This is a genomic window from Methylobacterium sp. Leaf361, assembly GCF_001424445.1.
Classification (GTDB): domain Bacteria; phylum Pseudomonadota; class Alphaproteobacteria; order Rhizobiales; family Beijerinckiaceae; genus Methylobacterium.
Genome location: NZ_LMPY01000045.1, coordinates 444,190 through 501,860, shown reverse-complemented (window position 1 = coordinate 501,860; position 57,671 = coordinate 444,190). Strand labels below are relative to the sequence as shown.

At 70.0% G+C, this 57,671-nt stretch carries 45 protein-coding genes, 3 tRNA genes and 2 pseudogenes (1 of these 50 running past the window's edge); 32 read left to right on the top strand and 18 right to left on the bottom strand.

Annotation, left to right across the window (positions count from 1 at the left end; genetic code table 11):
- From ASG32_RS26080 to ASG32_RS26075, 3 genes and pseudogenes are all read right to left on the bottom strand, one after another.
- A protein-coding gene (locus ASG32_RS26080) for an HD domain-containing protein (protein WP_056532107.1) crosses the window boundary here: on the bottom strand, positions 1–77 show its beginning. 784 nt of this gene lie to the left of the window's left edge; the window shows 77 of its 861 coding nt (coding positions 1–77); its start codon is at positions 75–77; its stop codon lies beyond the left edge, outside the window.
- Between the two features lie 283 nt (positions 78–360).
- Positions 361–522, bottom strand: a pseudogene (locus ASG32_RS33515) (IS256 family transposase); the annotation flags it as partial.
- A gap of 36 nt (positions 523–558) precedes the next feature.
- Positions 559–1,724 (bottom strand): IS3 family transposase gene (locus tag ASG32_RS26075; RefSeq protein WP_107351997.1). Its coding sequence is split into 2 segments (ribosomal slippage): positions 559–1,460 and positions 1,460–1,724, totalling 1,167 coding nucleotides; the frame shifts between segments, so codons are not numbered across the junction.
- Here ASG32_RS26075 and ASG32_RS35380 point away from each other — a divergent pair.
- From ASG32_RS35380 to ASG32_RS26055, 4 genes are all read left to right on the top strand, one after another.
- Positions 1,705–2,166, top strand: a complete 462-nt coding sequence (locus tag ASG32_RS35380; protein WP_244492197.1) for a hypothetical protein — start codon at positions 1,705–1,707, stop codon at positions 2,164–2,166. The two genes, ASG32_RS26075 and ASG32_RS35380, sit on opposite strands and share 20 nt — an antisense overlap.
- Positions 2,153–2,599, top strand: coding sequence for a hypothetical protein (locus ASG32_RS26065; protein ID WP_244492195.1), 447 nt, complete (start codon positions 2,153–2,155; stop codon positions 2,597–2,599). Before ASG32_RS35380 ends, ASG32_RS26065 begins: the two co-directional genes overlap by 14 nt.
- Before the next feature lie 75 nt (positions 2,600–2,674).
- Complete coding sequence (locus ASG32_RS26060; RefSeq protein ID WP_056532029.1) at positions 2,675–3,829, top strand: IS110 family transposase; 1,155 nt, start codon at positions 2,675–2,677, stop codon at positions 3,827–3,829.
- Between the two features lie 643 nt (positions 3,830–4,472).
- On the top strand, positions 4,473–4,883 hold the full coding sequence (locus ASG32_RS26055) for a hypothetical protein (RefSeq protein WP_056532027.1): 411 nt from the start codon (positions 4,473–4,475) through the stop codon (positions 4,881–4,883).
- A gap of 153 nt (positions 4,884–5,036) precedes the next feature.
- On the opposite strand, the gene ASG32_RS26050 is transcribed toward ASG32_RS26055, so the two are convergent.
- The 3 genes from ASG32_RS26050 to ASG32_RS26035 all read right to left on the bottom strand — a co-directional run bounded on the left by ASG32_RS26050 (position 5,037) and on the right by ASG32_RS26035 (position 8,614).
- Entirely contained in the window at positions 5,037–5,855 is an 819-nt protein-coding gene (locus ASG32_RS26050; protein WP_056532025.1) for a DUF4344 domain-containing metallopeptidase, read from the bottom strand.
- 143 nt (positions 5,856–5,998) lie between these two features.
- The gene (locus ASG32_RS26045; RefSeq protein ID WP_056532023.1) at positions 5,999–6,517 is read right to left on the bottom strand and encodes a Spy/CpxP family protein refolding chaperone; all 519 of its coding nucleotides are present in this window, start codon (positions 6,515–6,517) and stop codon (positions 5,999–6,001) included.
- 1,350 nt (positions 6,518–7,867) lie between these two features.
- Positions 7,868–8,614: a pirin family protein gene (locus ASG32_RS26035; protein WP_056532019.1), complete on the bottom strand. Its 747-nt coding sequence runs from the start codon at positions 8,612–8,614 to the stop codon at positions 7,868–7,870.
- A gap of 109 nt (positions 8,615–8,723) precedes the next feature.
- Here ASG32_RS26035 and ASG32_RS26030 point away from each other — a divergent pair, with 109 nt between their 5' ends.
- The 7 genes and pseudogenes from ASG32_RS26030 to ASG32_RS26000 all read left to right on the top strand — a co-directional run bounded on the left by ASG32_RS26030 (position 8,724) and on the right by ASG32_RS26000 (position 15,229).
- Entirely contained in the window at positions 8,724–9,590 is an 867-nt protein-coding gene (locus tag ASG32_RS26030) for a LysR family transcriptional regulator (RefSeq protein WP_056532017.1), read from the top strand.
- Between the two features lie 174 nt (positions 9,591–9,764).
- Positions 9,765–10,388, top strand: a complete 624-nt coding sequence (locus tag ASG32_RS26025) for an isochorismatase family protein (protein WP_056532015.1) — start codon at positions 9,765–9,767, stop codon at positions 10,386–10,388.
- 180 nt (positions 10,389–10,568) lie between these two features.
- Positions 10,569–11,186: a glutathione S-transferase gene (locus ASG32_RS26020; RefSeq protein ID WP_056532013.1), complete on the top strand. Its 618-nt coding sequence runs from the start codon at positions 10,569–10,571 to the stop codon at positions 11,184–11,186.
- Positions 11,187–11,244: 58 nt separating this feature from the next.
- Positions 11,245–13,308, top strand: coding sequence for a pyridoxamine 5'-phosphate oxidase family protein (locus ASG32_RS26015; RefSeq protein ID WP_056532010.1), 2,064 nt, complete (start codon positions 11,245–11,247; stop codon positions 13,306–13,308).
- Between the two features lie 90 nt (positions 13,309–13,398).
- On the top strand, positions 13,399–13,863 hold the full coding sequence (locus tag ASG32_RS26010) for a DUF1348 family protein (RefSeq protein ID WP_056532008.1): 465 nt from the start codon (positions 13,399–13,401) through the stop codon (positions 13,861–13,863).
- Between the two features lie 29 nt (positions 13,864–13,892).
- The gene (locus ASG32_RS26005; RefSeq protein ID WP_056532007.1) at positions 13,893–14,222 is read left to right on the top strand and encodes a hypothetical protein; all 330 of its coding nucleotides are present in this window, start codon (positions 13,893–13,895) and stop codon (positions 14,220–14,222) included.
- 117 nt (positions 14,223–14,339) lie between these two features.
- Positions 14,340–15,229, top strand: a pseudogene (locus ASG32_RS26000) (LysR family transcriptional regulator).
- A gap of 41 nt (positions 15,230–15,270) precedes the next feature.
- On the opposite strand, the gene ASG32_RS25995 reads toward ASG32_RS26000, so the two are convergent.
- On the bottom strand, positions 15,271–16,104 hold the full coding sequence (locus ASG32_RS25995; RefSeq protein ID WP_056532105.1) for an oxidoreductase: 834 nt from the start codon (positions 16,102–16,104) through the stop codon (positions 15,271–15,273).
- Positions 16,105–16,299: 195 nt separating this feature from the next.
- Between ASG32_RS25995 and tehA the strand changes: the two genes are divergently transcribed.
- Complete coding sequence (tehA, locus tag ASG32_RS25990) at positions 16,300–17,328, top strand: dicarboxylate transporter/tellurite-resistance protein TehA (protein WP_082558050.1); 1,029 nt, start codon at positions 16,300–16,302, stop codon at positions 17,326–17,328.
- A gap of 692 nt (positions 17,329–18,020) precedes the next feature.
- On the top strand, positions 18,021–21,806 hold the full coding sequence (locus ASG32_RS25985) for an SIR2 family protein (protein WP_056532005.1): 3,786 nt from the start codon (positions 18,021–18,023) through the stop codon (positions 21,804–21,806).
- Positions 21,807–22,212: 406 nt separating this feature from the next.
- On the opposite strand, the gene ASG32_RS25980 is transcribed toward ASG32_RS25985, so the two are convergent.
- The 3 genes from ASG32_RS25980 to aroA all read right to left on the bottom strand — a co-directional run bounded on the left by ASG32_RS25980 (position 22,213) and on the right by aroA (position 24,374).
- Positions 22,213–22,288 (bottom strand) — tRNA-Lys (locus tag ASG32_RS25980).
- A gap of 92 nt (positions 22,289–22,380) precedes the next feature.
- Positions 22,381–23,019, bottom strand: coding sequence for a (d)CMP kinase (cmk, locus tag ASG32_RS25975; RefSeq protein ID WP_056532101.1), 639 nt, complete (start codon positions 23,017–23,019; stop codon positions 22,381–22,383).
- A gap of 5 nt (positions 23,020–23,024) precedes the next feature.
- A complete protein-coding gene (aroA, locus tag ASG32_RS25970) occupies positions 23,025–24,374 on the bottom strand; it encodes a 3-phosphoshikimate 1-carboxyvinyltransferase (protein WP_056532002.1) in 1,350 nt (449 codons plus the stop codon).
- Positions 24,375–24,641: 267 nt separating this feature from the next.
- Here aroA and ASG32_RS25965 point away from each other — a divergent pair, with 267 nt between their 5' ends.
- From ASG32_RS25965 to ASG32_RS25955, 3 genes are all read left to right on the top strand, one after another.
- Positions 24,642–25,028, top strand: a complete 387-nt coding sequence (locus ASG32_RS25965) for a TIGR02300 family protein (RefSeq protein ID WP_026604880.1) — start codon at positions 24,642–24,644, stop codon at positions 25,026–25,028.
- Positions 25,029–25,181: 153 nt separating this feature from the next.
- Positions 25,182–25,257 (top strand) — tRNA-Ala (locus tag ASG32_RS25960).
- Between the two features lie 55 nt (positions 25,258–25,312).
- Positions 25,313–25,388, top strand: a tRNA-Ala gene (locus tag ASG32_RS25955).
- A 236-nt stretch (positions 25,389–25,624) separates the two neighbouring features.
- Here the strand turns inward: ASG32_RS25955 and ASG32_RS25950 are convergent.
- Positions 25,625–26,113, bottom strand: a complete 489-nt coding sequence (locus tag ASG32_RS25950) for an Lrp/AsnC family transcriptional regulator (RefSeq protein WP_056532000.1) — start codon at positions 26,111–26,113, stop codon at positions 25,625–25,627.
- Between the two features lie 180 nt (positions 26,114–26,293).
- Here ASG32_RS25950 and mdeB point away from each other — a divergent pair, with 180 nt between their 5' ends.
- From mdeB to ASG32_RS25920, 6 genes are all read left to right on the top strand, one after another.
- On the top strand, positions 26,294–28,969 hold the full coding sequence (mdeB, locus tag ASG32_RS25945; protein WP_056532099.1) for an alpha-ketoglutarate dehydrogenase: 2,676 nt from the start codon (positions 26,294–26,296) through the stop codon (positions 28,967–28,969).
- Between the two features lie 74 nt (positions 28,970–29,043).
- Positions 29,044–30,420 (top strand): 2-oxo acid dehydrogenase subunit E2, encoded by a 1,377-nt coding sequence (locus ASG32_RS25940; protein ID WP_056531998.1) that lies wholly within the window; start codon positions 29,044–29,046, stop codon positions 30,418–30,420.
- Positions 30,421–30,431: 11 nt separating this feature from the next.
- On the top strand, positions 30,432–32,162 hold the full coding sequence (gene lpdA, locus ASG32_RS25935; RefSeq protein ID WP_056532097.1) for a dihydrolipoyl dehydrogenase: 1,731 nt from the start codon (positions 30,432–30,434) through the stop codon (positions 32,160–32,162).
- 319 nt (positions 32,163–32,481) lie between these two features.
- Positions 32,482–33,090, top strand: coding sequence for a hypothetical protein (locus tag ASG32_RS25930; protein ID WP_056531996.1), 609 nt, complete (start codon positions 32,482–32,484; stop codon positions 33,088–33,090).
- A gap of 34 nt (positions 33,091–33,124) precedes the next feature.
- A complete protein-coding gene (locus ASG32_RS25925; protein ID WP_056531994.1) occupies positions 33,125–33,535 on the top strand; it encodes a DUF2147 domain-containing protein in 411 nt (136 codons plus the stop codon).
- A 104-nt stretch (positions 33,536–33,639) separates the two neighbouring features.
- Entirely contained in the window at positions 33,640–33,909 is a 270-nt protein-coding gene (locus ASG32_RS25920) for a hypothetical protein (protein WP_012322495.1), read from the top strand.
- Positions 33,910–34,079: 170 nt separating this feature from the next.
- Here the strand turns inward: ASG32_RS25920 and alaS are convergent, their stop codons facing one another.
- The gene (alaS, locus tag ASG32_RS25915) at positions 34,080–36,758 is read right to left on the bottom strand and encodes an alanine--tRNA ligase (RefSeq protein ID WP_056531992.1); all 2,679 of its coding nucleotides are present in this window, start codon (positions 36,756–36,758) and stop codon (positions 34,080–34,082) included.
- A 229-nt stretch (positions 36,759–36,987) separates the two neighbouring features.
- Here alaS and ASG32_RS25910 point away from each other — a divergent pair, with 229 nt between their 5' ends.
- The 5 genes from ASG32_RS25910 (at position 36,988) to ASG32_RS25890 (ending at position 41,562) form a co-directional block, all read left to right on the top strand.
- Positions 36,988–38,154: a transglycosylase SLT domain-containing protein gene (locus ASG32_RS25910; protein WP_056531990.1), complete on the top strand. Its 1,167-nt coding sequence runs from the start codon at positions 36,988–36,990 to the stop codon at positions 38,152–38,154.
- A gap of 120 nt (positions 38,155–38,274) precedes the next feature.
- Complete coding sequence (locus ASG32_RS25905; protein WP_082558049.1) at positions 38,275–38,871, top strand: NepR family anti-sigma factor; 597 nt, start codon at positions 38,275–38,277, stop codon at positions 38,869–38,871.
- Between the two features lie 72 nt (positions 38,872–38,943).
- Positions 38,944–39,873, top strand: coding sequence for a transglutaminase family protein (locus tag ASG32_RS25900; RefSeq protein ID WP_042672246.1), 930 nt, complete (start codon positions 38,944–38,946; stop codon positions 39,871–39,873).
- 75 nt (positions 39,874–39,948) lie between these two features.
- Positions 39,949–40,767 carry a transglutaminase family protein gene (locus ASG32_RS25895; RefSeq protein WP_042672245.1) on the top strand — a complete coding sequence of 273 codons (819 nt, stop codon included), beginning with the start codon at positions 39,949–39,951 and terminating at the stop codon, positions 40,765–40,767.
- A gap of 147 nt (positions 40,768–40,914) precedes the next feature.
- Positions 40,915–41,562 carry a L,D-transpeptidase gene (locus ASG32_RS25890; RefSeq protein WP_020092879.1) on the top strand — a complete coding sequence of 216 codons (648 nt, stop codon included), beginning with the start codon at positions 40,915–40,917 and terminating at the stop codon, positions 41,560–41,562.
- Between the two features lie 113 nt (positions 41,563–41,675).
- Here ASG32_RS25890 and ASG32_RS25885 read toward each other — a convergent pair whose 3' ends face one another.
- Together ASG32_RS25885 and ASG32_RS25880 are read right to left on the bottom strand one after the other, a co-directional pair.
- The gene (locus tag ASG32_RS25885; protein ID WP_056531988.1) at positions 41,676–42,011 is read right to left on the bottom strand and encodes a hypothetical protein; all 336 of its coding nucleotides are present in this window, start codon (positions 42,009–42,011) and stop codon (positions 41,676–41,678) included.
- A gap of 129 nt (positions 42,012–42,140) precedes the next feature.
- A complete protein-coding gene (locus tag ASG32_RS25880) occupies positions 42,141–42,629 on the bottom strand; it encodes a phasin (protein ID WP_012322487.1) in 489 nt (162 codons plus the stop codon).
- A 259-nt stretch (positions 42,630–42,888) separates the two neighbouring features.
- Here ASG32_RS25880 and ASG32_RS25875 point away from each other — a divergent pair, with 259 nt between their 5' ends.
- The 5 genes from ASG32_RS25875 to ASG32_RS25855 all read left to right on the top strand — a co-directional run bounded on the left by ASG32_RS25875 (position 42,889) and on the right by ASG32_RS25855 (position 51,811).
- Positions 42,889–45,483, top strand: a complete 2,595-nt coding sequence (locus ASG32_RS25875) for a PAS domain-containing protein (RefSeq protein ID WP_244492193.1) — start codon at positions 42,889–42,891, stop codon at positions 45,481–45,483.
- A 266-nt stretch (positions 45,484–45,749) separates the two neighbouring features.
- Complete coding sequence (acs, locus tag ASG32_RS25870; protein WP_056531983.1) at positions 45,750–47,696, top strand: acetate--CoA ligase; 1,947 nt, start codon at positions 45,750–45,752, stop codon at positions 47,694–47,696.
- 135 nt (positions 47,697–47,831) lie between these two features.
- Complete coding sequence (locus ASG32_RS25865) at positions 47,832–48,203, top strand: DUF485 domain-containing protein (protein ID WP_082558048.1); 372 nt, start codon at positions 47,832–47,834, stop codon at positions 48,201–48,203.
- Positions 48,200–49,882 (top strand): cation acetate symporter, encoded by a 1,683-nt coding sequence (locus ASG32_RS25860; RefSeq protein WP_056531981.1) that lies wholly within the window; start codon positions 48,200–48,202, stop codon positions 49,880–49,882. The genes ASG32_RS25865 and ASG32_RS25860 overlap by 4 nt, the downstream gene beginning before the upstream one ends.
- Before the next feature lie 294 nt (positions 49,883–50,176).
- Positions 50,177–51,811, top strand: a complete 1,635-nt coding sequence (locus ASG32_RS25855; RefSeq protein ID WP_020092885.1) for an MFS transporter — start codon at positions 50,177–50,179, stop codon at positions 51,809–51,811.
- A 600-nt stretch (positions 51,812–52,411) separates the two neighbouring features.
- On the opposite strand, the gene ASG32_RS25850 is transcribed toward ASG32_RS25855, so the two are convergent.
- The 4 genes from ASG32_RS25850 to ASG32_RS25835 form a co-directional block, all read right to left on the bottom strand.
- A complete protein-coding gene (locus ASG32_RS25850; protein ID WP_244492192.1) occupies positions 52,412–52,666 on the bottom strand; it encodes a hypothetical protein in 255 nt (84 codons plus the stop codon).
- A 382-nt stretch (positions 52,667–53,048) separates the two neighbouring features.
- Complete coding sequence (gene purH / locus ASG32_RS25845; protein ID WP_056531978.1) at positions 53,049–54,647, bottom strand: bifunctional phosphoribosylaminoimidazolecarboxamide formyltransferase/IMP cyclohydrolase; 1,599 nt, start codon at positions 54,645–54,647, stop codon at positions 53,049–53,051.
- 84 nt (positions 54,648–54,731) lie between these two features.
- The gene (locus tag ASG32_RS25840; RefSeq protein WP_056531976.1) at positions 54,732–56,480 is read right to left on the bottom strand and encodes a heparinase II/III family protein; all 1,749 of its coding nucleotides are present in this window, start codon (positions 56,478–56,480) and stop codon (positions 54,732–54,734) included.
- Between the two features lie 173 nt (positions 56,481–56,653).
- Positions 56,654–57,592: a zinc ABC transporter substrate-binding protein gene (locus tag ASG32_RS25835; RefSeq protein ID WP_056531974.1), complete on the bottom strand. Its 939-nt coding sequence runs from the start codon at positions 57,590–57,592 to the stop codon at positions 56,654–56,656.
- Positions 57,593–57,671: the final 79 nt, after the last annotated feature.

Here is a 57,671-nt window from a genome sequence, read left to right as displayed (position 1 = left end):
GCGCCGAACGTGCTCTGGAGCTCCCCGGCGAGATGGTCGCCGAGTGCCCGTGAGGCGAGCTGAGCGGTCGTGATCATGCCCGGCACTCCCATCGACTAATCTTGCAGTTTCTGCATCCGTAGGTTGATCGTACGAGACGCGGCTGTCGGCCGGTCTCAGGTGCCTTTTGTCTGATGCACCAAGTCGCGCTTGCTCCCATCTGCGTTCGGTGAGCGGTGAAGTTTTGCAGCGGCACTTCCGGCATCCTGTTGTGCGCCAGAACCGCTCTGCCGACCACGGGTTTTTCGGGCGGGAGGTGCGTTTGCTTGCAGGCCTGACCGGGACTGTCAGGAATTCCGTGTGCGGGCGGCGGATTGAACATCAGGCCGCCATGGCCCGGGTGAAGCGCTCGCCGAAGATGACGGCGAACTGCGCCTTGGCCATGACCCACTCGCGCGGGCCCATCTTCCACGCCTTCTCGGAGCGGTTCAAGACTAGGTAGAGCAGCTTCAGCGCGGCCTCGTCGGTCGGGAAGTGCCCGCGGGTGATCGGCCCCCACGAGGTGGTCCAAGGTCAAAGTTAGTGCAGGGTTGGTCGCTGGACCACAGCGAGCTTGGCTGGTGCAGCCGGCCTAGCGGCTATAGCTGGCACGAACGCCTCTGGCGCTGGCGGCCGATAGCCCAATGCGCCATGCGGTCGAACCGTATTGTAGTGCCGTCGCCAGCCCTCGATCATGATCTGCGCCTCCTTGAGCGTGTAGAAAATCTCGCCATTCAGAAGTTCATTGCGTATCTGTGCATTGAAGCTCTCGACATACCCGTTCTCCCACGGTGAGCCGGGGGTAATGTAGGCGGTCTTTGCGCCCACCGAAGTGACCCAGGACTGCACCGACTTGGCGATGAACTCCGGGCCGTTGTCTGAACGAATGTGAGCCGGCACGCCGCGCAGGATGAATAGGTCGGACAGAACATTGATCACGTCGGCCGCCTTGAGCTTGCGATCCACCCGGATGGCCAGGCACTCGCGGCTGAATTCGTCGAGGACGTTGAGCATCCGGAACTTGCGCCCGTCATGGGTGCGCGCCTCGACGAAGTCGTAGGACCAGACGTGATTGCGGTGCTCGGGTCGCAGCCGGATGCAGGAGCCATCCCCATCCCACAGACGGCTCTTCTTCGGCTGGCGGGCCGGCACCTTCAGCCCCTCCTGCCGCCAGAGGCGCTCGACCCGCTTGTCGTTGACCCACCAGCCAGCCGCCCGCAGCAGGGCAGCGACCTTCCGGTAGCCGTAGCGCCCGTAGGTGCGGGCAAGTTCGATCAACTCGGCCACGAGCGCGGCCTCGTCATCTCTGCCCCGCGGCAGCTTGCGCTGTGTCGAGCGATGCTGGCCGAGCGCACGACACGCGCGGCGCTCGGAGACCTTCAGCACGGTCCGAACATGCTCGATACAGGTGCGTCGGCGCGCGGGGCTGGTCAGTTTCCCCGGGCGGCCTCCTGCAGGATCAGCTTGTCGAGCGTAAGATCCGCGATCGCCTTCCGGAGCCGCTGGTTCTCGGTCTCCAGATCCTTCATCCGCCGGACCTGATCGGTCTTCAGGCCGCCGTACTCCCGCCGCCAGCGGTAGTACGTCACCTCGCTCACGCCGATCGCGCGGATCGCCTCCGCCACGCTCTGGCCTTGGCCGACCAGCACGTCCGCCTGCCGCAACTTCGCGACGATCTCCTCAGGCTTGGGTCGCTTCCTCGACATCGATCCGTCCTCCAGGCTCGAAAGCCATACCAAAGGGCGGACCACTCTCGCGGGGGTGGATCACCGGCCTGACCGTTCCACTGATCGCCGCCGCCGTGTTCACGCTCCCCCCTGCCGCAACTTCGCGACGATCTCCTCAGGCTTGGGTCGCTTCCTCGACATCGATCCGTCCTCCAGGCTCGAAAGCCATACCAAAGGGCGGACCACTCTCGCGGGGGTGGATCACCGGCCGCCCGGCACAATCGGGCGCCCACGCACCAAAGGCGCACGCCTGCCTACACTCGCCGCGAGCCTCGTGGCCAAGGACACGCGCTGGCATGCGGTCGTGGTGTCGGGCTGGTACGGGTCAGCCCAGCGCGCCATCGAGGTCGCCTCCGGCACCGCGGTGTGGCGGCACGGCGGGATGCCGGTCGTGCCAATCCGCTCTCGTGCTCGTGCGTGATCCCGCCCAACGCTTCGAGGCCCAAGCCCTGCTCTGCACCGACCTCGCCTGCGACCCAACCCAGATCGTGTCGTGGTTCGTCCGCCGTTGGAGCGTCGAGGTCACCTTCCAGGAAGTGCGCGCCCATCTCGGCGTCGAGACGCAGCGGCAGTGGTCCGACACGGCGATTGCCCGCACCACGCCCTGCCTGCTCGCCCTGTTCTCGATTGTCACGCTGCTGGCTGCGCAGCTCCCGGCCCGCCAACGGCAACGGATCGCGGCCGCCGCGTGGTACCCCAAACCGCGCCCGACCTTTGCCGATGCTCTGGCCGCCGTGCGCTATGCGATCTGGCGCGAGCGGACTTTGGCAACATCACCGCGCCGATGCGCCCGAACAAAACCCCGCTTCCGTTTGCCAGCGCCCTGGGCCTATGCCCTCTGCCACGCCGCATGAATTGCCAAAGATACCATGCAGGGAGTTGGAGATTGGATCACTCTCCAGTTCTCTGACCTTGGACCGGAGTTGGCCATGCTTGATCGTGAACAGATCCAGACAAACCTGCCTGAGGTTGCTGTGTTCGTCACGCTGGAACTCAGCAAGTCGGCATGGCTCCTGGCCGCCCAGGCCGTCCCGAGCGGGAAGACCTCCGCACACCGGGTGAGCGGCGGCGACGTGGAGGGCCTGCTCGCCTTGCTGCGCCGCCTGCAGGCTCGCGAGCAGCGCAGCTCCGGCCGAGAGGTCGCGATCATCCTTGGCTACGAGGCCGGGTACGACGGTTTCTGGCTGCAGCGCCGCCTCGCGGCCGAGGCGATTGCCTGCTTCGTCATGGATCCCGGCAGCCTCCAGGTCGACCGCCGCGCGCGACGGGCCAAGACCGACCGGCTCGACGCGGCCATGCTGCTCCGGGCTCTGATGGCGTGGTGCCGCGGCGATCACGCCGCCTGCCGCATGGTGCAGGTGCCCTCGGTCGAGCGCGAGGATGCGCGGCGCACTCATCGCGAGCGCCAGCGCCTGATCGCGGAGCGGGTGCAGCACGTCAACCGGATCAAGGGCCTGCTCGCCACCCAGGGCGTCTACACGTTCCAGCCGCTGCGACGCGACCGTTGGGAGCGGTTGAAGGAGGTGCGCACCGGCGACGGGCGCGACCTGCCTCAGCGCCTGCGCGGCGAGATCGAGCGCGAGTTCCGGCGGCTGGAACTCGTGCTCGAACAGGTCGCGGCCGCCGAGGCCGAGCGCGATGCCGCCGTGGCGGATCCGGCCGTCACGGACGCCGATGCCGAGAAGGTGGCGCGTCTGGCCCGGCTCGGTGGCATCGGCACCGAGCTGGCCACGGTGCTGGTGCGCGAGGCGCTGTATCGGCCCTTCGCCAACCGCAAGCAGGTGGCCGCCTATGCCGGTCTCACGCCGAGCCCGTACGCCAGCGGCGACCGGCAGCGCGACCAGGGCATCTCCAAGGCTGGGAACCCACTCCTGCGGAAGTCGATGGTCGAACTGGCGTGGCTGTGGCTGCGCTATCAGCCGGGCAGCGGGCTCGCCCGCTGGTTCGTCGAGCGGGTCGGCACCGGACGCGGTCGCATCCGCAAGATCACCGCGGTGGCGCTGGCGCGCAAACTGCTGGTCGCCCTGTGGCGCTATCTCGCCACCGGTCTGGTTCCGGAGGGCGCGCGCCTGAAGGCGGCCTGAGGATCAAGGTTCGTCCGCCGGGCCGGTCCACGGCACGTCGGACGAGTGGGGGCAGGCGTGTGACCGGAGCTCGACGGGGTTTGCTGCCGTCGCCAAAGATGGGTCCCGCCGCCTTCAGCCGGTTCGCCTCGCATGAGGCATCTTGGTCAGGAACGTTCTGTTCCGCCGGATACGAGTGGATCCGCGAGCCCGGCGCTCGCACGACATCCCGGCTCCCCCGCCCGTCCGAAACGTCGATCACCGACCCCCTTGCGGAAACGCCTCATACGAGTCGAGCTCAGGCTGCAGAGGGAGCGACGCTCCAGCTCTGCCATCGCCGCCATGTTCGACACGTCCTCGCGTGTAATTGGGAAAGCGGTCGTCCGCAGGGTCACGAGCGCGACTGCCACGAGAACATCCGTCAATCGTTCAGCGCGACGCCCTTGGGCCTGGATGAGCGACTGAGCAACTAATCCCGTTCGTCTGCCTTCATGAAATGCCTCATTCTGGCCTCTACTCGGCTCATCGGATCAAGCGAGGCGCCTGGCGCGACGCTACGGTTGTCCGGACAAAGGGCCGGCCCTGAGCCGACCCCGGGTCCGCCCCGATCACGCGGATTGGGCGCGGACTGCCTTCAGCACGTCCCGAGCAAGGAGACAGCCCCATGAACAAGATCCTTATCGCGGCAACGGGCATCGGCGCCCTGATCCTGACCAGCGTCACGGCGGACGCGCGCGGATTTCGCGGCGGGGGCGGCGGCTTCCGGGGCGGGGGCGGATTCCATGGAGCCGGGATGCGGGGCGGCGGCTTCCGAGGGGGCGGGTTCCACGGAGGGCGCGTGGCGGGCGGCTATCGCGGCGGATATGGAGGCTACCGGGGCGGCGTGGCGGGCTATCGTGGCGGGTATGGCCGCTACGGCTACAGAGGTGGGTATGGGCGCTATGGCTACCGCGGTTATGGCCTCGCGGCGGCCGGTGTCGGCGCTGCCGCCTATGGCGCGCACCGCTACTACGGCGGCGGGTGTGGCGCCTACAGCTACTACGACGCGAATCACGGCGGCTGCGTGCCCTACTGAGCGGTCGCGCCAGCGTCCTACGGGTTTGGCCACCCTGGCGTGACCCGGTGCAGCCTGTGTCCCCGGCGTCCTCAACCAACCGGCCAACCGAGACGCCGGGCCGTGGCCAGAAGCGGTGCCGGAGGAAGTCTGGCCTGGGCTGCGCGTCCGCGCTCAGTAGATCCAGCGAAACCCCCGCCGTATCCGTTCGCGCCCCATCTGGCCACCCCGGAGATGATTGCGAAACAGCCTGTCCATGGCATGCACCGCCAGGCCGTACTCACCCCTGCAGTTCTCTGCCCGCTCCTTAGGCAGGTCGCCGCGCTCGACCAGGTAGCCGAAGGCGCGCCGGTCCGAGCCGTATGCGAGGCAGAGCAGGTTGTATAGGCGCTGGTAAAACAGCCCGTGATCATCGGCGTAGGTGGCTTTCTCCTGCTTGTCCTCCGCGCCGTAGCTCGTGAACAGGATGGAGCTGCCCGCGATGATCTGCCGGGCCTGGGCCGGCTTCAGGCGGAGCAGGACGAGCGCGGCGAACTGGTCGGCGGCGTCCTCCTCGCGGCCGAGCACAGGTACGTCCAGCAGGTCGAACAGGGCATGCCCGGTCTCGTGCAGGAAGACCTGCGCGACTGGGCCGGAAACGGCATCGTGAAGCGACAGGCCGCCGAGGGACGGGGCCCTGCGCGCCCGATCGCGCACATCCTGGATGTATTCGTAGCAGACCGTGACCGAGCGGGTCTTGGGCTCGTACCAGGCGTTGCTCTCGCCGTCGCACTCGGACAGGCGCAAGGTCATGGCCCGCGGCAGCCGGACCATACCGACGATCTCGCGCAAGCCCTCAAGGACGCGGCGTGCGCGCATTTCCCGGTATATCTCCTGTGCCTGCGCGGTCTTCGGAACCTGGTAGACGGTCCGGATCGGGCTGCCCGTATCGGCCCGGGAGGCGCTGATCATCAGGGTGAAGGCTAACCCGGCGAGGGCAAGCGGCCGTGGCATCGTCCCGCCTCCAGGGCTTCGGGGCGTCGGGGCGTCGGCAACATCGGACAGCGCGGACAGCCCTGGCGGGACCCGCGCCCCTGCTCTCGGTCACCGTCTACGTCGCCTCACCCGCCCTGGAGGCGGGTGAGGCGAATCCTCACTCAGCCCTCGTCGTCGTCGTCATCGTCCATGAGCTCCTTGCGGCGATTCTCTGCGGCGTCCCGCAATCCCCCGATGACCCGGGTGACGACCACGCGCATCCGGCTCTTCTGATCTGGAGAGAGGGTCTGGTAGAGCGGCTGCCAGGCATCCGCGAGCTTCTTGAGCCCGTTGGCGCGCTCGTCCATGATCTCGGCCCGCTCGCGCATAAGCCGGAGCGGGTCGGGGTCGGCGCGCTGGGCAGCGGCCCGTCCCTGCAGGTTGGACAGCCGGGTGTAGCGCGCATCGGCGCGCGTGCGGATGGCCTCCTCGATGGCCGGCCAGTACTTCTGCTGGTCGGGCGTGAGCTGGAGGGCGGCCTTCACCACCCCGATCCGGGCATCGGTCAGGGCCTTGAAGTCCGTCTGGGTCAGCTTTCCAGTCTCACCGAGCGCGCCGGTACGGGACACGTCCTCCGCCAAGGCCAACGGGCCTCCGGCGAGCACGAAGACGGCAGCCATGGGAATCAAGCGCTTCTGCATATCGGCCTCCTATCCGGGTAGAGCGTCCGGGCGACAGCCCGGGCCGTGGTGTCCGTCGTCGGTCTGTTCTGAGGAGACGGAGCGGATGTCAGTACGCGTGACGCCGGCTGACGCGCCGGGCCGTCCTGCGAGCCGACCGGTGTGCCATCCCGACCGCCGTCACGGTCTTGATGACCAAGCGATCGGACACCGCGGTCGCCTGGACCGCGGGTCGGAGATAGCTCAAGGGGGCGGCCCGAGCGGCGCCCAGCGGGACCAAAGTCAACGCGGCGAGGACGAAGAGTCCGGACACATGACGGCACAGCATGGGCATCTCCCTCGGTTCAGCCCCGTACCGCCCCCGGTGCGCCTCGGTCGTGATCGGACTCTGGCGAGTCATGGCGCGGGAGAGGCGAGATTATCCGTCCGCGGCACAAGGTCTGCCGCGTCGCGGGCGTGACGAGAGCAAAGCTTCATCTGGCCCGGGACCGCAGCCGTTCTGGAGGTAGATCACTGTTCCGGACGGCCTGCTTGATCAACAGGGTCTTTACTACGGGAATTTGCGGCTGCGGGCGTGAGCCTCGGACGCGTCGCAAACTCGGAGCCGAGACACAGAAAGACCGCTGCCGCCGCGCTTTCTTTTTTGGTTCGACGGGGGTCCGAAGCAGTTGACGAGCAGCTGGTTGTGCTCACCGGCCGTCGGGGCGCGCGAGAACCCTACCAGCGTGCAGAGCCGTTGCCATCGCCGCGGCACTCAACCTCTACCGACTCGCCGTGCGGTTCGCCGAACGCCCAGTTGGCACGACGCGCACCTCACGCTCTGCCGCTCTCGCTGCATGACTGCGATTTCGCTAACAGTGTTCCGCCCGTTATGCGAATGGCTCCGGATCGAAGCGGTCGCATGAATGCCAGCACGGGAGGAGCGTCCGACGGTCCCGGAATGACCGGGAAGGGCGCGAAACCCACGGTCCGGTTCTGCGTGCGACGGCATTCCGATCTGACGTAGTCTGGCCGAAAGCAGCTTGTCCGCTTCGAAGCTTGGGAAGTCGGAGAACGGACGTTCGGCGCGGCTCAGTTGGGGGCAACCTGATGACCCCTTGCAGACCTTCAAGCCTGCGAGCCCAGAACTCCGCTTGGTAGGAAGAAGCGGACCTATGAGCGGCGGCCACGACATCAGCAGCTACGGGCACATTAGCGACCGACGGGTAGCAGGCATGTCAGTGCGGTTCACTACGTGGTGGAAGGCTATGGGTCCGGCTCTCGACAGGCACCGGCCTCGCAACCGACCTCCACCGTTGCACCTTCCGCTGCGCGCCCCGGTCGAGTTCGATGATTCCATCGAGGGACACGACCGGCGCGCGGAACGCGCGATTAATCAGCGAGTACGTTCCCGCTGAACATGCCACCGCGGAAGACCGGTGCGCCCTGATCGGTCACGAAGAGGACGAGGTCGGCGTCGGAGCCGGCCAGCACCCTCCCGCCGTCCCCCTTGAGGTACGCCGTGTCACCCGCCCGCAGCGTCAAGCCGCCGACCTCGACGTCGCCGCCGAAGACGTGGAGCAGGCGAACCGCATCGGGCGCCGGAAGCGGCGGCAGGGACAACGCTGCCCCGGCCGCAACATGCGCGTCGGAGACCCATGCCTGGGCTCGGACCTCCAGCGGCGCGCCCTCGGGCCCCGCGATGAGGCGCCACTTGCTGTGGCTCAACACCTCCCCGAAGTCGTGGAACTGGACCTTGGGTCCGAGGTCGGCCGCCCGCGGCCGCAGGAAGATCTGCAGTGCCTCGACTGGGCCGTGGTCCAGCATGCGCTCCTCGTGCTGGAAGGTGTGGCCGGCGTTCATCATCATCAGGCGCGTCGTCGTGATCTCCTCCGCGTTTCCGACCGTGTCCCGGTGGAGCATCCGTCCGGCCCGGACGTAGGTCAGGATTTCGTCGTCGCGGTGCGGGTGCATCCCAATGACGTGCCCGGGCACCACGGTGGCGCGGTCGATCCGGCCGATGGCGCCCAGGCCGCTATCTCCGCCGCTGAGGCTCAGCCCGGGACGGATGATCTCGACGGCGAAGCCGCGGGTTGGGTCACCCATGCGGTCGCCGCGTCTGAGCTTGGTCACGTCCATGGTCGTTGTCCTTTCTTAGTGGGCATCTCCGCCATGGAACGTAGCGTCGTCGTACCAGGGACGGTATCGTCCGATCCTGGCAAGCTCCGTCCCGGGAAGCGGAACACGCATGGACGTCGACGACCTGAGGACCTTCGTGGAGGTCGCCGACGCGGGAGGGGTCTCGGCCGCCTCCCGCCGCCTCAACATGGCGAAGTCCATCGTCAGCCGGCGGCTACTGCGGCTGGAGGCCGAGATCGGCACCCAGCTCCTCGCCCGCACCACCCGCGGCGCGGCCCTGACCGAGGCGGGCACGACGTTCCGTGAGCACGCCGCGCGGATTTGCGCCGAAGTGGACGCGGCCCTGGAGGCGGTCTCGGTCGGCGGCGCGCTCCGCGGCCTCCTGCGGGTCGCCGTGCCCTCCACGTTCGGCCCGACGCACTTCGCGCCGGCCATCGCCGAACTCACTCGCCGCCATCCCCAACTGCAGATCAACTGCCGCTACAGCGACCGCTACGTCGACCTCGTTACGGAGGGCTTCGACTGCGGCATCCGGGTCGGCTACCTTGCGGATTCGAACCTCGTCGCACGCCGCATCGGGTCCTTCTCAGTTCGTCTGTTCGCAAGCCCCGACTACGTCGCCGCGCACGGCGCGCCCGAGACGCCGGATGATGTGCCCGGACACCCGGCCGTGATGATCGGCACGGAGACCTGGACGTTCAGCGCCGGTGGCAAGTCGTTCCCGGTCCGCCCGACGGGCCGCTTCCGCGCCGACAGTGCGGTGGCCATCGCGGAGGCGACAGCCGCGGGCGCGGGCCTCACCGCGCTGCCCGACGTCATCGCGGAGCCCTACGTGGCAGCCGGCTCTCTGGTGCCGGTCATGCCGGGATACGCCCTACCCTCCATCGGCATGTTCGTCGTGCGCCCGCCCGGGCAGCACCCATCGCGCAAGGTACAGGCCTTGACGGACGTGCTGATGGAGCGCCTCGGCCGGTAAGCCGCTTCGCCGTGGCCATATGATCCCGCCCAAGGACGTAGTCGCCATCACCGCGTCCCGCATTCAGGAACGCAGAGTGCCTGGAAAGACGGCTAGTGGCACCGGACGTGGGACGGCATCTTCGGGGTGTCAGGCGGTTCCGGAGCGAGGCCGCCCCACCCGAAGGAGAACGTCATGTCCTACGATAGATTGACTGCCGAGAACGCCGCCGTGCTGTTTGTCGACCATCAGACCGGGCTCGCCAACGGCGTGCAGACCCAGTCGCCCGCGGATTTCCAGAACAACGTGAAGGCGCTCGTGACCATCGCGCAGGTCTACGATCTGCCGGCCGTGATCACGACTAGCGCCTCGGACGGCCCGAACGGCCCGGTCATGCCGGTGGTGGCGCAGGGCCTGCCGAACGCCGCCATCGTGCATCGGCCGGGCGAGATCAACGCCTTCGACAACGCCGACTTCGCGGCTGCCGTGAAGGCGACCGGCCGCAAGAAGCTCCTGATCGCCGGAATCTCGACGGACGTGTGCGTCGCCTTCGCGGCCCTGTCGGCGAAGGACGCGGGATACGACGTCTACGCGGTCGTCGACGCCTCCGGCACCTGGAGCAAGCTCGTCGAGGACGCGGCTATCACCCGGATGGTCCAGGCCGGCATCGTGCCGATCAACTGGGTCGCCGTCGGTGCGGAACTCCTCGCCCACTGGCAGTCCTCCACGGGCGAGGCGCATGCGAGGCTGATGGGCGACCACCTGCCCTTTGCCGGCAACAACTACGCCGGCTTCCTGGCCGCGAAGGGGCAGGCGTAACCGCTTGAAAGGGGGCCGGACACCGACTGCACGGTGACGACCGGCTCCCCTCGCGTTTGATTGTTCCGCTTGCGACAACAATGAACTGCCAAGGGCGAGCATTCTCGCCGTGCTTCCACCAGGGCACCTTGTCCTTGTGGTTCGGGGCTTCGCCCGGTCCAGAATTAAGGGAACACGTTCATGAAGCTCTACCACCACCCTCTCTCGGGCCACGCGCACCGGGCTCGCCTGTTCCTCTCGCTACTCGGCGTGGCCCACGAGGCGGTCGAGGTGGACCTGAAGGCGGCCGCGCACAAGCGTCCCGAGTTCCTCGCTCTCAACCCGTTCGGGCAGGTGCCGGTCCTCGACGATGACGGGACGGTCATCTCGGACTCGAACGCCATCCTCGTGTATGTAGCCCGGAAGCTCGGGCGCACGGACTGGCTGCCGGCGGACGCCGAAGGCGAGGCCGCCGTGCAGCGTTGGCTGTCGGTCGCGGCCGGCGAGCTTGCCTACGGCCCGGCGGCCGCGCGCCTCGTCACCGTGTTCGGCGCGAAGTTCAACCCAGAGGAGGTGATCGGCCGGGCGCACACGCTGCTCGGACGCCTGGAGGCGCATCTCGACGGTCGCGACTGGCTGGTCGGCGAGCGCCCCACCATCGCGGACGTGGCGCTCTACAGCTACCTGGCGCGTGCGCCGGAGGGCAACGTCGACCTCTCCGGCTACGCCAAGGTCAACGCGTACCTACGCCGGATCGAGGCCCTGCCGGGCTTCCTCCCTTTCGTCCAAACCCCGGCCGGCCTCTCGGCCGCCGCGTGACCTTGCGGGTGCGGTCGTGCCGTCAGGCGCGACCGACCGAACCGGACGGGAGAGCACCATGAGCGACGGTCCGACCATCACGAAGTCCTCGACCTGGCATCCGGGCGAGAAGGTCATCCAGCAGCAGGTCGGCGTGGCCGAGCGGATGGAGGAAGTCGGGCGCCGCGTGGTGCGGGACTTCATGCCCGACCAGCACCGCGCGTTCTACGAACAGATCCCGTTCATCGTGGCCGGCAGTGTCGACAATCAGGGCGACGCCTGGGCGACGCTGGTCGGCGGCGGTCCCGGCTTCATCGCCTCGCCGACGCCGACGACCCTCGACATCGCGGTGCGGCCGGATCCGAGCGACCCAGCGAGCGCGGGCTTGCGCGAGGGAGACGCCATCGGGCTCCTCGGGATCGAACTTCACACCCGCCGCCGCAACCGCGTGAACGGCCTCATCCGCGCCGCGGCGGAAGGCATCCTGAACTTCGCCGTCGACCAGAGCTTCGGCAACTGCCCGCAGTACATCCAGCTGCGCGATCTCGCCTTCGTCCGCGACCCGGGTGAGCCCTTTTCTGGCACCGTCGAGGAGAACGCCGTCCTCGACGCGAAGGCGCGCGCCATGATCAAGGGTGCCGACACCTTCTTCGTCGCCTCCTACGCCGAGCGCGACGGACATCGGCAGGTCGATGTCTCGCACCGCGGCGGCAAGGCCGGATTCGTCCGTGTCGCCGAGGACGGCACGCTCACGGTCCCCGACTTCGCCGGCAACCTGTTCTTCGCCACGCTCGGCAACATCCTCCTGAATGGCAGGGCCGGCCTCGTCTTCGCCGACTTCGAGACCGGCGACCTCCTGCAGATGACCGGCGACGCCGAGGTCGTCCTGTCCTCCCCTGAGATCGCCGCCTTCCAGGGCGCCGAGCGGCTCTGGACGTTCCGGCCCCGCCGCGTCGTGCGGCGGCGGGGGGCGCTGCCCCTGCGCTGGACCTTCCGGCAGGACGGCTGGTCACCGAATTCCCTGATGACCGGTGACTGGCACGCGGCCGCCGACCGCCTTCAGGCCGCGGACCTCGCGACGCAGTGGCGCCCGTTCACAGTCACGAAGATCGTCGACGAGAGCCGCGCGATCCGCTCCTTCCACCTCCAGCCTGCGGACGGGTCCGGGCTGATCCCGCATCAGGCGGGGCAGCACCTGCCCATTCGCGTGGCGCTCCCCAGCGCGGACAAGCCGGTCATCCGCACCTATACGCTCTCGGTCGCGCCCTCGGACGCGGTCTACCGCATCAGCGTCAAGCGCGACGGCACCGTGTCCGGGCACCTGCACAACACGCTGCGGGTCGGCGACGTGGTGGAGGCGCGCGCTCCGGCTGGCGGCTTCACCATCGACGCCCATGCCAAGCGGCCGGCCGTGCTGCTTGCCGGCGGCATCGGCATCACGCCGCTCCTCGCGATGCTGCGTTATCTCGTCTACGAGGGCCTGCGCACCAGAGGCATCCGGTTGACCACCCTGGTCCAGGCGGCCCGCTCCAAGGACGAGCGTCCCTTCGATAGGGAAGTGGCGGAGCTCGCCGCCGCGGGACAGGGCGCGGTCAGAGTGGTGCGGGTGCTGAGCGCGCCTGAGGATGCCGTGGAGGGCGTCGACTACGACGTTGCTGGCCGGATCGACATGGCGCTGCTCGCCCGCGTGCTGCCGTTCGGCGACTACGACTTCTACCTCTGCGGTCCGACCGCCTTCACGCAGGCGCTCTACGACGGCCTGCGGGGCCTGAACGTCGCCGACGACCGTATCCACGCCGAGACCTTCGGGCCCTCTTCGCTGGTCAGGAGCGTGCCAGCGGGCGGCGAGGCGGCCAAGCTGCCGCCTGCGTCGACGGAGCCGGTCCCGGTCGCCTTCCTGAACGCGTCCAAGGAGGCGCGCTGGACGCCGGAAGCCGGAACGCTGCTCGAACTCGCCGAGGCCCGCGGCCTCAGCCCGGAGTTCAGTTGCCGGACCGGGACCTGCGGCACCTGCATGACGAAGCTCCTCAAGGGTGCCGTCACCTACGCGAAGGCGCCCACCGCGCCCTACGCAGCCGACGAGGTGCTGATCTGCTCAGCCACCCCGGCCGAGGGCAGCGGGCCCGTCCATCTCGCGCTCTGACCTGCGGCGATGGCCGAGGGCCCCACCCCGCCGGCCCACTGACAGTCCTCTCGAAAAGTGTTCACCCCCGAAAACCCCGAGGAGAAGCCGATGTCCCGTCCCCCGTTACCGCCGTTCACTGAAGAGAGCGCCATCGAGAAGGTGCGCCTCGCCGAAGACGGCTGGAACAGCCGCGATTCCGCCAAGGTGGCCCTAGCCTACACGACCGACACCCGTTGGCGGAACAGGGCCGAGTTCGTCACGAGCCGCGACGAGGCCCAGGCTTTCCTCACCCGCAAGTGGAACCGCGAGCTCGACTATCGCCTGATTAAGGAGCTCTGGGCCTTCACCGGCAACCGTATCGCGGTGCGCTACGCCTACGAGTACCGCGACGACAGCGGCCAATGGTTCCGGGCCTACGGCAACGAGAACTGGGAGTTCGCCGAGGACGGCCTGATGCGGGCTCGCCACGCCAGCATCAACGAGCACCCGATCCGGGAGGAGGACCGCAAGTTTCGCTGGCTGCTCGGGCGCCGTCCCGACGACCACCCGGGTCTCAGCCACTTCGGCTTCTGAACCGCCTTTCCAATATCAGGAGCCCGGCCATGTCGTCCTTCACCCTGGATGGGCGGGCACGCCTGTCCATCGCGCTCGCCCTGGTCGACGGGAACTGCGACGTGCCCGTCTCCGCGGACCGGGAAGCCGAGGCCCGCAGGCTGGGGCTGTGCGGCGCCGAGATCGACGCCGCGCGGCAGGGGCGCAGCTTCGACGCGCGGACGTCGCGCGTCCTGACGCTCGCCCTCGCGGCCGCCGCGCATGACGGCGACCGTCTCGCCGACGAGCGCGAGCGTGCCGCCAGGTCGGGCATATCTGCGGAGGTCTGCCGCGAGATCGAGGGCCTCGCCGAGGGCGTCGCCGCGTTGCCTGCCAGCTAGAGGCACGGGTCTCTCGCGCGGTTTACCATCCGTTCACAACACCGCGGCGCGCTGACGCGAACGTCTGTATTCGTCACGGCCACGATGTTAGGGCCGCCCGGGACGGGGAGCAGGGACATGGACCGCTGGCAGGCCATGCGCATCTTCGCCAAGGTCGCGGAGACAGCGAGCTTCGCCGAGACGGCGCGCCTGATGCACATGAGCCCGCCGGCGGTGACGCGAGCCGTCGCCGCGCTCGAGGAGACCATCGGCGCCCGTTTGTTCGTGCGCACCACGCGCTCGGTGAAGCTCACCGAGGCCGGCGGGCGCTACTATGAGGATTGCCGGCGCATCCTGGCCGACATCGTCGAGGCCGAGGCCGCTGCCGCCGGCTCCTACGCGACGCCCTCCGGGACGCTCGCTGTGACCGGATCGGTCCTGTTCGGCCACATGTACGTGCTGCCCATCGTAACCGACTATCTCGACGCCTACCCGACCATGTCCGCGCGGACGCTGTTCGTCGACCGGCCGGTGAACATCGTCGAGGAGGGGATCGACGTCGCCGTCCGCATCGGCCACCTGCCCGATTCCGGCTTCACGGCCGCCAGGGTCGGCTCGGTGCGCCGCGTCGTCTGCGGCGCGCCGGCCTATTTCGAGCGGCACGGCGTCCCGCAGAGCCCGCAGGACCTGAGGGACCATCGCCTCGCGATGTCGACGGCGCCTGGGCGTCGACGGAGTGGCGGTTCGCGCAGGACCAGCGCGTGACGGTCCATCCCGCCCTGGTGAGCAACACCAACGAGGCCGGCATCGCCGCGGCCATGGCGGGCTGGGGTCTCACGCGGGTGCTGCACTACCAGATCGGCTCCGCCTTGCTGGAAGGGAAGCTGCAGGTCGTGCTCGCCGATTACGAGGAGCCGCCGCTGCCCATCCACGTGCTGTATCCCGAGGGACGCCAAGCGCCAGCGAAGGTCAGGACCTTCGTCAACATGGCGGTTGCGGCGCTCCGGGGAAACCGCCTCCTCAACTGAAGCTCCGCGCCGAAGCCTGAGATGATCCCCGCCCGATGGGGTTATCGGTCGCCGAAGTCGGTCGAAAGGCTGAGGTCGCGCCAAGCGCGCAGCTCGGCCAGCCGGGCCTCGTCGCCTGCCTCGGCTCGCGCGTAGGCGTCGCTACCCAGAACCAAGCGCAACGGCGGCGCTTTCGCCGAGACGACGGCCATCATCGCCCGAGCGGCGCGCTCTGGGTCGCCGGGCTGCTTGCCGTCGTAGGATCGCTGCATGGCGGCGACCTTGCCGACGGTCTCGGCGTAGGCCGGGTTGCCCTCAGCGACCCGCGTCGACGAGCCCGCGAAGTCGGTGCGGAAGCCGCCGGGTTCCACGATGGTGACGTGCACGCCGAAGGGCTTCATCTCGATAGCCAGGACCTCGGAGAACCCCTCCACGCCGAACTTCGCGGCCGAGTAAGGGCCGCGACCAGTTGCGCCGGTTCGCCCACCGATGGAGGAGACCTGCAGGAAATGCCCGCGGCGTTGCCTCCGGAGTAGCGGGATGGCCGCCTTGGTCACGTTGACGACCCCGAACAGGTTCGTCTCGACCTGCGCCCGGAACGAGGCGAGGTCGGTGTCCTCGATGGGCGCCAGGTCGCCGTAGCCGGCATTGTTGACGACCACGTCGATCCGACCGAACCGCTCCGCCGCGACCTCGACCGCCCGGCGCGCACCTGCCTCGTCGGTGACGTCGAGGGGCAGCGCTAACACGCGCTCGCCGCTGGCCTCGACGAGGTCCGCGAGCGCGGCAGGGTCGCGCGCCGTCGCGCAGAGCCGCTCACCCGCCGCGACGACGGCCTGGGCCAAGGCCCGGCCGAGCCCCCGCGACGAGCCCGTGACGAGCCAGGTCCTAACCATCTTCACCACCGCTTCTTCATGTTTCGAAGGCGCCGAGATCGGTGGCTGAGCGGCTGCCTTCAAGCATCGCGTCGCGAACCTCTCCATTGCCGAGAGAGGAATAAAGATCGCGGCCGTCGTCCATTATCATCCTTGTCGAGAAGCGGTGGGCGCAGCGCCCGCCCGACAACATCCCGACCTCACAGGGGAACGGTCATGACCACGGTCTCTATCGTCGCCGGCCCACGCCTCCACCTCGCGCAGCGCATTAGGGAAGTCGCCGCGAACACGCCGGCCGCCTACTTCGGCATCGTCCTGGGGCTATCCGGCCTCGGCGGGGCTTGGCGCGCGGCCGCGCTCGCCTGGCACCTGCCCACGGTCGTCGGGGAGGCGGTCTACGCACTTGCCGGCGCAGTCTGGGCCGTGCTCGTCGTCCTCTATGCCCTCAAGGCCGTCCTCGCCCCGGACAAGCTGGCGGTCGAGGCGGCCCATGCGGTCCAGTGCTGCTTCATCGGCCTCGCCGGCGTGGCGACCATGCTCGTCGCGAGCGGGCTCATCCCTTACTCGGCCGGAGCCGCAACCGTCCTGTTCGGCCTCGGCTTCCTGTTCACGCTCGGCTTCGCGGTCTGGCGGACGGGCGGCCTCTGGCAAGGCGGCCGGGACCACGGCACCACCACCGCGGTGCTGTACCTGCCGACCGTGGCCGGAAGCTTTGTCTCGGCGACTGGGGCGTCGGCCCTGGGCTACCAGGATTGGGGTCAGCTCGCCTTCGGCGCCGGCCTGTTCTCCTGGCTTGCGATGGAATCGGTTCTGCTCCACCGCCTGCTGACCGGGCCTGAGAAGCCCGTCGCGTTGCGCCCGACCCTGGGCATCCAGCTGGCGCCCGCGCCGGTGGGGGCCGTGGCCTACCTCTCGGTCGGGGGCGGAGCGCCGGACCTCTTTGCGCATGCCCTGATCGGCTACGGTCTGCTCCAGGTTCTGGTTCTGGCCCGGCTCTCGCCTTGGATCGCGAAGGCCGGCGCTGTCCCCGGGCTCTGGACCTTCAGCTTCGGCGCGACTGCCATGGCAACGGCCCCGGTTCGCCTGGTTGCCCATGGCGATGCCGGAGCGGTCGCCGTCCTCGCCCCGGTGCTTTTCCTGGTAGCGAACGGCCTCGTCGTCGGCCTTACCATCATGACCGTAGCTTTACTGCTCCAGCGCAAGATGTTTGCTGCACCGACGGCAGCCAGCCAAGCAAGGACGTGACCGCGCCCCCGGTCATCCTGCCAAGTAACCCGACGACTGCTTTCAAGCGGCTGTTGAGTGCCTTGCTGTTGAACCAACCACCGATCACGGTGGGGCGTTTTTGTTCGTGTCGCTTCGGCAGCGGTTCGTTGCCGAGGACGTTATGGTGGTCGGAGCAACCATTCCATCTCGACAACCGCTGTTGGCCTGATTTTGTTGAAAAACTCGGAGGCAGTACTTCAGGCGTCATCCGAGGCGGCACTCAAGAGAATTTTATTTTCTCGTCGCCAGTTCAATTTCACTATCGTAGCGAATTTCAGGCAATGCGATAGCAGGAGCTTCTACATCCAAACCGGTCCGCAGTGCCGCTACGACCCGCTTCCGAGTTTTTCAACGAAATCGGCCTCCAAGCGGCCATTCCAATGTCTTCGGTCGGAGGTCCGCTGATGGCGCATCCAAGACCCACAAGCTGAGCAGCTGTAGCGTCCGCTTCGGAGAAGCCGTGAGGGGCGGCTGAATGACCGAGATGGGCGCATTGCAGAACGTCCGCTTACAGAAAGCTCTCAAGCTCCGCAGCTGACCCATTTTCTGCCATCCGGAAGGGCTGCTTGCTGGCGACTCGGTTAGCCTCGAAGGCCCGGGTCTGGCCGAATGCGACGCGTGTGCTTCGACCAAGCTGCAAGAGCATCCCCGCTGCGTTATGTCTCAAACCCATGCGATTTACGGCAAACGGCCCTTCCATCCCCGACGAGCTAATCGTCGCGCGGGATGCCGGCGACGTCATCCTCTTCTGCGGCGCCGGGGTAAGCCAGCAAGAGGCGGGGCTGCCCAGCTTCGCCGGGCTGGGACGCGAGGTGATCCGCCTCCTCGGCGCCGCAAAGGACAGCAGAGCCCGCCTCCTACTCGAACAGGCGCTCGCCCTGGCTCCCATGCCGGGCGTGGGAGGCCTCGTTGCGACCGACCGGGTATTCGGCCTTCTCCAGCGCGAGTTCGAAGTTTCCGACGTACGTGCGGCCGTCTCGGAAGCTATCCGCCCGCGACCCGATGCCGGCCTAGGCGCCCATCGCGCACTGCTCGACCTTGCGACTGCCCGCGGCACAACCCGTCTTGTGACGACGAATTTCGACCTCCTGTTCGAGTCGTGCGATTCGACCCTGCTCAGCTCCGGGCCACCGAACTTGCCGGATCCGCGTAGCGACCGCGATTTCCGGGGCGTCGTGCACCTGCATGGCCGCGTTGACGAGGGCTACCGGACGGCTCAGGACGACGAGTTCGTCGTCTCCAGCGCCGATTTCGGACGAGCCTATCTCTCGCTCGGTTGGGCGACGCGGTTCATCCAAGCGCTGCTGTCGCGGTTTCAGATCCTATTCGTCGGCTATACCGCCGACGACCCGCCGGTGCAGTACCTCTTGGAAGGGCTCAATCTGAGGGCCGGCACCCGAAACAGGCTCTACGCGCTTCAGCATGGCGACGAGCGTTCCGCCGTGGCGCTCTGGGAGCACCGCGGCGTCCAGGCGATCCCGTTTGACGACTTCGGAGGCCTCTGGGAAACGCTGGGGGCCTGGGCAGCACGCGCCCGCGATGGACGGGATTGGCACGAAGCGACGTTCGCCAGGGCGGCTTCCGGCCCCAAAGGGCTGCTGGCCCATGAGCGTGGGCAGGTCGCTCACGTTCTTTCGACCGCCGAGGGCGTTCGCCGCGTCGTCGTGGCGGCAAAGCCATTGAACGCGGAATGGCTTCTCGTCGCCGATCCTGCGCAACGCTACGCGCGCCCGGGGGGAGGCATCCCGATCGACGACGGCGAGCCACCCTTCGACCCCTTCGATGCGCTCGGCCTCGATGACGATCCGCCGCCAGCGCCACCGGACCCAGAAAGCTTCCGGCGCGAACGGCCGATACCTGCCGAAGCCATCGACCTCCTCCGATCGAACACCCTCGACCTCGAGCAAGGCGCGCGAAGCTCGGTCGTTTTGCTCTCAGGGCGAACGGGCGGGTTCGGTGTCGACCTGCCGCCCCGCCTACAGGGGATTGGGGTGTGGCTCCGACAAGTGGCGCACCAGCCCATTGCCCTGTGGTGGGCAGCGCACCAGCCGGGGCTGCATCCGGCGGTGCTGGAAGGTATCGAGAACGCCCTGCTGCACGACGGAGGGCGCTTTCCCCCGCCCATCCTGCGCGGCTGGCGCATGCTGATCGCTGCTTGGGCCGATCGAAGGCCTGATCCGATGATGCTGAAGTACGACATCGAACGCCGTGGGAAACAGGAAGGGTGGAACGCCTCGCTGGTACGGGAGCTTGCCGCCCTCTATCGGCCGCGGCTTACGGCGCAGGCGGCCTACGGCCACCCAATGGTCTGGGATTCTGAGGATCGGACCGAAAACGTCATCCACGTCGACGTCGACTATCCGCACCCGCACGAGGGCATCGATGTTCCCGATACATGGCTTGCGTACGCGGTTTCGTGCTTTCGGAGCAATCTCGATCTATCCATAGCTCTCGAAGAGGAGATCTCCGGGACGGACCGCCTGCATATGCAGACTAGCCGCGGGCCGGATGGCGGCCCCGATCCCTCGGACGACAGCTACGGCATCACGGGCCCTGTCGTGCGCTTTCAGAGGCTGATGGCCCGTCTTGCGGCCGTCGATCCTGAGGCGGCGAGGGACCAGTTCCGTTCCTGGCCGACCCGCGACGAATACGTCTTCGCGCGGCTCCGCATCTGGGCAGCGGGCGCGGGCCTGCTGGACGGAGGGGCAGCGGGCGCCGTCTTTAGATCGCTGCCGGATCGAGCGTTCTGGGGCTCCACTCACGAGCGCGACCTCCTCTATGCCTTGCGCGACCGCTGGTCGGACCTTTCGGACGACGACCGAAGTGTCGTGGGGGAGCGTCTCCTACGGGGCTCCTACCCATGGGACACCGCCGTGGCAGGCAGGGAAGTTGAGCTGGCGGCGTGCGACCGGCTGAATCGTTTGCATTGGCTGTCCACCCAGGGAGTGACGTTCAACTTCGACGTGGGCGGGGCGATGGACGCGCAACGGCTCGCGGCGCCACAGTGGACCACGCAGGCGGGAGACAGGGCGGCCGACTCGAATGCGCCGCAGGTGTTCTCCATCGAACGCGACACACGGCCGGATCCTCTCGACGGGGTCCCCATCAGCGACATTCTGCGCCGGTCGGCGGAGCTTCGGGAAACAAACTTCGCGGAGCGGACTGAGCGCGATCCCTTCCGAGGCCTTGCCGCTTCGAAGCCCGTCCGGGCTCTCGCCGCACTTGCCCATGCCGCCCGCTCCGGCGAGGCACCCAGATGGGCTTGGTCCGCCTTCCTGGGAACAGAGAACCGACCCTCGGACCCGCCCCGCCTGGTCCGCTCGATCGCGGCACGTTTGTGTACCCTGCCGCCATCGGGCTTCCACGAGATCGCCTACCCGGTTTCCGTATGGATGGAGGCGGTAGGGGAGCGCTTCTTCGAAGATGTGGCAGATGCTCTACCCGGTTTGTGGCGGGCCTTGATGGCCGCCCTCCGCTCGGAAGACGGGCATGGTCGGTGCAGGCTGCATCGGTCCTGGGCGATGGAGGCGCTGAATGCCCCAGTCGGGAAGCTGTTCGGCTTGGCGATGAAGGATCCCGCGACAAAAGAGCTGAAAGCCGGCGCGGGCTTCCCGTCCCACTGGACAACGATGCTGGACGACCTCTTGGCACTACCCGGTGACTTGCGCCGGCACGCGCTAGTCATGCTCGGACATCAGGTCACCTGGCTCTTCACTATCGATCGGGATTGGACCGAGGGGTGGATGCTTCGGCTCGTGGACGACGACGGCCCGGATGGCGACGCCCTCTGGGAAGGTCTGCTCTGGGCCGCTCGTTTGCCGCCGCGTCCGCTCTACGGACTGGTCAAAAAAGCTTTGCTGGAACGCGCTATCCGTGATGGCGGCAGCGATCGGAGGGACAGGATCACGATCGTCGCGGGTTTCCTGCTCGCCGGTTGGGGCAGCACCGACGACGACGGCACGCCTCTCGTCCTGGACGATGAACTGCGCGAGACCCTGATCCATGCCAGCGACGAATTCCGCTCACGGCTCTTATGGCAACTTGAGCGATGGTGTATGGAGCCTGAGACGCCCTGGCGAGACAAGGTGGGGGCGTTCTTCGAGCGGGTTTGGCCCAAGCAGCGGGCTCTGCATACGCCCGCGATGTCCAGGCAGCTGGCGAACTTCGCGCTCGTGAGCGGCGATCTCATGCCGAGGGTCGTCGCGTCGATCCTGCCGAGGCTGGTGCCGCTGCGGGATGCGGCCCTGCGCTTAAATTCCGGGAACCGCACCGACGAAAGAACGCCTGCGCAGGACCATCCAGGCCCGCTTCTCGACTTGCTCTGGGCAGTCCTCGGCGAGGATGTGTCGTTGTGGCCCTACCGGGTCGAGCATTTGCTCAAAGGGCTGGCCCAAGCTCCGGAAACGGCAGCGGATCCAAGGCTTTCCGAGCTTCGCCGCCGCTTGGAGCTGAGGTAGCGAACGACGTGCCCGGATTGGGCGCCTAACCGAAGGCCTGCTTCCTGAACGGAGGACAAGGTCCGATAGTGGCGCGCAGCTGCGGCGCGGCCGGATCGCGTTCGGGGTGTGACGCTGACGGCTCTTCAAACGGAGCCTCATCATGCTGTCAGATAGCGACACTACCCGACAACCCTAGAACCTCGGCCGCCTCATCGGCCCGAAGGCACGGTTTAAGCCGAAGCACATCGGGGCGATCCGTACCCACCTGCAGCACGAGAGTCACACTCGCGACCTTGCGCTGTTCATGCCAGTGAGGCCGGACCGGAAATTAGATCGCCGGTTCGTCCCGCGGCTTGCGTTACCCAAATTGTTACCCGCAGCGGCGAGCAGGACCGCCGCGGGCCAGGTAAGTTGCTGAGAACCTTGGTGAGCGCGCTGGGACTCGAACCCAGGACCTACAGATTAAAAGTCCGTTGCTCTACCAGCTGAGCTACGCGCTCGCGTCCCGGGCCGCGCGGCGGCCCGTCGGGGACGGCGCGTCCGCAATAGGTGAGCGGGACCGGGGGGTCAACACGACGGAGGTGGACAACCCTCAGACCGCGTCGCCGCGGGTCCGCTCGACGATGCCCCGGGCCTCGTCGAAGGCCGCGTCCGCGTCGAGCTCGGTGGTGTCGAGCCGGACCGCGTCCTCGGCCATGCGCAGGGGGGCGGCGCTGCGCGACGCGTCCCGGGCGTCGCGGGCCTCGATGTCGGCCAGGATCGCCGCGAAGGTCGCCGCCTCGCCGCGGCCGGCCAGTTCGCGGTGGCGGCGGCGGGCGCGCTCCTCGGACGAGGCGGTGATGAACAGCTTCACCGCGGCCTCGGGGCACACGACCGTGCCGATGTCGCGCCCGTCGAGCACCGCCCCCTGCGGGTCGGCGGCGAAGCGGCGCTGCCACGCGAGCAGTCCGGCGCGGACCTCCGGCACCGACGAGACGCGGGAGGCCGCCTCGCCCATCGCCCGCTCGCGCAGGCGCGGATCGTCGAGCCGACCGGCGTCGAGGGCCTGGGCCGCCCGCGCCGCGGCGGCGGCATCGTCCAGCGACAGACCGGCGTCGATCAGGGCAAGCGCCACCGCCCGGTAGAGGAGCCCGGTGTCGAGATGCGGCAGGCCGTAATGGTCGGCCAGACGCTTGGCGAGGGTACCCTTGCCGGACGCGGCCGGTCCGTCGATCGCGATGACGAGCGGCATGGCGGTCACGCCCCGATCTGGCCGCCGAGGGCCTGCATGGTCGGAAGGAAGCTCGGGAAGCTCGTGGCGATCATCGCGCCGTCATCCACCGTGACCGGGTTCCGCGCCGCGAGGCCCATCACCAGGAACGCCATGGCGATGCGGTGGTCGAGGTGGGTCGCCACCGTCCCGCCGCCCGGTGCCGCGGTGCCGTCGCCCTCGACCACGAGATCGTCGCCCTCGACCGCGTGGCGGACGCCGTTCGCGGCGAGCCCGGCCGCCACGGCCGCGAGGCGGTCCGATTCCTTCACCCGCAGCTCGTGCAGGCCGTTCATCCGGGTCCGGCCCTCGGCAAAGCTCGCCGCCACCGCCAGCACCGGGTACTCGTCGATCATCGCGGGCGCCCGCTCGGCCGGAACGTCGACGCCGGTCAGGCGGCTCGCGCGCACGCGCAGGTCGGCTACGGTCTCGCCGCCCTCCTCCCGCTCGGCCACGCGCTCGATCTGCGCGCCCATCTCCAGGAGCGTCGTGATCAGCCCGATGCGCAGCGGGTTCATCATCACGCCCTCGATCACCACGTCGGAGCCGGGCACGATCAGCGCCGCCACCAGCGGGAACGCCGCCGAGGACGGGTCGGCCGGCACCACCACGTCGGTGCCGCGCAGCGTCGGCTGGCCCGTCAGCGCGACCTTGCGGCCGTGGCCGCCCGGACCGTGCGGCTCGACGCTGACCGCGGCGCCGAACAGGCGCAGCATCCGCTCGGTGTGGTCGCGGGTCGCAGCCGCTTCGATCACGCTCGTGACGCCGGGGGCGTTGAGGCCGGCGAGCAGGACCGCCGACTTGATCTGCGCGGAGGCCGCCGGGGTCTCGTAGGTGATCGGGATCGCCTCCCTGGGGCCCCGCAGGGTCAGGGGCACGCGGCCGCCCTCGGCCTCGGCCAGGACCTGCGTGCCCATCCGGGTGAGCGGGTCGAGGATGCGGCGCATCGGCCGCGAGCGCAGGGAGGCGTCGCCGTCGAAGGTCGCGGTCACCGGCTGCCCGCCGACCACGCCCATCATCAGCCGCGAACCGGTGCCGGCATTGCCGAAATCGAGAACCTCGGCCGGGTCGCCGAGGCCGCCGATCCCGACGCCCCGGACCCGCCAGCTCCCGGCCCGGAGGCGCTCGACCCCTGCCCCGAGCGCCTTCGCGGCGGCGGCGGTGCGCAGGACGTCGTCGCCCTCCAGCAGGCCTTCGACCCGCGTCTCGCCCTGGCTGAGCAGGCCGAGGATCATCGACCGGTGCGAGATCGACTTGTCGCCGGGCGGGCGCAGGCGTCCGCGCAGCGGGGCGCCCGGCGCGGCGGTGAGGGGCTGGGGGGTCGAATCGTGCGACACGGGACGTCCGTTCGGGCTCTGAGACGTGGGCCTGGATCCGGCGCGTCGCGCGGCCCTGCCGCGGCGCTGCAATCGGACGGTGAAATCGCCGCGCCGTTAACACGGGCACCGCCCGCCGTCATCCATCCGCTGCCCGCGCCGATCCCGGGCGCCGCACGCGGGGGCGCGCCGCCCGAAACGCCCTGCGCGGGCTCGATTGACAGGCGCTTTCACCGCGACTAACGGGGCGCCTCCCCCGAGACAGTACTGACGACGAGGTGTCCGCCCGTGGCCCGACCGGAACTTGGCTTGAAGCGCCAGTGCATGAGCTGCGGCGCGAAGTTCTACGACCTCGCCCGCGATCCCGCGGTCTGCCCGAAATGCGGCGCGGTCTATCAGGCGGTGGCCACCTCCAGCCGTGCGGCCCCCCCGGCGCTGTCGCGGGGCCCGGCCAACACCGACGATGAGGACGAGACGGACGAGAAGGGCCCGGAGATGGTCTCCCTCGACGAGGTCGAGGCCGCCGAGGACGATGCCGATCCGACGCCCGAGGACGACTCGGTCGAGGACGGGGAATCCTCCGACGACGATACCTTCCTGGAGGAAGAGGATTCCGGCGACGACGACGTCTCCGACCTGATCGACGGCGATATCGAGAACGACGAGGAGGGCTGAGGCGGCCTCCGTCTCTCCCGACCAAAAACCCCCGGCGGCAGCGAAAAAGGGGGTTGAGTCCGCGATGCGAGCCGCCTATAGAACCGGCCTCGCCGACCGCGACCCGGACCGGCGAGACCCCGCGGTACCCAAACCGCGGTGGATGTAAAAAGTGGGGCCTTAGCTCAGCTGGGAGAGCGCTTCCATGGCATGGAAGAGGTCATCGGTTCGATCCCGTTAGGCTCCACCATCCCACCCTCGCGCGACGCGGCCCTGTCGGGGACGCGGACCGCGTTTAAAAATATGGGGCCTTAGCTCAGCTGGGAGAGCGCTTCCATGGCATGGAAGAGGTCATCGGTTCGATCCCGTTAGGCTCCACCATTCCTCGCAGGCGCGACGCGGCCGTCCCGGCCTTCCGCGCCGTCAGGCAGATCCCGACAGCACCGTCCCTGCGCGCGCAGCGAAGCGATCCCGTCGGCGCGACGACTGAGGTCGCGCGGTCCTGAGTCACCACGCGTTGCTCGTGATGGCGGAGAGGACATCGCCCGAGGGTTTCAGGTGGAACCCGTCCCGGCCGACCAGGCCCGCATCGGGACTCCTCGCTGAAACAATCCGGCTCAGCGGGTCAGGTGACCGAGCGGCAGCGCGGTCGTGTACTTCACCTGCCCCAGGGCGAAGCTCGAGCGGATGTTGGCCACGCCGGGGATCCGTGTGAGGTGGTCGAGGACGAGCTTCTGGTACTGGCCCAGATCCTCGACCACGACGCGCAGCATGTAGTCGGCCTCGCCGCTCATCAGGTAGCACTCCATCACCTCCGGGCGGCTGCGCACCGCCTCGTCGAAGGCCTGGAGCGCGGGCTGGGTCTGCTTCTCCAGCGACACGTGGACGAAGACGTTGACCGCGAGCCCGAGGCTCAGCGGGTCGACCACCGCCACGCAGCCGCGGATCACCCCCGCCTCCTTCAGGTCGTTGACGCGTCGCCAGCACGGCGACGTCGACAGGCCGACTCGCTCCGCGAGATCCGCGATGCTGATCTCGCTGTCCTGCTGCAGGCACTCGAGGATGCGCAGGCTCGCGGCGTCGAGGGCGGCCGGTCGGGCGGGCATGCGATCGGTCTCCGGTCGGGAGCCGCGGGCGCGGTCTGGGGCGCAGGATGCGGCATGTTTTGCCGCCTACAGCTCGCATCAGGGAATATCAATCCGCGAACCCCGGCATAGCGGCAAATATCCGGCATGTCCCGCCGCCGCGATCCTCGTATGATCGCGCCGACCAGGGAGGCCGCGCCGATGAACGCCATACCGCCGAAAGCCACGATCGCGCGGTCCGCCGAGGTGGATCACGATCCGGCCGAGACCCAGGACTGGCTCGCCGCGCTGGAATCCGTCTTCCGCACCGAGGGTGCGGCCCGGGCGCGCTTCATCCTCGATCGCCTGGAGCGGCGCTCGAAGGAGATCGGCATCCTCGACGAGGCCCTGCCCTACTCGCCCTATCGGAACACGATCGCGCTGGAGAAGCAGCCGCGCTACCCCGGCGACCTCGACATCGAGGAGCGCCTGACCTCGATCATGCGCTGGAACGCGCTGGCCATGGTGGTGCGTGCCAACATGGCCTACGGCGAGCTCGGCGGCCACGTGGCGAGCTACGCCTCGGCGGCGGAGCTGTTCGAGGTCGGCTTCAACCACTTCTTCAAAGGCGGCACGGACGGCGACCTCGTCTATTTCCAGCCACACTCGGCGCCCGGCGTCTACGCGCGGGCCTTCCTCGAGGGCCGGCTGTCCGAGGAGCAGCTGAAGCACTACCGCCAGGAGATCGCCGGCGACGGGCTCTGCTCCTACCCGCATCCCTGGCTGATGCCGGATTTCTGGCAGGTCCCCACCGGCTCCATGGGCATCGGCCCGATCCACGCGGTCTACCAAGCGCGGTTCATGCGCTACCTCGGCGACCGGGGCCTCGCCGACACCACCGGCCGGCACGTCTGGGGCGTGTTCGGCGACGGCGAGATGGACGAGCCCGAGTCGATCGGCGGCCTCGCGCTGGCGGCGCGCGAGAATCTCGACAACCTGACCTTCGTCATCAACTGCAACCTGCAGCGGCTCGACGGGCCGGTGCGCGGCAACGGCCAGATCATCCAGGAGTTGGAGAGCCTGTTCCGCGGCGCCGGCTGGAACGTCATCAAGGTTTTGTGGGGCTCGGAGTGGGACGGGATCTTCGCCCGCGACACCAACCACGCCCTGCTGCGCCGCTTCGCCGAGACGGTGGACGGCAAGTACCAGACGCTCGGTGCCAAGGACGGCGCCTACAACCTCTCGCACTTCTTCGGCGAGGACCCGGAGGTGCGCGAGCTCGTCGCCCACATGTCGGACGCCGACGTCGACCGGCTGAAGCGCGGCGGCCACGACTTCCGCAAGCTCTACGCGGCCTTCGCGGCTGCCAAGGCCACCAAGGGCCGGCCGACGGTGATCCTGGCCAAGACCAAGAAGGGCTACGGCATGGGCGGCGCGGGCGAGTCGCGCATGACCGCCCACCAAGCCAAGAAGCTCGACGTCGACGCGCTGCGCGCCTTCCGCGACCGCTTCGCGCTGCCGCTGTCGGACGCGCAGGTGGAGGGCCTGGCCTTCTACAAGCCGGCCGAGGACGGCGCCGAGATGCGCTACCTGCGCGAGCGGCGCGAGATGCTCGGCGGCGTCCTGCCGGCCCGCCGCCGCACGGCGCCGACGGTCCCGGTTCCGGAGCTCTCCACCTACGCGGGCTTCGCCCTCGAGGCCGCCGGCAAGGAGATGTCGACCACCACCGCGGTGGTGCGCCTGTTCGGCAACCTCCTGAAGCACAAGGATCTCGGGCCGCGCATCGTGCCGATCGTCGCCGACGAGGCGCGGACCTTCGGCATGGCCAACCTGTTCCGGCAGGTCGGGATCTACGCGCCACAGGGGCAGCTCTACGAGCCGGAGGATGCGGGCTCGATGCTCTACTACCGCGAGGCCCGAGACGGGCAGCTCCTCGAGGAGGGCATCACCGAGGCCGGGGCGATCTCGTCCTGGACGGCGGCGGCCACGTCCTACAGCGTCCACGGCCTGTCGATGCTGCCGTTCTACATCTACTACTCGATGTTCGGCTTCCAGCGGGTCGGCGACCTGATCTGGGCGGCGGCCGACCAGCGGGCCCGCGGCTTCCTGATCGGCGCCACGGCGGGCCGCACGACGCTCGGCGGCGAGGGCCTGCAACACCAGGACGGGTCGAGCCACATGCAGGCGGCCGCGATCCCGAACTGCCGGGCCTACGATCCGGCCTTCGCGTACGAGATGGCGGTGATCGTCGACCGGGGCGCCCGGGCGATGATGGAGGAAGGCGAGGACGCCTTCTACTACCTCACGGCGATGAACGAGAACTACGCCCAGCCGTCCATGCCGCAGGGGGCGGAGGCCGGGATCCTGAAGGGCATGTACCGCCTGTCGGGGCCGGAGGCGGGAAGCGCCGCCGTGCGGCTCCTCGGCTCCGGGGCGATCCTGCCGGAGGTGATCGCGGCGGCGGCGATGCTCGCGCAGGATTTCGGCGTCGCGGCCGAGGTGTTCAGCGTGACGAGCTTCAGCGAGCTGGCCCGCGATGCCCGCGAGGCCGAGCGGCAGGCGATGCTCAACCCGGAGGCCGAGGCTCCGGTCAGCCACGTGGCGGCGCTGCTGCCGGGCACGGCGCCCGTCGTCGCGGCGACCGACTACGTCCGGGCCTACCCGCAGCTGATCGCCTCCTACGTGGGCCCGCGCTTCGTCGCCCTCGGCACCGACGGGTTCGGGCGCAGCGACACCCGCAACGCGCTCCGTCGGTTCTTCGAGGTCGACCGGCAGCACGTGGTCATCGCCGCCCTGCACGCTCTGGCCGAGGCCGGCACGGTTCCGCGCGCGACGGTGGCGGACGCGATCCGCCGCTACGGCATCGCGGCGGACGCGCCCGCGCCCTGGACGATCTGAGGCCGGGCGCCCGGTCACGGGGCGCCGCCCCCCCACCGCTTTTCCGAACGCCCGAGCCACGGACATCCGACCGCATGAGCGCCGCGCTGCAGATCGCCCTCCCGGATATCGGCGATTACCGGGACGTGCCGGTCATCGAGCTTCTGGTGAAGCCCGGCGACCGCCTCGCGGTGGACGACCTGATCCTCAGCATCGAGTCCGACAAGGCCACCATGGAGGTCCCCTCCCCGGTCGCCGGCATCGTGCGCGAGTTGCTGGTGTCGGTGGGGACGAAAGTGTCCGAGGGCACGCCGATCCTCACGGTGGAGCCTGCCGAGGGCGGCGGGGTCGAGACCGCGGCGGCACCGCCTGCCGCGGCCGCAGCGCCGTCGGCTTCCGGGCAGGGCGCGGGTCCCCGCTCCCGTGCGGGAGAGGGACAGGGTGAGGGATCCGGGTTGTCCGGAGACGGCACCCCCCTCACCCCAGCCCTCGCCCGCACGGGAGAGGGAGCCGGTCGCGCCTCGCCGGAGCCGATGCGGGCCGACCCGATCCAGGCGACGAGCGGCGACGTGCATGCCAGCCCGTCGGTCCGCCAGCTCGCCCGCGAGCTGGGCGTCGGGCTCGACCGCGTCGCCGCCACCGGCCCGAAGGGGCGGATCCTGCGCGAGGACGTGCACGCCTTCGTCAAGGCGGCCCTCAACGCGCCGGTCCAGGCACCCGTCGCCGCGTCCGGCATCGGCGCCGGCCTGCCGCCCTGGCCGGAGGTCGACTTCGCTAAGTTCGGACCGGTGCGGCGCGAGCCGCTCTCGCGCATCCAGAGTCTCTCGGGGGCCAATCTCAGCCGCAACTGGCTGACGATCCCGCACGTCACCAACTTCGACCGGGCCGACGTCACCGAGATCGAGTCGTTCCGGGTCGGCCTCAACACGGAGACGCGCACGCCGCCCGCCCGGGTCACCATGGTGGCCTTCCTGATCAAGGCGGCGGCCTCGGCGCTGCGCGCCTATCCGCGCTTCAATTCCTCCCTGGAGGGCAGCGACCTCGTCCTGAAGGACTACGTCCATGTCGGCTTCGCGGTGGACACGCCGAAGGGCCTGATGGTGCCGGTGGTGCGCGACTGCGACCGCAAGGGCCTCATCGAGATCGCCACCGAGATGGCCGCGATGGCCGAGAAGGCCCGGTCCGGGACCCTTCCGGGCTCCGACATGCAGGGCGGCTGCTTCTCGGTCTCGTCGCTCGGCGGCATCGGCGGCGACGGCTTCACCCCGATCATCAACGCTCCCGAGGTCGCGATCCTCGGCGCGGCGCGCTCGCGCACCGAGGCGGTTTGGGACGGCAAGGCCTTCCAGCCGCGCCTGATCCTGCCGCTCAGCCTGTCCTGGGACCATCGCGTCGTGGACGGCGTCGCCGCCGCCCGCTTCCTCGGCCACGTGGCCTCGGTCCTGTCGGACCTGCGCCGCGCCCTCCTGTGACCGCCGCCGCCATGCCCGAGACCCTCGACATCCGCGTTCCCGATCTCGGGGACTACGCCGACGTGCCCGTCATCGAGATCCCAGTGGCGCCCGGCCAGCCGGTCGCCAAGGACCAGACCCTGCTGGTGGTCGAATCCGATAAGGCGACGCTGGACATCCCCTCCCCCGCGGCGGGCCGCCTCGTGGAGATGCTGGTCGGCCTCGGCGACACGGTGTCGGCCGGCACCCTCGTCGCCCGCCTCGCGATCGAATCGACCGACGCGCGCGGCGAACCGACCCCTGCGCCGGCCTCGGCTCCGACCCCCGCGCCCACGCCCGCCGCGCCACCGAAGCCGCAGTCCGGCGCGGGCTGCGATCTCCTGGTGATCGGCGGCGGACCGGGCGGCTACTCGGCCGCCTTCCGGGCCGCCGATCTCGGGCAGCGGGTCATCCTGGTCGAGCGCCACGCGACCCTCGGCGGCGTCTGCCTCAACGTGGGCTGCATCCCCTCGAAGGCGCTGCTCCACGTGGCCGCGGTCACCGAGGAGGCCGTCCGGCTGGCCGCGCACGGGATCAGCTTCGGCGCGCCGACGGTCGATCTGAAGAAGCTGCGGACCTTCAAGGCCGGCACCGTCCGCCGCCTCACCGATGGGCTCGCCCAGATGGCGCGCCAGCGCAAGGTCGAGGTGGTCCGCGGGACAGCCCGCTTCACCGGGCCCGACACGGTCTCGGTGACGCTGCACGACGGCGGCACGCGGGACGTCACCTTCACGGGCGCCGTCGTGGCGGCGGGCTCGGCGCCGGTGGCCCTGCCGATGCTCCCGGACGATCCGCGGGTCGTGAATTCCACCGGGGCGCTGGAACTTCCCGCCGTGCCGCGCCGGCTCCTGGTGATCGGCGGCGGCATCATCGGCCTGGAGATGGCAACGGTCTACAGCGCGCTCGGCGCGCGGGTCGACGTGGTCGAGCGCCTGCCCGGCCTGCTCGAGGGCGTCGACCGGGATCTCGTGAGCGTCTGGACGAAGCGCAACGCTCACCGTTTCGACCGCGTCCTGACGGGGGTCGAGGTCGTCTCCGCCGAGGCGAAACTGGACGGGATCGCCGTGACCTTCTCGGGGGAGGCCGAGCCCGGAACCTACGACCTCGTGCTCCAGGCCGCCGGCCGCCGGCCCAACGGGGCGACGCTCGGCCTCGACGCGGCCGGCGTGGCGCTGGACGGCGGCTTCGTGCCGGTGGACGCCCAGATGCGCACGAACGTGCCGCACATCTTCGCCATCGGCGATTGCGTCGGCCAGCCGATGCTCGCCCACAAGGCGGTGCATCAGGGCCACGTCGCCGCCGAGGCCGCCGCCGGCCACAAGGCCGGCTTCGACGCCGCCGTGATCCCCTCGGTCGCCTACACCGACCCGGAGATCGCCTGGGCCGGCCTCACCGAGACGGCCGCGAAGGCGGCCGGGCGGGCCGTCGAGTTGGCGCGCTTCCCCTGGGCCGCCTCGGGCCGGGCCATCGCCAACGGCGCCGATTACGGCCTGACCAAGCTGCTGTTCGACGCGCAGACCCGGCGCGTCGTCGGCGGCGCCATCGTCGGCCCGAGCGCCGGCGACATGATCGGCGAGGTCGCGCTGGCGATCGAGATGGGCGCCGACGCCACCGATATCGGCCGGACGATCCACCCCCACCCGACCCTCGGCGAGACGATCGGTCTCGCGGCGGAGGCCGGGCTCGGCCTCTGCACCGACCTGCCGCCAGTCGCCCGTCGGTAGACACGACGTCGGCGCCGGGCCGGTCCGCCCGGCGGCTCGACGGATCGCCGCGTCTTGTATAGATCTCGGCCCGCGTCGCCGGCTCGGCCGGGAAGCCGTCCGGTCGGAGCGTTCTGCCGGGCCTCGATGCGGCGGCACGTGGCGAAGATCTGGTGGTTCAGCTGGGAGGATATGATCCGAGATGCTGTGGCACACCGGAAAGTCTTTCCGCCATGCCGTCCGCATTTTGCCATTACTGGCACGGGATCGATCGGCGCGCGGGGCCCCGCGGCCCGCAACAGCCGCACAGGCGTTCCGGGTACCGCCCCTGGTCCTCGCCGTGCTGCTGGGATCGGGCGCGGTGACCGGGGCGCCGAGCTGGGCGCGCGACGCCGCCGAGGCGCCGAAGCCGGCCGATACGCCGTCCGCCGCCGACGGGCCGCAGGCGCTCATCGCCTCGCTGCGGAGCCGTATCCTCGCGGCGCACAGCGCGACCTTCGCCCTCGAGAGCTGGTGTGCCGACTACAAGCTCGCCGGGGACCCGCACCTCGTGGCGGAGCGCGTGGCCGTCGCCGACAAGCCCCTGACGGCCGCGCAGCGCGCCCGTCTCGCGATCGGCCCGGACGAGCCGGTGCGCTACCGCCGCGTCCGTCTCGCCTGCGGGGACCGCGTCCTGTCCGAGGCGGATAACTGGTACGTGCCGGCCCGGCTCACGCCGGAGATGAACGCGACGCTGGACACCACCCGCACGCCCTTCGGCCGGGTCGTGCGTCCCCTCGCCCCGGTGCGCAGCACCGTCGAGGTGCGCGCGCCGGTCCGGAGCGCCGCGCCCGGACCGGACGATCCGCTCTTCGAGATCGACGCCGTGCTGTCGACCGGGGCCGGGCAGCCGTTCTGCGAGGTCGTCGAGACGTATCTGGGCGGTGCGCTGCCGCAGGCATCGCGGTAGAACCCGGCCGCGTTCTCGGTTGGGAGGAACAGGTATGGGTTCGAGGTTTCGTCGCGCGGTTCTGGCCCTGCTCGCGACGGGCGCGGCGTGCGCGCCGGCCCTGGCGGCCGATCCGGCCGGCGTATGGCTGACGGAAACCGGCAGTTCGAAGGTCCGCATCGCGCCATGCGGCAGCGGCTTCTGCGGCACGATCATCAGCGCACCCGGGAAGGGGCTCGACGCGAAGAACCCGGATCCGGCCCTGCGTGGCCGCAGCGTCGTTGGCGTCCAGATCCTCGACGCGCGACAGCCCGAAGGCGGCGGCTTCTCAGGGTCGCTCTACAACCCGAACGACGGCAAGACTTATTCCGGTTCGCTGAAGCTCACGGGACCCGACTCGCTCGAGGTCTCCGGCTGCGTCATGAGCGTGTTCTGCAAGCGGCAGACCTGGACGCGCGTGAAGTGATCGCGCGCGGCAGGCGCCGGGGCGGGACGGTGCCGCGTCGCAACAACGCGGGATCGATCGCGCGCGACTGAGGTTGCCTGGGCCTGGAACCAGCAAGGATTCTCATGACCCGGACATGTCTCGCCGCCCTTCTCGCCCTCGCCACCGTCGCGCCGGCCAGCGCCCAGGTCGAGGCCCGGCCCGTCGCGCCCGCTCCCGGCGCGCCGGGCGTGGTGAGCCAGCAGATCGACGCCACCGGGAACGAAGCCGCCGTGAGCTACTCGCCCACCGGCCGGCCGGCCGACACGATCTCCAACAACTCGGCGGCGGCGGGCAACGCCAACCAGCCGTCGCGGGTCGCGCCGCAGGGCGGTGGCGGCGGCGGCAGCCGGTGATCTCGCCTGATCCCCGGTGACCCGAGCGGCGCAGGACCCGCGAGGGGGGCCGCGATGTTCGCCCGGGGCCGGAACGGACGCGAGAGCCTGTCGGGGCGACCGCGCCGGTCTCGCGGAGGACGATCGGGCCGCGTCGGCGACGGTGCGGCCCTTCCGCGGCGCGTCGCGGCTCAGGCGGCCTCGGTGAGGGCCTGCGCGACGGCGTCGAGGGCGGCCTCGGCCCCGGCCCCGTTCGGGCCGCCGGCCTGCGCCATGTCGCGGCGGCCGCCGCCGCCCTTCCCGCCGAGCGCCCCGGCCCCGGCCCGGACCAGCCCGACCGCGTCGTAGCGCTCGGTCAGGTCGTCGGTGACGCCGACCACCAGCCCGGCCTTGCCGTCCGGTCCGATGCCGACCACCGCCACGATGCCGGAGCCCAGGCGCTTCTTCTCCTCGTCGACGATCGGTTTGAGGTCGCGCATGTCGAGCCCCTCGATGACGGAGCGGCGGAAGGCCACCCCGCCGATCTCGGTCTGCTGCGCGCCCGAGCCCGGGCCGCCCTCGCCGCCCATGGCGAGCTTGCGACGGGTCTCGGCCAGCTCGCGCTCCAGGCGGCGCCGGTCCTCCATCAGCGCGGTCAGGCGGTCGGGCGCCTCCGAGACCGGCGCCTTGAGGATGCCGGCGAGCGCCGCCAGCGTCCGGGCCTCCTCGGCCCGGTGACGGCGCGCCGCGTCGGCGGTCAGCGCCTCGATCCGGCGCACGCCCGCGCCCACCGCGCTCTCGGCCACGATGGTGATCGCCCCGATATCGCCGGTGCGCGCGGCGTGAGTGCCGCCGCAGAGCTCCACGGAGAAGTTCTTGGCGCGCGGTTGCGCGGCGTCGCCGTCGACCGGCAGCCCCATCGAGACCACCCGCACCTCGTCGCCGTACTTCTCGCCGAACAGCGCGCGGGCGCCCGACGCGATCGCGTCGTCCACGGCCATCAGCTTCGTGACGACGGGCGCGTTCTGCAGCAGCACCGCGTTGGCGATGTCCTCGACGCGGCCGAGCTCGTCGGCCTCGATCGGCTTCGGGTGGCTGATGTCGAAGCGCAGCCGGTCGGGGCTGACCAGCGAGCCCTTCTGGGCGACGTGGTCGCCCAGCACCTGCCGCAGGGCCTCGTGGAGCAGGTGGGTGGCCGAGTGGTTGGCCCGGATCGCCCTGCGGCGGGCGTTGTCGACCTTCAACTCGACCGGCTGGTCGAGGCTCACCGTCCCCTCCTCCACGGTGACGTGATGGACGAACACGTCGCCGAGCTTCTTCTGGGTGTCGGTCACCCGCGCCCGCACGCCCGGCGCCAGGATCAGGCCGGTATCGCCGACCTGGCCGCCCGACTCCCCGTAGAACGGCGTCTGATTGACGAGGACGAGGCCAGTCTGACCAGCCTCGAGGGCCTTCACCTCGGCGCCGTCGCGCAGGAGCGCGGTCACGATGCCCTCGGCGGTCTCGGTCTCGTAGCCCAGGAACTCGGTGGCGCCGACGCGCTCGCGCAGTCCGAACCACACCGTCTCGGTCGCCGCCTCGCCCGAGCCCTTCCAGGCCTCGCGGGCCGCCTGCTTCTGGCGCTGCATCGCGGCCGCGAAGGCGTCGGTGTCCACGCCGATGCCGCGGGCCTTGAGCGCGTCCTGCGTCAGGTCGAGGGGGAAGCCGTAGGTGTCGTAGAGGGTGAAGGCGGTCTCGCCGGAGAGCTTGTCGCCCTCCCGCAGGTCGCGGCTCTCGGCGTCGAGGATCGACAAGCCCCGCTCGAGGGTGCGGCGGAAGCGGGTCTCCTCCAGCTTCAGGGTCTCGGCGATCAGGCTCTCGGCCCGCATCAGCTCCGGGTAGGCCTGGCCCATCTCGCGCACGAGGGTCGGCACGAGGCGGAACATGGTGGGCTCGCGGGCCCCCAGGATCTCGGCGTGGCGCATGGCGCGGCGCATGATCCGGCGCAGCACGTAGCCGCGGCCCTCGTTGCCCGGCAGCACGCCGTCGGCCACCAGGAAGGAGGCCGCCCGCAGGTGGTCGGCGATCACCCGGTAGGACGCCATCGTGGCCGCCTCCGGCGCCCGCGAGACCGCGTGGGCCACTGCGTCGATCAGGGCGCGGAACAGGTCGGTGTCGTAGTTCGAGTGGACGCCCTGGAGGATCGCCGCCATGCGCTCCAGGCCCATGCCGGTGTCGATCGACGGCCGCGGCAGCGGGTTCCGGACGCCCGGCTCCAGCTGCTCGTACTGCATGAACACGAGGTTCCAGAACTCGAGGAAGCGGTCGCCATCCTCGTCCGGCGAGCCGGGCGGGCCGCCCTGCAGCGCCGGGCCCTGGTCGATGAAGATCTCCGAGCAGGGGCCGCAGGGGCCGGTATCGCCCATCTGCCAGAAATTGTCGGAGGTCCCGATCCGGATGATCTTGTCGTCGGAGAAGCCGGCGATCTTCTTCCACAGGCCTGCGGCCTCGTCGTCGTCGGCGTAGACGGTGACGAGGAGCTTGTCGGGCTTGAGGCCGAACTCCTTGGTGATCAGCGTCCAGGCCAGCTCGATCGCGCGGTCCTTGAAGTAGTCGCCGAACGAGAAGTTGCCGAGCATCTCGAAGAACGTGTGGTGGCGCGCGGTGTACCCGACATTGTCGAGGTCGTTGTGCTTGCCGCCGGCCCGCACGCATTTCTGCGCCGTCGTCGCCCGGTCGTAGGCGCGCTTCTCCATCCCGGTGAAGACGTTCTTGAACTGCACCATGCCGGCGTTCGTGAACATCAGCGTCGGGTCGTTCTTCGGCACGAGGCTCGACGACGGCACGACCTCGTGGCCCGCCTTGGCGAAGTAGTCGAGGAAGGTCGACCGGATCTCGTTGACGCCGCTCATCGGGGCTGACTCTGGCAGTACAGACGGGAAAGGGCGGCCGCGCGTCATCCGCCCGGCGCCCGCATGGCGCCCTCTTAAGGAGGGATGTCGCGCGAGTCACGGGCGGCCTGCCCCGAAATCTCCACGGGACGCCGCAACTCGGCCACAAGCGCGGCCGTGTTGTCGCCACATCTGTCAAGCGATGGTGAGTCCGTAGCGCCACAGCGGCGTGTGGAGAGTCGGGATAACGATGCAGGGCCGCACGGTCGGATCGCCGAGGACCATCACCGGCAAGCAGGGCCATTTCGGCTCGGGCCGCGCCGACGTGATCGCCGCACAGCCCATGCTGGGCCGTGCCCATGGCAGCCGCCCCGCGCTGTTCCGCTCGCTGCTCACCGTCTCGATGATCGCCGGCGGCCTCAGCGCCGCGCTGATCGGGTCGGGCGTGGACCTCGCCAAGGTCGGCCTGTCGCCGGCCGTGTCGGTCGCGGAGGCCGCCACCGAGCTCCCGATGCCGCGCCCGCGCATCCACACCGTCGCCCTCAGCACCCCGCTGGAGCAGACGCCGCTGCGCGCCGCCGCGAGCTTCGCCCCTGTGCACGACCTCGACACCGAGCTCGGCTCCAACACGGTCGACCGCGTGTCGTACGACTTCCTGCTCTCCGAGAGCGCCGTCGGCGACCCGAACGACATCCTCGAGTTCGGCCCGATGAAGATCCGGCGCCACCTCGTGCAGACGATCGTCCGGGCGGCCCAGGCCGTCCAGACCGATCCGGTGCTGCTGATGGCGGTAGCCGACAAGGAATCGAGCTTCGTCACGGCGGTCCAGGCCAAGACCTCCTCGGCGACGGGCCTCTACCAGTTCATCGAGCGGACCTGGCTCGGCGTGGTTCGCGACTTCGGCGCCAAGTACGGGCTGGAGAAGGACGCCGCGCTGATCACCTCCGACGCCAACGACCGGCCGGTGATCACCGATCCGGCGGAGCGCGCCCGGGTGCTGGAACTGCGCCGCGACCCGTACCTCTCGGCGCTGATGGCCGGCGAGATGCTGAAGCGGGACGCGGCCCGCATCGCCCTGCGCATCGGCCGCGAGCTGACCCTCGGCGAGGTCTACCTCGCCCACTTCCTCGGACCGGACGACGCCGAGGAGTTCCTCGCCAACGTCGTGAACAAGCCGGCCGCCGCCGCGGCGGCCCTGCTCCCGGGGCCGGCCCGGGCCAACCGCTCGATCTTCTTCGCCGCCGGGCGCTTCGTCGGGCGCGGCCGCCACCGCAAGCCCCTGAGCCTGTCGGTCGCGCAGGTGCACGAGAAGTTCGAGGCGATGATGAGCACCCGCGGGACGCGCTACCAGAACGTCCGCCAAGTCTCTGGAATCATGGCGTATGCCGACGCCGACGCCGGGCTCGCCACGCAGTAACGGCTCTGTGACGCCGGGCGGGATTCCGAACGCCCGGCGCAACCAGCGGCGGATTGCCGACTTTCCTCCTTCGAGCGCCGCATCCTCGGGCGGCGCGGAAGTCGACTTCGGGGGGAGTCCTTGAAAAAGCACCAGACGAGCGCACCCCTGCCGCTCACCGATACGCTGTCACCGGGTATTCCGCTCGATCAGATCGGTCAGAAACTGGCGTCGTTCTACGATGATCTGGTCACCGAGGGTGTGCCCGAACACCTCGCGGCCCTGGTCCGCCGCGTGCGGCAGAACGAGGGCGACGAGGCCGCCCCGGGCGCGCCGAGCGTCGTGGCGGCCGAAGCCGGTCCGCCGCGTCTCGCGCTCGTCGTGGAGGACGATCCCGAGATCCGCGCGCTCGCCGAGACCCTCTTGGAGGAAACCGAACTCGACGTGGTCGGGTGCGACAGCGCCGAGGCCGCCCTGTCGGTCCTCCAGGCGCGCGGTGGCGACGTCGCCCTCGTCTTCGCCGACGTCCGGCTGGCCGGCGAGATGGACGGCCTCCAGCTCGCCCGCGCGGTGGCGACCCTGTGGCCCCGGGCCCGCCTGGTGATCACCTCGGGCCACGGCATTCCCCGCCCCGAGCTGCCGGCCGAGGCCGTCTTCATCGCCAAGCCGTGGCGCCCCCTCGACGTGCTGGTCGAGGCCGAGCGCGCCGCCGCCGACCCGGCCCCGCCGGTGGTCTGAGGCGTTCCGCGCGGCCGGGCCCGGCCCTTGCATCGCCGGTGACCGCGTCGGCGCGAGCCCGGAGCCTGCGACTTGCCGATCCTCTCCGTCCGCCACCGCACGGTCTACCGGTACCGGCGTCCGGTCGCCTTCGGCGAGCACCGGATCATGTTCCGGCCGCGCGACAGCTACGATCAGCGGCTGATCGCGGCGACCCTCGACATTGCCCCGGAGCCGGCCGCCCTGCGCTGGCTGTTCGACGTGTTCGGCAACTGCGTGGCGGTCGCGACCTTCGACACCCGCGCCGAGACCCTGACCTTCGACTGCGGCATCACCCTCGACCACACCCCGGAGCACGCGCCGGTCTTCCCCCTGGCGCCGCACGCGACCCACTACCCGTTCGGCTACGGCGCCGAGGACATGCCGGACCTCGCCCGCTCCATCGAGCGGCAATGGCCGGACCCGCGGCACGAGGTCGATGCCTGGGCGCGGAGCTTCCTGCCGCCGCAGGGCCGTATCCCGACGCAGGAGCTGCTGGCCGCGATGACGCGCAGCGTGCGGGCGAACTTCACCTATCTCGCCCGCTCCGAGAAGGGCGTGCAGGACCCGCTCACGACCCTGCGCACGAAGCTCGGCTCGTGCCGGGACTTCGCGGTGCTGATGATGGAGGGCGTCCGGGCGCTCGGCATGGCCGCCCGCTTCGTCTCCGGATACCTCTACAACCCGCGCAACGACCGGGCGCGCCACGTCGGCGGCGGCTCCACCCACGCCTGGCTGCAGGTCTACCTGCCGGGCGCCGGCTGGGTCGAGTTCGACCCGACCAACGGCATCGTGGGCAACCGCGACCTGATCCGCGTGGCGGTGACCCGCGATCCGGCCCAGGCCGTGCCGCTGCACGGCTCATTCTTCGGCCTCGCCAGCGACGATCTCGGCATGCGCGTCGACGTCGACGTGGTGGAACTGCCTGCCGACGGGCCGGCGGCCCGAACCGTGCAGGGGCCGGAGACGTCCCTGGCGCGTTGAGTTCGCGCGCACCCGGACCCGGAACGAGCGTGCGTGGCGACTCCGCGCGGACGGCGACAGAGCAAGGTGGCCCCGATGAAGATCAGGACCGGTTTCGATATCGCTTTCACGCTGTCGCAGCCGACACCGATGATCCTGATGCTGAGCGTCCATCCCTCGCGGATCGACGACGTGCTGACCCCGCACGCGATCGGGTTCGATCCGCCGCTCGAGGCGCGGACATACCGGGACGGCTTCGACAACATCTGCCACCGCATCGTCGCGCCGCCCGGTCAGCTGACCATCGCGGCCGACTTCACGGTCGAGGATTCGGGCGAGCCCGATCCGGTCGTGCCGGACGCCCGGCAGATCCCGGTCCAGGACCTGCCCGACGACGTCCTGATCTTCCTCCTGGGCTCGCGCTACTGCGACACCGACAAGCTCTCGCAGACCGCGTGGTCCCTGTTCGGCGGCACGCCGGAGGGCTGGGCCCGCGTCCAGGCGATCGTCGACTACACGCACGAGCGGATCCGCTTCGACTATCAGCGCGCCGACGCGACCCGGAGCGCGCACGACGCCTTCATGCAGCGCGAGGGCGTGTGCCGGGACTTCGCGCACCTGGCGATCACCCTGTGCCGGTGCATGAACATCCCGGCGCGCTACGCCACCGGATACCTCGGCGATATCGGCGTGCCGAAGGACCCGGCGCCGATGGACTTCTCCGCGTGGTTCGAGGTCTTCCTGGAAGGGCCCGAGGGGCCGCGCTGGTACACGTTCGACGCCCGCCACAACCGGCCCCGCATCGGCCGCATCGTCATGGCCCGCGGCCGCGACGCCACCGACTGCGCCATCTCGACCAACTTCGGCTACGCCCACCTCGCGCGCTTCGACGTCCACACGGATGAGGCCCCCTGAGCCGCGCACGCGTTCGTGATATCGCGCACCGCACGGCCAAGCCGGCCTGCGTATTCCGCCGGACAGCAAATTCCGGGCGGAAGTATGGAACTGCCAGCCTATGCTCACGCTTGTAATGGCAAAGGTTATTGCACAGGTAGGCCACTCATGAAGACCACGGTCACCGCACTCGCCGCGCTCCTCGGCGTGTCTGTTCTTGCCGCCACGCCCGTCCTCGCCGCTTCGTCGTACGATCCCTTCGGCACGGATAGTGCCGACGAGTACTACTCCGATCAGGGACAGTACGGTTACCAGGGCTCTTACGCCCCGGGCTACGGCCAGGGCGTGCAGGCCGCGCCGCAGGCGCAGGTCCAGCCGATCCCCCGCGAGATCGTCGCGTTCAACGCGCCCTACGCGCCCGGCACGATCGTGGTCTCCACCGCCGAGCGGCGCCTGTACTACGTGCTCGGCAACGGCGAGGCGATCCGCTACGGCGTCGGCGTCGGCCGTCCGGGCTTCAGCTGGAGCGGCACCAACAAGATCACCGCCAAGCGCGAGTGGCCGTCGTGGACGCCCCCGAAGGCCATGATCGCCCGTCGTCCCGACCTGCCGCGCTACATGGCGGGCGGCATCGAGAACCCCCTCGGCGCCCGGGCCATGTATATCGGCAGCACCGAGTACCGCATCCACGGCTCCAACGAGCCGGACACGATCGGTCAGGCGGTCTCGTCGGGCTGCATCCGGATGACCAACGACGACGTCACCGACCTGTACGAGCGCGTGAAGGTCGGCGCCAAGGTCGTCGTCCTGAACTGAGCGCGCGGCGCGGGATCACCCGCGCCCCTAGCCCGCCTGTGCCGCACGGGCCGCGTCATCCCACCCGGGGGCGCGGCCCGTCGCGTGTGCGGTCGCCTGCGCGGGGCTGTGCCTCAGGGAACGACGCGGCCGACGGCCGTCTGCGGCGGGCTGAACGAGGCGATCGGCATGTCGCAGAAGCAGCGCACGCCGAGGGGCCGCGGCCCCGGCAGCGGGCAGGAGTACGGCTTCGGGCCGGTGATTCCCTGCTGGACGGCGTCGCAATTGTAGCCGACCGGGGTGCGCTGAGCCCGGCGCGGGACCGGCCGGTAACCGCCGTCGTAGCCCGGATCGTCGTAGTACTGGGCGAACGCCGCGCTACTCGGAGCGACGGCGGCGAGCGCCAGAGCGGCGACCGCCAGACGGAGAGGTCCACGCAGGCCGGATCGGCCGGAAACAGTGACGCGCATCCCTGAACCCTTCACTCGGCGCGGACCCAACGCGTCCGCCCGGCGGCTCTCGGCGGCAATACCGGCGAAAACGAGACGGCCCGCCCCCGGATCGGGAGCGGGCCGCGGCCCCGTTCGTCGGTGCGAGCGTCAGTGCGACGCGCGCTCGGCGGCGTCCTGGGCGTTCTGGGCCGTCTGCTTCGCGGCGTCCTGGCCCTGCTCCATGGCCTTGCGGGCCTCGTCGGCACCCTGCTGCATCGCCGACTTGGCGCGCTCGGCGCCCTGCTGCATCGCGCTCTGCGCGAGGCCGCTGAACTCCTTCGCCTGGGCCTGGATGGCGGCGAACTGGCTGCGGACGAACTCGGCCTGGTGCTGCATCGCCTCCTGCATGTCCCGGGAGCGGACGAGCTTCTGGGCGAGGTCGAAGGCCGCGTTCACGTTCTGCTCGGCATACTCGAAGCCGCGCGAGGACGCGTCCAGCGCGTTGGAGCGCGCCAGCTCGGCCGAGCCCTGCACGGTGTCGGCGGTGCGGCGAGCCGCGCCGATGAAGCTGTCGAACGCCTTCCGGGCCTGCTCGACGCTCTTCTCGGCGAAGTCGCGCATCTCGGCCGGAACTTCGTAGTTCGGGGGGTTGCTCATACGTCGTCTCCTCTCTTCATTGGCCTGTGGATGGCGCTTTGTGCGGTGCACAATAACTGATTCGCCGCCATATGCCACCCGCGCTCACGGCGTTAAGGTTGACATAACGTAAACGTGTGACGGTTGCGCCGAGAGTCCAGCGCCGCGGCGCGGGGGAGTTTACAATAGGGCTACGGTCGCGCGCGTTTCTCGGGCAAAGCGGGACCGTTGAGCGTCAGGATCGCGTTAGGGTTCGAGGTCGCGGGCTTTGGAGACGACAGTGACACCGACGGCCGCTGCAGCCCCGCCCGGGCTGGGGACTGCCTTCGCGACCTGGGAGCGCCTGCCCGCGCTGGCGGCCGCGCTGGGCGCGCGCGACGCCGTGCATCTCGTGATCGATCCGTCGGAGGCCCGGATCCTGTCCGCGTCCGAAGCGGCGGCCGGTCTCGCCGCGGTTCTGGACGGCCCGGCCCTCGCCGACCTGACCCGGCAGATCGCGACCGCGGTGGCGGGCGACGCCGTGCCTCGCCTCGCGCGCCTGCGCCTCGATGTCCGCCGGATCGCGCCGCCGGTCCTGTGCTGGCTGGCGCGCGGCGCGCAGGCCGACGGCCGGCCCGCGATCCTCGTCGTCCCAACCGCGCCAGTGGCGTCTGGCCGCGCGCGTCCGATCCGCCCGGTCGATCCACCGGTCGACGCGCCCGCCGGGCATCCCGTGGCGGCGCGGGCGCTTCCCCAGGAGCCGCAATCGCCTCCGGCGACGCCGCTCCGGCGCGACGACCGCTTCCTCTGGCGCCTGGATGCCGCGGGTGTCCTGACGACCCTCACAGGCCCTGAGGCGCTCGCCGGGCTGGTCGGGCAGCGCTGGCAGGATCTGGCCGAGAGCGGGCGCCTCTCGGGCGCCGACGCCGTGCTGGCGGCCCTGCGCGACCGGCGCACCTTCCGCGGGGAACCGGCGGTCCTCGATGCCGGCACCGGGGCGTTCCGGGTCGACCTGTCCGGAGCCCCGCTCGGGCGGGGCGACGCGGCCTTCTCGGGCTTCGGCGGCTTCGGCCTGATCCGCGGCGCCCCGGCCGGCAGCCCGAGACCGGTCGCGACGCCGGAGCCGACCCCGGAGCCCATGCCCGAGCGCGTTCCCGAGCGCGTTCCCGAGCCCGTGCCCTCCGCGACGCCGGAGCCGGCAACGTCCGAGGTTGCCAAGCCCGCTGCTGGCCCGGCCGGGACCGGCGACGCCGCGATCCCTGTCGCGATTCCTGTCGCGGTCGACGCGGATCCCGTCGCCGCGCCGCTGTCGAACGACGAGCACGCCGCGTTCCGCGAGATCGCCCGCGCGCTGGGCGCCCGCTACGCCGGTGACGAGGCCGGATCGGGGTCGCCCCGGACCGCGGGTGGGGCGGTCATGCCGTTCCCGGCGCCGCAGGCCGGCCCGACGGAGACCGGCGCGACCGCCGCGGATCCCGATGTCGAGACCGGGACGGCGGAGGCCGAGCCGGTCGCCGACGCGCCGTCGTCCCCGGAATCCGATCTCCTCGGCGGATTGCCGGTGCCGGTGCTGGTCCATCGCGACGGAGCGATCGTCGCGGCGAACCGCGCCTTCCTCGATCTGACCGGCCATCTCGACCTGCCGAGCCTCGCGCGCCTCGGTCTCCCGGGATTGCTCCCCGGCCTCCCCACGGCGGAGACGGTCGACCCGTCCGCGCGCCGGACGACCGTCGCGACGGCCGACGGCGGCGCCCGTCCCGTCGAAATCCGGGCCGGCGCCCTCCCCTGGTCGGGCGCGACCGCGACGTGCCTGGTCGTGCGCCCGGTCGAGGATGCCGACGTCGCCGACGCCCTCACGGCCGAGCGCCTCGCCCGCGTCGCTGAGACCGAGCGGACGGCCAGCGCCGTGGCGACTCTGGACGCGCTGGAGACGGGCGTCGTCACGGTCGACGGGGCCGGGCGCATCGTCGCGCTGAACCGCGCGGCGGCCGGCCTGTTCGGCTGCGATCCGCGCGAGATCGTCGGCAGCAGCTTCGTCACGCTCTTCGACCGGGAGAGCGTCCTGACGGTCGCCGATGCCCTGAGAGGCACCGCCCCGGGGCGGCGGATCGTGCGCATCGATGGCGCTCCGATGTCGTTGACCGTGGCGGCGACGGCGAGCCGGCGCGTGGCCCAGATCGCCCGAGCCGAGGACGAGGCTCTCGCGCGGAGCGCGGAGGGCGGCCCGGAGCCCGCGCCGGGTCGCGCCGATGCCCTCGACCGGCTCGGCTGCGCCGTCCGCGAGCCCGTGTCCGGGATCGTCGACCTGGCCGGCGCGATGCTGAAGGAACCGTTCGGCCCCCTCGGGGACGCGCGCTACCGGGGCTGCCTCGCCGAGATCAAGGCCTCGGGCGAGGCGATGCTGGAGCGCGTCGGGAAGCTCCTGGACCTCGCCGCCGTCGAGGCCGGCGCGCTCCACCTGGAGCCGCGCGCCCTCGACCTCAACGACGTCGTGGCGAGCTGTGTCGCCCAGCTCCAGGGGGAGGCGGCGCGGGGGCGCATCGTGATGCGGACGAGCTTCTCGACCGATATCGGCGACCTGGAGGCCGACGAGCGCTCGGTCAGCCGCGCGGCCAGCTTGGTGATCGAGAACGCGATCCGACGCTCCACGGCCGGCAGCCAGATCATCGTGTCCACCGGGTCCGCCGAGCGGGCGGGGATCGCCGTGCGGGTGCGCGAGACCGGCGCCGGCCACGCGCCGCGGGCGGCAGCGCCGCAGGGCGATGTCGAGGACGGGCTGGCGCTGCCGCGGGCGCTCGTGGAGGCCAATGGCGGGCGCCTGCAGCTCTCCGCCCGACCGGAAGACGGCACGCTCGTGGAGATCATCATGCCCGCGCGGCGGGCGGCCAACGGCTAGGGGTGAGCGCCCCCCATCTCCGCGGGGCGGAAACAGAGGGCCGCCGGTGACAGCGGGCTCGGGCGCGCGCGCTTGACAGCGCAGCATCGAAGCCCCAATCAGCCCTTACATTGCGCCCAATCTATTCACGGGAATTGAGCTGCGCAGGAGCGCGCCAAACTGCGATGATATCGTCATCGTAGATTGGCGGCTACGTTACTTTGGAAGTCCTGGCTGCGCGGCGGAGACCGCGATACGATCGGGCGCCAAAACAGGGATGGGACGCCATGGTAGGCAAGGTGATCGAGGTTCAATCCGCGTGGCGCGAGGGTGCGCACGTGGACGATGCCAAGTACCGGGAGATGTACGCGGCTTCGGTCGCCGATCCCAACGCGTTCTGGGCCGAGCACGGCAAGCGCATCGACTGGATGAAGCCGTTCTCGACGGTGAAGAACACCAGCTTCGAGCCCGGCAAGGTCTCGATCAAGTGGTTCGAGGACGGCAAGACCAACGTCGCCCTTAACTGTATCGATCGCCATCTCGAGACCCGCGGAGACCAGACCGCGATCATCTGGGAAGGCGACAACCCCGACGAATCCAAGCACATCACCTACCGCGAGCTGCACGCGCAGGTCTGCCGGATGGCCAACGTCCTGCGCAACCGCGGCGTCGGCAAGGGCGACCGCGTCACGCTCTACATGCCGATGGTCCCGGAAGCCGCCTACGCGATGCTCGCCTGCGCGCGGCTCGGGGCGATCCACGCCATCGTGTTCGGCGGCTTCTCGCCGGATTCCCTCGCCTCGCGCATCCAGGGCTGCGGCTCCAAAGTGGTGATCACCGCCGACGAGGGCCTGCGCGGCGGCCGCAAGGTGCCGCTGAAGGCCAATGTCGACGAGGCGATCAAGCGTCTCGGGACCGACCTCGTCGACCACGTGATCGTCGTGCGCCGCACCGGCGGCAGCGTCGCCATGGAGGCGGGCCGGGACGTCTACTACGACGAGGCCGCCGAGCAGGTGACGGACGAGTGCCCCGCCGTGGCGGTGGAGGCCGAGCACCCGCTCTTCATCCTCTACACCTCCGGCTCGACCGGGCAGCCGAAGGGCGTGGTGCACACCACCGGCGGTTACCTCGTCTACGCGTCGATGACGCACGAGTACGTCTTCGATTACCGCGAAGGCGACGTGTACTGGTGCACCGCCGATGTCGGCTGGGTCACGGGCCACAGCTACATCGTGTACGGGCCGCTCGCGAACGGCGCCACGACGCTGATGTTCGAGGGCATCCCGACATACCCGTCGACCTCCCGGTTCTGGGAAGTGGTCGACAAGCACAAGGTCAACATCTTCTACACGGCCCCGACCGCGATCCGCTCGCTGATGGGCGGCGGCGAGGGGCCGGTGAAGAAGACCTCGCGGCAATCGCTCCGCGTGCTGGGCTCCGTGGGCGAGCCGATCAACCCGGAAGCCTGGGAGTGGTACTACAACGTCGTCGGCGACCAGCGCTGCTCGATCGTCGACACGTGGTGGCAGACCGAGACCGGCGGCATCCTGATCACCCCGCTGCCGGGTGCCACCGCCCTGAAGCCGGGCTCGGCGACCCGGCCGTTCTTCGGCGTGAAGCCCGAGATGGTCGACGCCGAGGGCAAGGTCCTGGAGGGCGCCTGCGAGGGCAATCTCTGCATCGCCGATTCCTGGCCGGGCCAGATGCGCACGGTCTACGGCGACCACGAGCGCTTCGAGCAGACCTACTTCTCGACCTACCCAGGCAAGTACTTCACCGGCGACGGCGCCCGCCGCGATGCGGACGGCTACTACTGGATCACTGGCCGGGTCGACGACGTCATCAACGTCTCGGGCCACCGGATGGGCACCGCCGAGGTCGAGTCGTCCCTGGTCGCCCACCCGAAGGTGGCCGAGGCCGCGGTGGTGGGCTACCCGCACAACGTGAAGGGCCAGGGCATCTACGCCTACGTGACCCTGAACGACGGCGAGGAGGGCGACGACGCCCTGCGCAAGGAACTCGTGACCTGGGTCCGCAAGGATATCGGGCCGATCGCCTCGCCCGACCTGATCCAGTTCGCGCCCGGCCTGCCCAAGACTCGCTCGGGCAAGATCATGCGCCGGATCCTGCGCAAGATCGCCGAGGACGATTTCAGCTCGCTCGGCGACACCTCGACGCTCGCCGAGCCGGCCGTCGTCGACGACCTGATCGAGAACCGGCAGAACCGGGGCTGATCGCACCCGCGCCGCCCCGGCGGCGCGGGTTCGGACCGGGGCGGGTGCCGGGGCGGCGCCCGCTCCCAACAAGAACCACGAGTCTCAACGCGAAGAACCGGGGGGCCAGAGCAGGCCCTCGCGGGAGGAACACCCATGAGCGGCACGACACTGAACAGCCGAGGGCGCGCGGCGCCCCCGGGACCACGCCCACGCGAGACCGCCGCCGATCCGCAGGTCGAGCGGATCGCCCGGACACCCGAGTTCCAGCAGCTCGTTCACGAGCGCACCCGCTTCGCCTGGATCCTGACGATCCTGATGCTGGTCGTCTATTTCGGCTTCATCGGCCTGATCGCCTTCGACAAGTCGCTCCTCGCCGTGAAGGTCGGCGGCACCGCCTCCCTCGGCCTGTTCGCGGGCGTGTTCGTGATCCTGTTCGCCTTCGCGCTCACCGGCGTCTACGTGGCCCGGGCCAACACGCGCTTCGACGCGCTGAGCGACGCCCTGAAGCGGAGCGTGGCCCGATGAACCGCCTCCTCCTCGGCCTGACGCTCACCACGATCGTCGCGAGCGCCGCCTACGCGGCCGGCCCGGATCTCGGTGCCGTCGCGCAATCGGCCACGAACTGGCCGGCCATCCTGATGTTCCTGTTCTTCGTGCTGCTGACGCTCGGCATCACCTACAAGGCCGCCAAGGGCACCAAGTCGGCCGCCGACTTCTACGCGGCGGGCGGCGGCATCTCGGCCGGGACGAACTCGCTCGCGATCGCCGGCGACTACATGTCGGCGGCCTCGTTCCTCGGCATCTCCGGCCTCGTCTACACCTCGGGCTTCGACGGGCTGATCTACTCGACGGGCTTCCTGGTCGGCTGGCCGATCGTGCTGTTCCTGATCGCCGAGCGCCTGCGCAACCTCGGCAAGTTCACCTTCGCCGACGTGGCGAGCTTCCGCCTCGACCAGACCGCCATCCGCATCATCTCAGCGGTGGGCACCCTGGTGGTGGTGGCCTTCTATCTGATCGCCCAGATGGTCGGCGCGGGGAAGCTGATCCAGCTCCTGTTCGGCCTGCCCTACCTCTACGCGGTGATCATCGTCGGCGTCCTGATGATCGTCTACGTCGCCTTCGGCGGCATGAAGGCGACCACCTGGGTGCAGGTGATCAAGGCCTGCCTGCTGCTCGGTGGCGCGACCTTCATGGCCGGCGCGGTTCTGTACAAGTACGGCTTCAACCCGGAATCGCTGTTCGCCAACGCCGTTCAGGTCCACCCGAAGGGCGACGCGATCATGGCGCCGGGCGGTCTGGTGTCGAACCCGGTCGAGGCGATCTCGCTCGGCGTCGGCCTGATGTTCGGCACTGCCGGGCTGCCGCACATCCTCATGCGGTTCTTCACGGTCTCGGACGCCCAGGCCGCCCGCAAGTCGGTGTTCTACGCCACCGGCCTGATCGGCTACTTCTACATTCTGACCTTCATCATCGGCTTCGGCGGCATCGCGCTGCTGATGTCGGACCCGGTCTACTTCAAGCTCGGGCCGGCCGGCGCCTTCGACAAGCTGAAGGACATGATCGGCGGCACCAACATGGTGGCGGTGAACCTCGCCAACGCGGTAGGCGGGCCGTACTTCCTCGGCTTCATCTCCGCGGTGGCCTTCGCGACGATCCTCGCGGTCGTCGCCGGGCTCACGCTCGCCGGGGCCTCGGCGATCAGCCACGACCTCTACGCCCAGGTGATCGCCCGCGGGCGCACCACCGAGAAGCACGAGGTCAACCTGTCGAAGATCTCGGCCGTGGTGATCGGGATCGTGGCGATCTACCTCGGCTACGTGTTCGAGAACCAGAACGTCGCCTTCATGGTCGGCCTCGCCTTCGCGGTGGCGGCGAGCTGCAACTTCCCGGTGCTGGCCATGTCGATCCTGTGGCGCGGCACCACCACCTGGGGCGCGCTCGCCGGCGGCCTCGTCGGCCTGCTCGCGGCGGTCATCATGGTGGTTCTGTCGAAGGCCGTATGGGTGACCACGCTGGGCAATCCCGCCCCGCTCTTCCCCTACGACAACCCGGCGCTGTTCTCGATGCCGCTGGCCTTCGCGACGATCTGGATCGTCTCCCTCATGGACAAGTCCCGCCGGGCCCAGCGCGAGCGGGCCGCCTTCGAGGCGCAGTACGTGCGCTCCGAGACGGGCATCGGGGCGGCCGGCGCGCACGCGCACTGACGGCCTTCCGAAGCGTCGAACGGGCGGAGGGCGCGGCGCGAGCCGCGCCCTTCGTCGTTCCGGTGACAACTGCGTACGCGCCCATGTTGATGAAGGTCTTCACAATCGCTTTACCGGTTGACCGCCCCGATCGGTGCGATAACGCATAGGTGATCTGCGCCGTGCGCAGAACCGCCCGGGAATCGGGCCGGTGAGCGGGCGATCCGTGTCGCGGGCCGCCCAAATGCGTCTGGGAGGACCTGTTTCATGGCTGTGGCAACCGCGAGTGCGCGGACAGGGGACGCCGCGAGGCCGATGACGTCGGCCGAGAAGCGGGTGATCTTCGCGTCCTCGCTCGGCACCGTGTTCGAGTGGTACGATTTCTATCTCTACGGCTCGCTGGCGGCGATCATCGGCGCGCAATTCTTCTCGGCCTACCCGCCGGCCACGCGCGACATCTTCGCCCTGCTGGCCTTCGCGGCCGGCTTCATCGTCCGCCCGTTCGGCGCCCTCGTGTTCGGCCGCGTCGGCGACCTCGTCGGCCGCAAGTACACCTTCCTCGTCACGATCCTGATCATGGGTCTGTCGACCTTCATCGTCGGCATCCTGCCCAACGCGGCGACCATCGGCATCGCGGCCCCGATCATCCTGATCGTCCTGCGCCTCGCCCAGGGCCTCGCGCTCGGCGGCGAGTACGGCGGCGCGGCGACCTACGTGGCCGAGCACGCCCCCAACGGCCGGCGCGGCTTCTACACGAGCTGGATCCAGACGACCGCGACCCTGGGCCTGTTCCTGTCGCTGATGGTGATCCTGGCGACGCGGACCATCACCGGCGAGGCCGCCTTCGCCGAATGGGGCTGGCGCATCCCGTTCCTGGTCTCGGTGCTGCTGCTCGGCATCTCGGTCTGGATCCGCCTCCAGCTCTCCGAATCGCCGGCCTTCCAGAAGATGAAGGAGGAGGGCAAGACCTCCAAGGCGCCGCTCACCGAGGCGTTCGGCCAGTGGCGGAACGCGAAATTCGCGATCATCGCCCTGTTCGGGCTCGTCGCCGGCCAGGGCGTGGTCTGGTACACGGGCCAGTTCTACGCGCTGTTCTTCCTGCAATCGATCCTGAAGGTCGACGGCTACACGGCCAACCTTCTGATCGCGTGGTCGCTGCTCTTCGGCACCGGCTTCTTCGTGGTCTTCGGCTGGCTGTCCGACAAGATCGGCCGCAAGGTCATCATCCTGGCGGGCTGCGCGATCGCGGCGGCGACGTTCTTCCCGATCTTCAAGGGGATCACCTCGACGGCCAACCCGAAGCTCGAGGCGGCGATCGAGAACGTGAAGGTGACGGTGACGGCCGATCCGGCCGCCTGCGGAACCCTGTTCAACCCGGTCGGGACCCGGGTGTTCACCCAGCCCTGCGACCTCGCCCGCGACTTCCTGTCGAAGTCGTCGGTCCGCTACTCGACCGCCCCCGGCGCGGCCGGCCAGCCCACCACGATCCGGGTCAACGACACCGAAATCCCGTACCCGCAGGGCGGCAACGTCGAGGCCAACAAGGCCACGACCGCCGCGCTGCAGGCCGCGGGCTACCCGAAGGCCGGCGACCCCGAGATCGTCAAGATGTCGAACCCGTTCGACATCTTCCGGCCGCAGGTCGCGCAGGTGATCGGCCTGCTGTTCATCCTCGTGCTCTTCGTCACGATGGTCTACGGCCCGATCGCCGCCATGCTGGTGGAGCTGTTCCCGACCCGGATCCGCTACACCTCGATGTCGCTGCCCTACCATATCGGCAACGGCTGGTTCGGCGGCCTCCTGCCGGCGACCGCCTTCGCCATGGTGGCCCAGACCGGCGACATCTATTTCGGCCTCTGGTACCCGATCGTCATCGCGGTCGCGACAGTGATCATCGGCGTGTTCTTCGTGCCGGAGACCAAGGATCGCGACATCTTCGCCGACACCTGATCGGCGCGAGCCGGCCGGACCGAGGTCCGGCGCGTGTCAAAGACGCCCAGGCAGCTCACGCTGCCTGGGCGTTCTCGTTCGTACGGCACGACGCGGCCGTCCCCCTTGTGTCGAGCCTGCAACGCGGCGGCGAAATAGCGACCCGTGCGGTTCCTCACGGATTGCGTTTCGTCTGATCCTATACGGATGTGTCAAGTATCGAGGCCCGGCGGAAACAGGCCTCCACCGACCGGATCCGGAGCGTCAATTGTCCTGGTTCAAACTTTTGATGTTGCGAGAGGCGACTTATTGCAACTGCAAGTAATCTGACCGGCGACCCTGAGCGCATCGAAGGCGCGCCCGTCACCCGAGCCTGGACAAGATTTAACCTGCCGACAATCGGCCCGGTGGAACCCGATGCGGTACGAGTCCGTATCGGCTTTCCCTCCGCACCGGGCCCCTGGGATATCGAACGTGAACACCGTCCTGACACTTCTGCGCAGTCAGCCCGGCACGAAGCCACCGCTTCTCCTTGTGATTACCTGGTCCCTCGTCGCTGCTGGGCTCTGGATCCTGATCAACGGGTACGCCGGACGGCTGGTCTGGTGGTGGTGATGCGCCTCACTGCCCCCGATCGCTCTCGGGGTACCCGGTGAGATAGGCGCCGAGGAGATACCCCGCCTGATGCGCGGTGAGATATCCCAACACGATCAGGACGCGCAGCAGGTCGATCCCGTAGACCGACACGAAGATCGTCGTGGTGGTGAACAGGATCACCGACGAGGTCAGGGCGAGGATGATCACCGAGTAGGATCGGCCGAGAAGCCATCCCACGAGAAACAACAGCGCTGCGACCACCATCTCGTCACTCGACACGGAGCTGTTCCAGGAAGTTCTCCACGCGAGCTTCCGGCGCATTTCCCCGCGATGATGGCGTGCGGCCGAGAAAATTTCAACCCGCGGCGCAGACACCGCGCCTATTCGGCAAGTTTGGAATATTACACCCGTAATGTTGCACCAAAGATAGTTTTCCCGGACGCCGACCATTCATTGCCGAGCTTGGTCGAGCACCGCGTCTGTTCACGGCAATGCTGGGCGGAAGCGCCCGCTCAGCAAACAATCGACCCGGCCGATCCGATCGCGGCGTATCGTTAACGCGGCGCGGCGGCGCGACCGCGGGTGTTCCGGGGCGTCCGGACCGGTGCGGCCGCCCCCGAGGTGGCGCGCCGTCCCGGAGGGCGGGAGACGGCCCGCCGGCTCAGTGCCGGAAGTGGCGGTGCCCCGTCAGGACCATGGCGAGGCCGGCCTCGTCGGCCGCCGCGACCACGTCCGCGTCGCGCATCGAGCCGCCGGGCTGGATCACCGCGGTGGCGCCCGCCTCGGCGGCCGCCATGAGGCCGTCCGCGAACGGGAAGAACGCGTCCGACGCCACCACCGAGCCGACAGCGAGGCTCTCGGCCAGCCCGAGACGCTTCGCCCCCTCGGCGGCCTTCCAGGCGGCGATGCGCGAGGAATCGACCCGGGACATCTGGCCCGCGCCGATGCCGACCGTGGCGCCGGCCTTCGCGTACACGATGGCGTTCGACTTCACGTGCTTGGCCACCCGGTAGGCGAACCGGAGATCGGCCAGCTCGGCCTCGGTCGGCGCGCGCTTGGTCACGACCGTGAGCGGCATGTCGTCGACGACCGCCGCGTCCCGGCTCTGGACCAGCAGCCCGCCCGCGAGGGTCCGCACGGTCTCCCCGCCGGCCCGCGGGTCGGGCACGCCGCCGGCCAGCAGCAGGCGCAGGTTCTTCTTGCCGGCCACGATGGCCGCCGCCTCGGGCGTGGCGTCGGGGGCGATGATCACCTCCGTGAAGATCTCGACGATCCGGCGGGCCGCCTCGGCGTCGAGGGTCCGGTTCAGGGCGACGATGCCGCCGAACGCGGAGGTCGGGTCGCAGCTCAGGGCCCGCTCGTAGGCCTCGAGCAGGCTCGCCCCCTCGGCGACGCCGCAGGGGTTGGCGTGCTTGATGATGGCCACGGCGGCGGTCCGGGCCGGGTCGAACTCGGCCACGCACTCGTAGGCGGCATCCGTGTCGTTGAAGTTGTTGTAGGACAGCTCCTTGCCCTGGAGCTGGCGGGCGGTGGCCACGCCCGCCCGGACCTTACCGGGGGCGCGGTAGAAGGCGGCCGACTGGTGGGGGTTCTCGCCGTAGCGCAGTTCCTGGCCCAGGGAACCGCCGAAGGCCCGGAAGCGGGCCGGCGCCTCGGCGCCGAAACGGCCCGCCATCCAGTTGGCGATGGCGGCATCGTAGGACGCGGTGCGGGCGAAGGCCTTCTGCGCCAAGCTCCGGCGCAGATCCGCGCCGAGTGCGCCGTCCTGCGTCTCGAGGGCGGCGAGGACGCCGGCATAGTCCGACACGTCGGTGACGACGGCGACGTCCGCGTGGTTCTTGGCCGCCGCGCGGATCATGGCCGGGCCGCCGATATCGATGTTCTCGATGCAGTCGGCGTCGGACCGGTCGGCCGCGATGGTCGCCTCGAACGGGTAGAGGTTGACCACGAGGAGATCGATCGCGCCGATGCCGTGGGCGGCGAGCGCGGCCTGGTGCTCCGGGTTGTCGCGGATGGCGAGCAGGCCGCCGTGGACCGCCGGGTGCAGCGTCTTGACCCGGCCGTCCATCATCTCCGGGAACCCCGTCAGGTCAGCGACCTCGGTGACCGGCAGGCCGGCCTCCTGCAGGGTCCGGTGGGTGCCCCCGGTCGAGACCAGCGCGATGCCGCGGGCGTGGAGCGCCCGGGCGAAGTCGACGAGGCTGGTCTTGTCAGAGACCGAGAGGAGCGCGCGGGAGACCCGCACCTGATCGTGCGCCATAGCTTCGTGCCGAAAGTTCGAGATTTTCCGGCGCGGTAGCATGGAAACGGTGAGCCCGGCCAGCCGGCCCTGTCCGGAGACCCGTCAGGGCGCCACGCAGCGCAGGGGCGCGGAGGCCCGACGCTCGAAGTTCCACCGGACTTCCACATCGTCGGATACCCGCAGATGAAGGACGATCTGGTCGGTCCGGCGCGGTCCGGTCAGGCCCGAGAAGTAGACGCTCTCCTCGATGGCGATCTCGGCGTTCTCGGCGCTGAACACCCAGACCTCCCCGAGCGCCGAGGCGAGTTCCAGCCCCTCCGGGACGCTGCGCACCGCGATGCCGGGATGCAGGTGAAAACGGATCGCCACGTCCTGCGGGCGCAGCCGCCGCCCGCGGCTGAGCCCCTTGCCCTGGCGCAGGAAGGCGTCGCGGCCCTCCAGGCGCGCCGTCGCGTGGAAGAGCTGCCAGCGGCGCTCGTGCACGATGCCGAATTCGGGGGCGTAGCCGTTGTGCCGGGCCGCGAGGACGACGCTGTCGGCCTCCTCGGCCCGCTCGGCCGCCACCGCAGATGGACCGCTCAGCACCACGGGCCCGCGCCGACCGATCAGCCAGTCCGCCAGCAGCCGCTCGCCCCACCACCCGGTGCGGGTGAGGAACCGGCAGGATGAGGCGTGGGCCACCGAGGCCGTCGAATGGGCCGGCGTCGAGCGGGCAAGGAGGCGCAGATCCGCGCCGCTGGCCGGCAGGCCGCAATTGACCACGATGCGCTGCGGCCCGCTCGACATCTCGAAGGCGAGGCAGCCCGCACCGGCATTTACCGCGTAGGGCAGCGGCGGGCTGGCACCGACATCGGCGACGATGACCACCCGGCCGCCCTCCAGGCGCTCGTAGCCCGAGTTCGGCGCGTGCATCAGCGGGCGGGCGAGCGCGCCGTCATAGACCAGCAGGGTCGCGAGATGGTCCGCGTCCGTGGCGCCCATGCCGTTGAAGTGGCTCAGCGAGGCGTCCGGGTGGCGGAGCAGTCGCAGCAGCGGCAGCATCCGGTCAACCGCGCGCAGGAGCGCCAGCGGCGGCTCGACGCTGCGGCTCAGGTAGCTCTGCCGCAGCGGCAGGAGGTCGAGGAGCAGCTCCATGGCGTAGCGCGGGTCGCGGGAGCGGTGGCCGCCGTCGGTCAGGATCTGCCGGTCGAGCTCCCGCGTCAGGATGCGGGTCGCCCGGCGCAGGATCGGCTGGATGCCGTCGCAGCACAGGCCGGCGTAGCAGAGCGCCACCGCGGCGTTAAGGCGCCATTGCGGCGGCACACCGCGCCGGAGGTCGCGCTCGAGCTGCTGGGCGTTGCGGCCGATCGCCTTGAGGAAGTTCTGGTAGAAGCCGTGGTCGGCACCCTCCAGAACGAGGGGCGACTGGCACAGGAACGAGATCAGCCGGCGCGCCGCCACCGGCGTCTGGCGGGCGAGCGCCGCGTCGCCGCGGCCGGCGATGAAATCGGCCACGAAGGCGCGGGCATTGGCGCGGGCCAGCGCGGTGTCGGCGGCGCGCAGGTGGCGCAGCCAGCCGAAGCCGTAGAGCTCGTCGGCCCATTCCGGCGACGGTGCCGCGTAATCGAAGGGCGAGCCGCCGCTCGCCGCGAGCGATCGGCCGGCGAAGACGAACAACCCGGCATAGATGTCGTCCGCGAAGGTCGCGTCGGAGGTGCGCAGATCCTGCGGCGCGATCACCAGGCCGGCGACCCGCATCCGGGCGAGGATGTCGGGCGGGGCTGTGACGCTGGCGCCGGCGGCGCGGACCGCGCGCGCGGTCTCGCGCGCGACGAGCCGATAGAAGCGCCAGCGGTCAGGCCCCCAAGCCACGCGATCTCCGAGCTACGCGTTCTGAAGGCCCCAAGGCCTTGAGCCCTCGCGCACGAGGATCGGCTGGCACCCGTTTCGTAAGGCTAGTGGGGGCCTCTTAACCGGCGGTTTACGCTATGTCATGTCCGACGCCGTGAAGGCGAAGGATCGCGGCGGCGCGCCCTCCCGGCGGGCTAGCCCGGCATCAGCGCGGCGTCGAACGCCTTCAGGTTCGACCGCATCAGGTCGAGATACGTCGCGGCTGGGCCGTCCGGCGCCGAGAGCGCGTCGGAATAGACCTTGCCGCCGACGCGGGCGCCGCTCTCGCGGGCGATCTGCTGCATCTGGCGCGGGTCGCTGATGTTCTCGAGGAACACCGCCGGCACGCGCTCCTTCCGGATCTGGCGGATGATCGCGGCCACGTCCCGCGGGCTCGCCTCGCTGTCCGTCGACACGCCCTGCGGCGCGATGAAGCGCAGGCCGTAGGCCGCCGCGAAGTAGCCGAAGGCGTCGTGGGTCGTGATGATCCGCCGCCGCTCCGGGGGGATGCGGGCGATCGCCGCCCGGACGTCCCGCTCCAGCGCGTCGAGCTCGGCGAGGTAGGCGGCCGCCGCCGCCCGGTAGGCGTCGGCATGGGCCGGATCGACCTTGGCGAGGCCGTCCCGGATGTTCGCCACGTAGGTCCGCACGTTGGCGACGTCCTGCCAGGCATGCGGGTCCACGGCGTGGTCGCCGTGTCCGTGGCCGCCGTCCTCGTGGGCGTGCTCGTCCTGCGCGGGGATCGGCTTCACGCCCGCGGAGGCCACCACCACGGGGGCGCGCGTGCCGGAGGCCCGGATCAGCCGGTCGAACCAGCCCTCCAGCCCGAGGCCGTTGACGAAGACGATGTCGGCTTCGGCGAGCTTGCGCGCGTCGGCCGGGGACGGGCTCAGGCCGTGCGCGTCGGAGTCCGGACCGACCAGCGTCGCCACCGTCACGTGCGATCCGCCGACCTGCCGGACGAGGTCGCCGAGGATCGAGAAGGTCGCCACCGCCCGCACCGGCCGCTCCTGCGGTGCGGCCGAGACCGGCCCCGCCGACCCGAACCACAGGGACAGGATCGCGAGTGCCGCGATCCGGAATGTTCTCGCCACGCGCCGCACCGCTCCACCTGCCGCAACCCCGTCGCGCCTGCCACTAATGTAACATTGTTACATACACAAGCGGGATACA

Bases quoted from the DNA above. Each gene is read 5' to 3' on its own strand.
- ASG32_RS26060 (WP_056532029.1), top strand. From the start codon at position 2,675: ATGCTTGATCGTGAACAGATCCAGACAAACCTGCCTGAGGTTGCTGTG.
- ASG32_RS26055 (WP_056532027.1), top strand. From the start codon at position 4,473: ATGAACAAGATCCTTATCGCGGCAACGGGCATCGGCGCCCTGATCCTG.
- ASG32_RS26050 (WP_056532025.1), bottom strand. From the start codon at position 5,855: ATGCCACGGCCGCTTGCCCTCGCCGGGTTAGCCTTCACCCTGATGATC.
- ASG32_RS26045 (WP_056532023.1), bottom strand. From the start codon at position 6,517: ATGCAGAAGCGCTTGATTCCCATGGCTGCCGTCTTCGTGCTCGCCGGA.
- ASG32_RS26035 (WP_056532019.1), bottom strand. From the start codon at position 8,614: ATGGACGTGACCAAGCTCAGACGCGGCGACCGCATGGGTGACCCAACC.
- ASG32_RS26030 (WP_056532017.1), top strand. From the start codon at position 8,724: ATGGACGTCGACGACCTGAGGACCTTCGTGGAGGTCGCCGACGCGGGA.
- ASG32_RS26025 (WP_056532015.1), top strand. From the start codon at position 9,765: ATGTCCTACGATAGATTGACTGCCGAGAACGCCGCCGTGCTGTTTGTC.
- ASG32_RS26020 (WP_056532013.1), top strand. From the start codon at position 10,569: ATGAAGCTCTACCACCACCCTCTCTCGGGCCACGCGCACCGGGCTCGC.
- ASG32_RS26015 (WP_056532010.1), top strand. From the start codon at position 11,245: ATGAGCGACGGTCCGACCATCACGAAGTCCTCGACCTGGCATCCGGGC.
- ASG32_RS26010 (WP_056532008.1), top strand. From the start codon at position 13,399: ATGTCCCGTCCCCCGTTACCGCCGTTCACTGAAGAGAGCGCCATCGAG.
- ASG32_RS26005 (WP_056532007.1), top strand. From the start codon at position 13,893: ATGTCGTCCTTCACCCTGGATGGGCGGGCACGCCTGTCCATCGCGCTC.
- ASG32_RS25995 (WP_056532105.1), bottom strand. From the start codon at position 16,104: ATGGTTAGGACCTGGCTCGTCACGGGCTCGTCGCGGGGGCTCGGCCGG.
- tehA (WP_082558050.1), top strand. From the start codon at position 16,300: ATGACCACGGTCTCTATCGTCGCCGGCCCACGCCTCCACCTCGCGCAG.
- ASG32_RS25985 (WP_056532005.1), top strand. From the start codon at position 18,021: ATGCGATTTACGGCAAACGGCCCTTCCATCCCCGACGAGCTAATCGTC.
- cmk (WP_056532101.1), bottom strand. From the start codon at position 23,019: ATGCCGCTCGTCATCGCGATCGACGGACCGGCCGCGTCCGGCAAGGGT.
- ASG32_RS25950 (WP_056532000.1), bottom strand. From the start codon at position 26,113: ATGCCCGCCCGACCGGCCGCCCTCGACGCCGCGAGCCTGCGCATCCTC.
- mdeB (WP_056532099.1), top strand. From the start codon at position 26,294: ATGAACGCCATACCGCCGAAAGCCACGATCGCGCGGTCCGCCGAGGTG.
- ASG32_RS25940 (WP_056531998.1), top strand. From the start codon at position 29,044: ATGAGCGCCGCGCTGCAGATCGCCCTCCCGGATATCGGCGATTACCGG.
- lpdA (WP_056532097.1), top strand. From the start codon at position 30,432: ATGCCCGAGACCCTCGACATCCGCGTTCCCGATCTCGGGGACTACGCC.
- ASG32_RS25925 (WP_056531994.1), top strand. From the start codon at position 33,125: ATGGGTTCGAGGTTTCGTCGCGCGGTTCTGGCCCTGCTCGCGACGGGC.
- ASG32_RS25920 (WP_012322495.1), top strand. From the start codon at position 33,640: ATGACCCGGACATGTCTCGCCGCCCTTCTCGCCCTCGCCACCGTCGCG.
- alaS (WP_056531992.1), bottom strand. From the start codon at position 36,758: ATGAGCGGCGTCAACGAGATCCGGTCGACCTTCCTCGACTACTTCGCC.
- ASG32_RS25910 (WP_056531990.1), top strand. From the start codon at position 36,988: ATGCAGGGCCGCACGGTCGGATCGCCGAGGACCATCACCGGCAAGCAG.
- ASG32_RS25895 (WP_042672245.1), top strand. From the start codon at position 39,949: ATGAAGATCAGGACCGGTTTCGATATCGCTTTCACGCTGTCGCAGCCG.
- ASG32_RS25890 (WP_020092879.1), top strand. From the start codon at position 40,915: ATGAAGACCACGGTCACCGCACTCGCCGCGCTCCTCGGCGTGTCTGTT.
- ASG32_RS25885 (WP_056531988.1), bottom strand. From the start codon at position 42,011: ATGCGCGTCACTGTTTCCGGCCGATCCGGCCTGCGTGGACCTCTCCGT.
- ASG32_RS25880 (WP_012322487.1), bottom strand. From the start codon at position 42,629: ATGAGCAACCCCCCGAACTACGAAGTTCCGGCCGAGATGCGCGACTTC.
- acs (WP_056531983.1), top strand. From the start codon at position 45,750: ATGGTAGGCAAGGTGATCGAGGTTCAATCCGCGTGGCGCGAGGGTGCG.
- ASG32_RS25865 (WP_082558048.1), top strand. From the start codon at position 47,832: ATGAGCGGCACGACACTGAACAGCCGAGGGCGCGCGGCGCCCCCGGGA.
- ASG32_RS25860 (WP_056531981.1), top strand. From the start codon at position 48,200: ATGAACCGCCTCCTCCTCGGCCTGACGCTCACCACGATCGTCGCGAGC.
- ASG32_RS25855 (WP_020092885.1), top strand. From the start codon at position 50,177: ATGACGTCGGCCGAGAAGCGGGTGATCTTCGCGTCCTCGCTCGGCACC.
- purH (WP_056531978.1), bottom strand. From the start codon at position 54,647: ATGGCGCACGATCAGGTGCGGGTCTCCCGCGCGCTCCTCTCGGTCTCT.